Source organism: Cetobacterium sp. NK01 (genome assembly GCF_024506395.1).
GTDB classification, from domain to species: Bacteria; Fusobacteriota; Fusobacteriia; order Fusobacteriales; family Fusobacteriaceae; genus Cetobacterium_A; species Cetobacterium_A somerae_A.
Genome location: NZ_JANIBO010000001.1, coordinates 691,598 through 749,268, shown reverse-complemented (window position 1 = coordinate 749,268; position 57,671 = coordinate 691,598). Strand labels below are relative to the sequence as shown.

Annotated in this window: 60 protein-coding genes and 1 riboswitch (2 of these 61 running past the window's edge); of the genes, 48 read left to right on the top strand and 12 right to left on the bottom strand. The window is 28.1% G+C overall.

Features of this window, described 5'->3' with window-relative positions; translation table 11 throughout:
• From aroF to frr, 6 genes are all read left to right on the top strand, one after another.
• Positions 1-49: the final stretch of a 3-deoxy-7-phosphoheptulonate synthase gene (aroF, locus tag NON08_RS03645; RefSeq protein WP_185891044.1), read on the top strand. 971 nt of this gene lie to the left of the window's left edge; 49 of the gene's 1,020 nt are visible here — the last part of the coding sequence; the start codon falls outside the window, past its left edge; it ends in the stop codon at positions 47-49.
• The gene (gene pgeF, locus NON08_RS03640; RefSeq protein WP_256690128.1) at positions 40-771 is read left to right on the top strand and encodes a peptidoglycan editing factor PgeF; all 732 of its coding nucleotides are present in this window, start codon (positions 40-42) and stop codon (positions 769-771) included. The genes aroF and pgeF overlap by 10 nt, the downstream gene beginning before the upstream one ends.
• A 114-nt stretch (positions 772-885) precedes the next feature.
• Positions 886-1,629 carry a 30S ribosomal protein S2 gene (gene rpsB, locus NON08_RS03635; protein ID WP_023052245.1) on the top strand — a complete coding sequence of 248 codons (744 nt, stop codon included), beginning with the start codon at positions 886-888 and terminating at the stop codon, positions 1,627-1,629.
• 92 nt (positions 1,630-1,721) lie between these two features.
• Complete coding sequence (gene tsf, locus NON08_RS03630) at positions 1,722-2,609, top strand: translation elongation factor Ts (RefSeq protein ID WP_256690127.1); 888 nt, start codon at positions 1,722-1,724, stop codon at positions 2,607-2,609.
• Positions 2,610-2,684: 75 nt separating this feature from the next.
• Positions 2,685-3,401: a UMP kinase gene (pyrH, locus tag NON08_RS03625; RefSeq protein WP_256690126.1), complete on the top strand. Its 717-nt coding sequence runs from the start codon at positions 2,685-2,687 to the stop codon at positions 3,399-3,401.
• A 15-nt stretch (positions 3,402-3,416) separates the two neighbouring features.
• Entirely contained in the window at positions 3,417-3,977 is a 561-nt protein-coding gene (gene frr / locus NON08_RS03620; protein WP_256690125.1) for a ribosome recycling factor, read from the top strand.
• A gap of 20 nt (positions 3,978-3,997) precedes the next feature.
• Here the strand turns inward: frr and modB are convergent, their stop codons facing one another.
• From modB to NON08_RS03605, 3 genes are read right to left on the bottom strand one after another with little or no spacing between them, the layout of a single operon-like run.
• On the bottom strand, positions 3,998-4,648 hold the full coding sequence (modB, locus tag NON08_RS03615) for a molybdate ABC transporter permease subunit (protein WP_256691219.1): 651 nt from the start codon (positions 4,646-4,648) through the stop codon (positions 3,998-4,000).
• On the bottom strand, positions 4,645-5,307 hold the full coding sequence (modA, locus tag NON08_RS03610) for a molybdate ABC transporter substrate-binding protein (protein WP_256690124.1): 663 nt from the start codon (positions 5,305-5,307) through the stop codon (positions 4,645-4,647). Before modA ends, modB begins: the two co-directional genes overlap by 4 nt.
• Positions 5,308-5,338: 31 nt before the next feature.
• Positions 5,339-6,106, bottom strand: a complete 768-nt coding sequence (locus NON08_RS03605; RefSeq protein WP_256690123.1) for a type III pantothenate kinase — start codon at positions 6,104-6,106, stop codon at positions 5,339-5,341.
• Positions 6,107-6,232: 126 nt separating this feature from the next.
• On the opposite strand from NON08_RS03605, the gene NON08_RS03600 reads away from it, so the two are divergent.
• The 6 genes from NON08_RS03600 to NON08_RS03575 are packed head-to-tail and all read left to right on the top strand — an operon-like array spanning position 6,233 to position 12,230.
• Complete coding sequence (locus tag NON08_RS03600; RefSeq protein WP_256690122.1) at positions 6,233-7,396, top strand: nucleotidyltransferase; 1,164 nt, start codon at positions 6,233-6,235, stop codon at positions 7,394-7,396.
• Between the two features lie 7 nt (positions 7,397-7,403).
• A complete protein-coding gene (locus NON08_RS03595; protein WP_256690121.1) occupies positions 7,404-8,603 on the top strand; it encodes a CCA tRNA nucleotidyltransferase in 1,200 nt (399 codons plus the stop codon).
• Positions 8,600-9,892, top strand: a complete 1,293-nt coding sequence (locus NON08_RS03590; protein ID WP_256690119.1) for an MFS transporter — start codon at positions 8,600-8,602, stop codon at positions 9,890-9,892. Before NON08_RS03595 ends, NON08_RS03590 begins: the two co-directional genes overlap by 4 nt.
• 9 nt (positions 9,893-9,901) lie before the next feature.
• Positions 9,902-11,017 carry a ComEC/Rec2 family competence protein gene (locus NON08_RS03585; RefSeq protein ID WP_256690118.1) on the top strand — a complete coding sequence of 372 codons (1,116 nt, stop codon included), beginning with the start codon at positions 9,902-9,904 and terminating at the stop codon, positions 11,015-11,017.
• Between the two features lie 33 nt (positions 11,018-11,050).
• Positions 11,051-11,650, top strand: coding sequence for a site-2 protease family protein (locus tag NON08_RS03580; RefSeq protein WP_256690117.1), 600 nt, complete (start codon positions 11,051-11,053; stop codon positions 11,648-11,650).
• 4 nt (positions 11,651-11,654) lie between these two features.
• A complete protein-coding gene (locus NON08_RS03575; RefSeq protein ID WP_256690116.1) occupies positions 11,655-12,230 on the top strand; it encodes an IMPACT family protein in 576 nt (191 codons plus the stop codon).
• Between the two features lie 17 nt (positions 12,231-12,247).
• Here the strand turns inward: NON08_RS03575 and NON08_RS03570 are convergent, their stop codons facing one another.
• Positions 12,248-12,931 carry a TIGR02206 family membrane protein gene (locus NON08_RS03570; RefSeq protein ID WP_256690115.1) on the bottom strand — a complete coding sequence of 228 codons (684 nt, stop codon included), beginning with the start codon at positions 12,929-12,931 and terminating at the stop codon, positions 12,248-12,250.
• Between the two features lie 15 nt (positions 12,932-12,946).
• A complete protein-coding gene (locus NON08_RS03565) occupies positions 12,947-13,567 on the bottom strand; it encodes a ribonuclease H family protein (RefSeq protein ID WP_256690114.1) in 621 nt (206 codons plus the stop codon).
• A 173-nt stretch (positions 13,568-13,740) separates the two neighbouring features.
• Between NON08_RS03565 and rpmE the strand changes: the two genes are divergently transcribed.
• Entirely contained in the window at positions 13,741-13,953 is a 213-nt protein-coding gene (rpmE, locus tag NON08_RS03560; RefSeq protein ID WP_256690113.1) for a 50S ribosomal protein L31, read from the top strand.
• 56 nt (positions 13,954-14,009) lie between these two features.
• Positions 14,010-14,633: a uracil phosphoribosyltransferase gene (gene upp / locus NON08_RS03555; protein WP_256690112.1), complete on the top strand. Its 624-nt coding sequence runs from the start codon at positions 14,010-14,012 to the stop codon at positions 14,631-14,633.
• A 24-nt stretch (positions 14,634-14,657) separates the two neighbouring features.
• On the opposite strand, the gene NON08_RS03550 is transcribed toward upp, so the two are convergent.
• From NON08_RS03550 to NON08_RS03540, 3 genes are read right to left on the bottom strand one after another with little or no spacing between them, the layout of a single operon-like run.
• Entirely contained in the window at positions 14,658-15,080 is a 423-nt protein-coding gene (locus NON08_RS03550; RefSeq protein ID WP_256690111.1) for a MarR family winged helix-turn-helix transcriptional regulator, read from the bottom strand.
• The gene (locus NON08_RS03545) at positions 15,073-16,080 is read right to left on the bottom strand and encodes a hypothetical protein (RefSeq protein WP_256690110.1); all 1,008 of its coding nucleotides are present in this window, start codon (positions 16,078-16,080) and stop codon (positions 15,073-15,075) included. Before NON08_RS03545 ends, NON08_RS03550 begins: the two co-directional genes overlap by 8 nt.
• Positions 16,070-17,137, bottom strand: a complete 1,068-nt coding sequence (locus tag NON08_RS03540; protein ID WP_256690109.1) for an HlyD family secretion protein — start codon at positions 17,135-17,137, stop codon at positions 16,070-16,072. The genes NON08_RS03545 and NON08_RS03540 overlap by 11 nt, the downstream gene beginning before the upstream one ends.
• 146 nt (positions 17,138-17,283) lie before the next feature.
• Here NON08_RS03540 and NON08_RS03535 point away from each other — a divergent pair, with 146 nt between their 5' ends.
• From NON08_RS03535 to NON08_RS03525, 3 genes are read left to right on the top strand one after another with little or no spacing between them, the layout of a single operon-like run.
• Positions 17,284-18,237: a glycosyltransferase family 2 protein gene (locus NON08_RS03535; protein ID WP_256690108.1), complete on the top strand. Its 954-nt coding sequence runs from the start codon at positions 17,284-17,286 to the stop codon at positions 18,235-18,237.
• A gap of 11 nt (positions 18,238-18,248) precedes the next feature.
• A complete protein-coding gene (locus NON08_RS03530) occupies positions 18,249-19,334 on the top strand; it encodes a polysaccharide pyruvyl transferase family protein (RefSeq protein WP_256690107.1) in 1,086 nt (361 codons plus the stop codon).
• Positions 19,335-19,342: 8 nt separating this feature from the next.
• Positions 19,343-20,842 (top strand): oligosaccharide flippase family protein, encoded by a 1,500-nt coding sequence (locus NON08_RS03525; RefSeq protein ID WP_256690105.1) that lies wholly within the window; start codon positions 19,343-19,345, stop codon positions 20,840-20,842.
• A 3-nt stretch (positions 20,843-20,845) separates the two neighbouring features.
• Here the strand turns inward: NON08_RS03525 and NON08_RS03520 are convergent, their stop codons facing one another.
• Positions 20,846-21,394, bottom strand: a complete 549-nt coding sequence (locus NON08_RS03520) for a DUF308 domain-containing protein (RefSeq protein ID WP_256690104.1) — start codon at positions 21,392-21,394, stop codon at positions 20,846-20,848.
• Between the two features lie 133 nt (positions 21,395-21,527).
• Between NON08_RS03520 and NON08_RS03515 the strand changes: the two genes are divergently transcribed.
• Positions 21,528-22,718 carry a pyridoxal phosphate-dependent aminotransferase gene (locus tag NON08_RS03515; RefSeq protein WP_256690103.1) on the top strand — a complete coding sequence of 397 codons (1,191 nt, stop codon included), beginning with the start codon at positions 21,528-21,530 and terminating at the stop codon, positions 22,716-22,718.
• Between the two features lie 23 nt (positions 22,719-22,741).
• Here the strand turns inward: NON08_RS03515 and ruvC are convergent, their stop codons facing one another.
• Positions 22,742-23,317: a crossover junction endodeoxyribonuclease RuvC gene (gene ruvC, locus NON08_RS03510; RefSeq protein ID WP_256690102.1), complete on the bottom strand. Its 576-nt coding sequence runs from the start codon at positions 23,315-23,317 to the stop codon at positions 22,742-22,744.
• A gap of 119 nt (positions 23,318-23,436) precedes the next feature.
• On the opposite strand from ruvC, the gene rfaE2 reads away from it, so the two are divergent.
• The 11 genes from rfaE2 to NON08_RS03455 all read left to right on the top strand — a co-directional run bounded on the left by rfaE2 (position 23,437) and on the right by NON08_RS03455 (position 37,905).
• The gene (gene rfaE2 / locus NON08_RS03505) at positions 23,437-23,898 is read left to right on the top strand and encodes a D-glycero-beta-D-manno-heptose 1-phosphate adenylyltransferase (protein ID WP_256690100.1); all 462 of its coding nucleotides are present in this window, start codon (positions 23,437-23,439) and stop codon (positions 23,896-23,898) included.
• A gap of 7 nt (positions 23,899-23,905) precedes the next feature.
• Positions 23,906-24,382 (top strand): tRNA (adenosine(37)-N6)-threonylcarbamoyltransferase complex ATPase subunit type 1 TsaE, encoded by a 477-nt coding sequence (gene tsaE, locus NON08_RS03500; protein ID WP_256690098.1) that lies wholly within the window; start codon positions 23,906-23,908, stop codon positions 24,380-24,382.
• Positions 24,363-25,034, top strand: coding sequence for a tRNA (adenosine(37)-N6)-threonylcarbamoyltransferase complex dimerization subunit type 1 TsaB (gene tsaB / locus NON08_RS03495; RefSeq protein WP_256690097.1), 672 nt, complete (start codon positions 24,363-24,365; stop codon positions 25,032-25,034). The genes tsaE and tsaB overlap by 20 nt, the downstream gene beginning before the upstream one ends.
• A gap of 16 nt (positions 25,035-25,050) precedes the next feature.
• The gene (locus NON08_RS03490) at positions 25,051-27,639 is read left to right on the top strand and encodes an FAD-dependent oxidoreductase (RefSeq protein ID WP_256690096.1); all 2,589 of its coding nucleotides are present in this window, start codon (positions 25,051-25,053) and stop codon (positions 27,637-27,639) included.
• Between the two features lie 87 nt (positions 27,640-27,726).
• On the top strand, positions 27,727-28,041 hold the full coding sequence (gene trxA / locus NON08_RS03485; protein ID WP_023051537.1) for a thioredoxin: 315 nt from the start codon (positions 27,727-27,729) through the stop codon (positions 28,039-28,041).
• Positions 28,042-28,129: 88 nt separating this feature from the next.
• On the top strand, positions 28,130-31,753 hold the full coding sequence (locus NON08_RS03480; RefSeq protein WP_256690095.1) for a hypothetical protein: 3,624 nt from the start codon (positions 28,130-28,132) through the stop codon (positions 31,751-31,753).
• A 28-nt stretch (positions 31,754-31,781) separates the two neighbouring features.
• Positions 31,782-33,695, top strand: coding sequence for a threonine--tRNA ligase (gene thrS, locus NON08_RS03475; RefSeq protein WP_256690094.1), 1,914 nt, complete (start codon positions 31,782-31,784; stop codon positions 33,693-33,695).
• Between the two features lie 114 nt (positions 33,696-33,809).
• Positions 33,810-33,854, top strand: a riboswitch (PreQ1 riboswitch).
• A gap of 96 nt (positions 33,855-33,950) precedes the next feature.
• Entirely contained in the window at positions 33,951-34,655 is a 705-nt protein-coding gene (locus NON08_RS03470; RefSeq protein ID WP_256690093.1) for a radical SAM protein, read from the top strand.
• A gap of 18 nt (positions 34,656-34,673) precedes the next feature.
• Positions 34,674-35,384, top strand: a complete 711-nt coding sequence (locus tag NON08_RS03465; protein WP_256690092.1) for a queuosine precursor transporter — start codon at positions 34,674-34,676, stop codon at positions 35,382-35,384.
• A gap of 103 nt (positions 35,385-35,487) precedes the next feature.
• The gene (locus tag NON08_RS03460; protein WP_256690091.1) at positions 35,488-36,642 is read left to right on the top strand and encodes a glycerate kinase; all 1,155 of its coding nucleotides are present in this window, start codon (positions 35,488-35,490) and stop codon (positions 36,640-36,642) included.
• A gap of 15 nt (positions 36,643-36,657) precedes the next feature.
• Positions 36,658-37,905 carry a GntP family permease gene (locus NON08_RS03455; RefSeq protein WP_256690090.1) on the top strand — a complete coding sequence of 416 codons (1,248 nt, stop codon included), beginning with the start codon at positions 36,658-36,660 and terminating at the stop codon, positions 37,903-37,905.
• 30 nt (positions 37,906-37,935) lie between these two features.
• On the opposite strand, the gene NON08_RS03450 is transcribed toward NON08_RS03455, so the two are convergent.
• Positions 37,936-38,631: a pseudouridine synthase gene (locus NON08_RS03450; RefSeq protein ID WP_256690089.1), complete on the bottom strand. Its 696-nt coding sequence runs from the start codon at positions 38,629-38,631 to the stop codon at positions 37,936-37,938.
• 141 nt (positions 38,632-38,772) lie between these two features.
• On the opposite strand from NON08_RS03450, the gene pepT reads away from it, so the two are divergent.
• Positions 38,773-39,996: a peptidase T gene (gene pepT, locus NON08_RS03445; RefSeq protein WP_256690088.1), complete on the top strand. Its 1,224-nt coding sequence runs from the start codon at positions 38,773-38,775 to the stop codon at positions 39,994-39,996.
• 17 nt (positions 39,997-40,013) lie between these two features.
• Positions 40,014-40,283, top strand: coding sequence for an acylphosphatase (locus tag NON08_RS03440; protein ID WP_256690087.1), 270 nt, complete (start codon positions 40,014-40,016; stop codon positions 40,281-40,283).
• Between the two features lie 27 nt (positions 40,284-40,310).
• Here NON08_RS03440 and NON08_RS03435 read toward each other — a convergent pair whose 3' ends face one another.
• Complete coding sequence (locus tag NON08_RS03435) at positions 40,311-40,919, bottom strand: hypothetical protein (protein ID WP_256690086.1); 609 nt, start codon at positions 40,917-40,919, stop codon at positions 40,311-40,313.
• A 91-nt stretch (positions 40,920-41,010) separates the two neighbouring features.
• On the opposite strand from NON08_RS03435, the gene NON08_RS03430 reads away from it, so the two are divergent.
• The 17 genes from NON08_RS03430 to uvrA form a co-directional block, all read left to right on the top strand.
• Positions 41,011-41,832, top strand: a complete 822-nt coding sequence (locus NON08_RS03430; protein WP_413774017.1) for a methyltransferase domain-containing protein — start codon at positions 41,011-41,013, stop codon at positions 41,830-41,832.
• A 247-nt stretch (positions 41,833-42,079) separates the two neighbouring features.
• Positions 42,080-43,273 (top strand): MFS transporter, encoded by a 1,194-nt coding sequence (locus NON08_RS03425; protein ID WP_256690084.1) that lies wholly within the window; start codon positions 42,080-42,082, stop codon positions 43,271-43,273.
• Positions 43,266-46,682 carry a DNA polymerase III subunit alpha gene (locus tag NON08_RS03420; protein ID WP_256690083.1) on the top strand — a complete coding sequence of 1,139 codons (3,417 nt, stop codon included), beginning with the start codon at positions 43,266-43,268 and terminating at the stop codon, positions 46,680-46,682. Before NON08_RS03425 ends, NON08_RS03420 begins: the two co-directional genes overlap by 8 nt.
• Positions 46,683-46,760: 78 nt before the next feature.
• Positions 46,761-47,174: an acetyl-CoA carboxylase biotin carboxyl carrier protein gene (locus NON08_RS03415; RefSeq protein WP_256690082.1), complete on the top strand. Its 414-nt coding sequence runs from the start codon at positions 46,761-46,763 to the stop codon at positions 47,172-47,174.
• Between the two features lie 13 nt (positions 47,175-47,187).
• Entirely contained in the window at positions 47,188-48,534 is a 1,347-nt protein-coding gene (gene accC, locus NON08_RS03410; RefSeq protein ID WP_256690081.1) for an acetyl-CoA carboxylase biotin carboxylase subunit, read from the top strand.
• Between the two features lie 67 nt (positions 48,535-48,601).
• A complete protein-coding gene (locus NON08_RS03405) occupies positions 48,602-48,979 on the top strand; it encodes an Asp23/Gls24 family envelope stress response protein (protein WP_256690080.1) in 378 nt (125 codons plus the stop codon).
• 57 nt (positions 48,980-49,036) lie between these two features.
• A complete protein-coding gene (amaP, locus tag NON08_RS03400; protein ID WP_256690079.1) occupies positions 49,037-49,546 on the top strand; it encodes an alkaline shock response membrane anchor protein AmaP in 510 nt (169 codons plus the stop codon).
• Positions 49,547-49,556: 10 nt separating this feature from the next.
• Entirely contained in the window at positions 49,557-49,769 is a 213-nt protein-coding gene (locus NON08_RS03395) for a DUF2273 domain-containing protein (RefSeq protein ID WP_256690078.1), read from the top strand.
• A gap of 13 nt (positions 49,770-49,782) precedes the next feature.
• The gene (gene nusB, locus NON08_RS03390; protein WP_256690077.1) at positions 49,783-50,190 is read left to right on the top strand and encodes a transcription antitermination factor NusB; all 408 of its coding nucleotides are present in this window, start codon (positions 49,783-49,785) and stop codon (positions 50,188-50,190) included.
• Positions 50,191-50,249: 59 nt separating this feature from the next.
• Complete coding sequence (locus NON08_RS03385) at positions 50,250-51,752, top strand: YifB family Mg chelatase-like AAA ATPase (RefSeq protein ID WP_256690076.1); 1,503 nt, start codon at positions 50,250-50,252, stop codon at positions 51,750-51,752.
• 145 nt (positions 51,753-51,897) lie between these two features.
• On the top strand, positions 51,898-52,446 hold the full coding sequence (locus NON08_RS03380) for a ferritin-like domain-containing protein (protein WP_023051559.1): 549 nt from the start codon (positions 51,898-51,900) through the stop codon (positions 52,444-52,446).
• Between the two features lie 112 nt (positions 52,447-52,558).
• Positions 52,559-53,119: a bifunctional adenosylcobinamide kinase/adenosylcobinamide-phosphate guanylyltransferase gene (cobU, locus tag NON08_RS03375; protein ID WP_256690075.1), complete on the top strand. Its 561-nt coding sequence runs from the start codon at positions 52,559-52,561 to the stop codon at positions 53,117-53,119.
• A 15-nt stretch (positions 53,120-53,134) separates the two neighbouring features.
• Complete coding sequence (gene cobS / locus NON08_RS03370) at positions 53,135-53,899, top strand: adenosylcobinamide-GDP ribazoletransferase (protein WP_256690074.1); 765 nt, start codon at positions 53,135-53,137, stop codon at positions 53,897-53,899.
• 9 nt (positions 53,900-53,908) lie between these two features.
• Positions 53,909-54,496, top strand: a complete 588-nt coding sequence (locus NON08_RS03365) for a histidine phosphatase family protein (RefSeq protein ID WP_256690073.1) — start codon at positions 53,909-53,911, stop codon at positions 54,494-54,496.
• A gap of 2 nt (positions 54,497-54,498) precedes the next feature.
• On the top strand, positions 54,499-55,548 hold the full coding sequence (gene cobT, locus NON08_RS03360) for a nicotinate-nucleotide--dimethylbenzimidazole phosphoribosyltransferase (RefSeq protein ID WP_023051563.1): 1,050 nt from the start codon (positions 54,499-54,501) through the stop codon (positions 55,546-55,548).
• Between the two features lie 20 nt (positions 55,549-55,568).
• Positions 55,569-56,261, top strand: coding sequence for a RadC family protein (radC, locus tag NON08_RS03355; RefSeq protein ID WP_040405966.1), 693 nt, complete (start codon positions 55,569-55,571; stop codon positions 56,259-56,261).
• A gap of 52 nt (positions 56,262-56,313) precedes the next feature.
• A protein-coding gene (uvrA, locus tag NON08_RS03350) for an excinuclease ABC subunit UvrA (RefSeq protein WP_256690072.1) crosses the window boundary here: on the top strand, positions 56,314-57,671 show its 5' portion. The gene runs 1,483 nt beyond the window's last position; 1,358 of the gene's 2,841 nt are visible here — the first part of the coding sequence; its start codon is at positions 56,314-56,316; its stop codon lies off the right edge, out of view.

Below are 57,671 nucleotides of genomic sequence, written 5' to 3'. Positions count from 1 at the left end.
AAAAATGAAGAAAACATTGGAGTTTAAAGAGAGTTTAAAATGTTTATAGACAAAGAATTTTATTATGAACTTGAAGAGTTTTCAAAGTTAGGATTAAAGGCAATTTATACTACTAAAAGTTTTGGAGATGTGAAAAAAGAAGAGGATAGAAATAAAATTAACTCTATATTAAATATAGAGGATAAAAAAATTTATTCAGGATTTCAAACACATTCATCAAATATTGTAGTTATCAACGAAGAAACAACAACTTATTCAGAAGATACAGATGGATTTATAACTAAAAGAGATGATATAGTTATATTTACAAAATATGCAGATTGTTTGCCTATCTATATATACGACATTGAAAATGGCGCTTTTGGATGTATCCATTCAGGATGGGCAGGAAGTTTTGAAAATATTGGTTTAAAAGCTATTGAGATGATGACAAAAGAATTTAATAGTAAAGTAAAAAATATTATAGTAGCATTTGGAATAGGAATATCTCTTGAGAATTATGAAGTATCAGAAGAGTTTTACTTGAAATTTAAGAGAAAATTTAATGAGAAACTTTTAGAAAAAGTTTTTTTAAAAAAAGAGAATAAATATTATTTTGATAACCAACAATTTAATTATAATCTTATGAAAGAGATTGGAATACAGGAAAAAAATATAATAACTAATAATCTATGTACATATAGAGATAATTTTCACTCTTATAGAAGAGAAAAAGAGAACTCAGGAAGAAATGGTGCATATATATTTGTTGACAAAAATAGAAAAAAGTGATACAATAATTTGCTAATAAAATGCACATTGATTATTTCTAAACAAGGTGCCCTTAGGGGATGTTTAGTTTTGAGATCAGTGGAAGAAATAACCAAAATTAGGAGGAATTAAAAAATGGCAGTAATTACTATGAAACAATTACTTGAAGCTGGAGTTCACTTTGGACACCAAGCTAAGAGATGGAATCCAAAGATGTCTAAGTACATCTTCACTGAGAGAAACGGAATCCACGTAATCGATTTACACAAATCTTTAAAGAAAATTGAGGAAGCTTATGCTGTAATGAGAGAAATCGCAGCAAACGGTGGAAAAGTTTTATTCGTAGGAACTAAAAAGCAAGCTCAAGAAGCTGTAAAAGATCAAGCTGAAAGATCAGGAATGTACTACGTAAACAACAGATGGTTAGGTGGAATGTTAACAAACTACAAAACTATCCAAACTAGAGTAGAGAGATTAAAAGAGTTAGAGAGAATGGATGCTGATGGAACATTAGATACAGCTTACACTAAAAAAGAGGCTTCTAACTTCAGAAAAGAGTTAGTAAAACTTTCTAAAAACTTATCAGGAATTAAAGATATGAAAGAAGTTCCAGCTGCTATATTCGTAGTAGACGTTAAGAAAGAAACTTTAGCGGTAGTAGAAGCTGCTAAATTAGGAATCCCTGTATTCGCTATGATCGATACAAACGTGGATCCTGATTTAATAACTTACCCAATTCCAGCAAATGATGACGCTATCAGATCAGTAAAGTTAATCGCTTCTGTAATGGCTAACGCTATCATCGAAGGAAACCAAGGAAAAGAAAACGCTGCAGTTTCAAACGACGAAATCGTTGTTGAAGAAGGATCAGCTGAGTAATAAATACTTGAATTTAATGGAATTGAGGGCATAGCCCTCAATTCCTTGTACTATATAGATATGTAGAAATTCTAAAAATTTAGGAGGAAAAAATGGCAGAGATTACAGCAAAATTAGTAAAAGAACTAAGAGATAGAACTGGTGCTGGAATGATGGATTGTAAAAAAGCATTAGGAGAAACAAACGGAGATATCGAAAAAGCGATAGACTTACTAAGAGAGAAAGGTATTGCTAAAGCTGCTAAAAAATCAGGAAGAACAGCTGCTGAAGGATTAATATTCGATGGTGTTTCTGCTGATCACAAAACTGCAGTAGTATTAGAGTTTAACTCTGAGACTGACTTCGTTGCTAAAAACGATGAGTTCAAAGCTTTAGGAGCAAAAATGGTAGAGATCGCTTTAAGACCAGAGATCAAAACTGTTGAAGATTTAAAGGCTGCTGAAATTGATGGAGTTACAGTTGAAACAACTATAACTAACTTAATCGCAAAAATTGGAGAGAACATGTCTCTAAGAAGATTTGAAAAAGTAACTACTGAAGGGTTTGTAACAACTTACAACCATTTAGGAGGAAAATTAGGAGTTATCGTTGAGATGACTGGAGAAGCAACAGAAGCTAACATAACAAAAGCTAAGGATATTGCAATGCACGTAGCAGCAATGGATCCTAAATATGTTGACAGATCAGTTGTAACAACAGATGATTTAGATAGAGAGAGAGAGATTTCTAGAAAGCAATTAGAAGCTGAAGGAAAACCTGCTCAAATTATCGAAAAGATTTTAGTTGGAAAAATGAACAAGTTCTATGAGGAGAGCTGTTTAGTTGACCAAATTTTCGTAAAAGCTGAAAATAAAGAGACAGTTGCAGAGTACGCAGGAGATATTAAAGTAGTTTCTTTCGCTAGATATAAAGTTGGAGAGGGAATCGAAAAAGAAGAAGTAGATTTCGCAGCAGAGGTTGCAGCTCAACTTAACGCGTAATACAACAAAGTATAGGGGTGCGACTAAGCACCCCCTTTTTTTAAGCTAAATATGATAATAGAGGAGAGTTTTGAAATGACGCCAATTTATAATAGAATTCTATTAAAATTAAGTGGAGAAGCTTTAATGGGAGATCAAGAGTTTGGAATATCTTCAGAAACAATAACTTCTTATGCTAAGCAAATAAAAGAGATAGCAGACTTAGGAGTAGAGATAGGGATAGTTATCGGTGGAGGTAACATATTTAGAGGGTTATCTGGAACTGAACAAGGAATAGACAGAGTAACTGGAGATCACATGGGTATGTTAGCAACAGTTATAAACTCATTGGCTCTTCAAAACGCAATTGAGTTATTAGGAGTACCAACAAGAGTGCAAACAGCAATCGAAATTCCAAAGGTGGCTGAACCTTTCATAAAAAGAAAGGCTCAAAGACATTTAGAGAAGGGGAGAGTTGTAATATTTGGTGGTGGAACAGGTAACCCTTATTTCACAACTGATACAGCAGCAGCACTTAGAGCAATAGAGATTAATGCAGATGTTGTAATAAAAGCAACTAAGGTTGATGGAATCTATGATAAGGATCCTGTGAAATTTGCTGATGCAAAAAAATACACTGAAGTAACTTATACTGAAGTTTTAAATAAAGATTTAAAAGTTATGGATGCAACAGCAATCTCTTTATGTAGAGAAAACAAATTACCAATAGTTGTATTTGATTCATTAACAGAGGGAAATATAAAAAGAGTAGTTCTTGGAGAAAAAATAGGAACAACTGTAATAAACGGATAATTTTAGGAGGGTAAAATGAGCGCACAAGTAATAATGAATGATTGTAAAGATAAAATGGAAAAAGCTATCGAATCTACAAAACATAAATTTGCATCAATAAGAGCAGGTAGAGCTAACGTTTCAATGTTAGATGGAATAAAAATAGAGCAATATGGATCATTAATGCCATTAAATCAAGTTGGAACTGTATCAGCTCCAGAAGCTAGATTATTAGTAATCGATCCTTGGGATAAATCAGTTATACCTACAATTGAAAAGGCAATAATGACTTCGAATTTAGGATTAACTCCAAATAACGATGGAAAAGTTATTAGATTAATGATACCAGAGTTAACTGCTGATAGAAGAAAAGAGTACGTAAAATTTGCTAAATCTGAGGCAGAAAATGGAAAAGTAGCAGTTAGAAATATCAGAAAAGATATGAATAATAACTTAAGAAAGTTAGAGAAAGAAGGAGAAATAACTGAGGACGATTTAAAGAGATTTGAAGATGATGTTCAAAAGTTAACAGATGCAACAATTAAAACAATTGATCAACTTCTAGCTTTAAAAGAAAAAGAGATTACAACTGTATAATATTGAAAAGAGAGCTAAGTTTAGCTCTCTTTTTTTGTAAGTAAAATATATGAAGCTAAAAATATTCCACTAAAAAATAAAAGAATTATTAAAACTTTATTAGCTAAAAAATAATTTCCTGATTCAATAGCTGAATAAAGAGCTAAAGGTAATGTCTGTGTTTTACCAGGAATATTTCCAGCAATTAAAATAGTAGCTCCAAACTCTCCAAAAGCTCTACCAATACCTAAGATAATACCAGAAAAAACTTTTCTATAACCCAAGGGGAGATAAACGTATTTAATCATGTTAATTTTAGAGACGCCAAGACACTGAGCTGTTTCAATATACGCTTTATCAATTGTATCAAAAGCTACTTTTATACTTTGATAAATTATAGGTAAAGAAACTATGATTGCTGCAATTGCAGCTCCTTCAAAAGAAAAAATAAATCTAAAATTAAAGAAATTATAGAATATTTTTCCTAAAAAGCTATTTTTTCCTAGAAATATAATTAACATGTATCCAATAACAGATGGAGGTAAAAAAATAGGTAAAGTTATTAAAAATTCAATTATTTTTTTTAAATTATTTCTTCTTTTTAAAGAGAAATAAAAGAAAATACTAAAAAATGTATTAAATACAAAAGATATAAAAACTATAGATAACGATATTTTTAAGGCGCTAATCATTCCCAATTTTTACCTCTTAAAAAATTTAGAAATCTTTCAGAATCTTCTTTATTTTTAGTAGTTTTTGAAATACCAATTGAATATTCAATTGGTTTATGAAGAATTTTTGGGAAAACTTCAATAACTTCAGAATTTTTTAGCAACTTTGTATCTGTTAAATAGACTATCCCAAAATCAGCTTCTCCTAACTCAACATAAGAAAGAACACTTCTAACATCTTTTCCATAAACTAGAGAATATTGTTTTAAAGGTAAGTTATTTAAAACTTCAGAAGCATACTGACCTGCTGGAACATATTTAGGATCGCCTATAGCTAAAATACCTTCATTAGAAGAAGTCTTATTATTTTTTATTAAAACTAAAGAGTTTTCTAAAATAACTTCCTCATCGAATAAATAGTTATTATTTTTTAAATCAATCATATAATCTCTATTTGCAAGAAATATAATGTCAACCTCTCCACCTTGTTCAAGCTGTCTTTTTAAAGTGCCAGAGCCACCTAAGTTTAAAGAGATAGTAAGATTTGGATCAATCTTCTTATTATACTCTTCAATATTTTTTTCTAAATACTCTTTTAAAGATGCAGCACCACTAATTAAAATTTCTTTTGAAAAGATTGACTGAGTTAAAATAATGAATAGAAAAATAATTTTGTACATAAATACCCCCCCTGAATTTATTTTTATTTACTTATTTATTCATTTGATAAAGAGTATAAAGCCCTCTTATGCTTAGTTCAGGACAGTACTCATCGATTTCTTGGATTTCAGCAAAAAGTATTTTTCCAAGACCTCCAGTAGCTATTATATATGGATCTGGAACAATTTTTTTAATTTCATGGATAATATTTTTTAGTTGTCCAGCATATCCATAGAAAATACCGGCTTGAATTTGTTCAGCAGTATTTCTTCCTAGAACACTTTCAGGAGTACTAAATTTAACTTTTGGAAGTTTTGCAGTATTTCCAAATAGAGCATTTATAGACATCTCTATCCCTGGAAGAATTCCTCCTCCAATATAAACTCCATCCTTTAAAACTTCATAAGTAGTAGCCGTACCTAAATCAAAAATTACAAGATTTCTATTTGGATAATCAATAATAGCTTGAGCGATATCAATTATTCTATCAGCTCCAAAACCATTTATTTGTAAATTTTCAGCAAAAGAAAAAGGTAGTTTTAAATTTAAATCTATAATCATAGGTTCAATTTTAAAATATTTTCTTCCTAAAAATTGAAAGATTCCTATTAAATTTGGAACAACAGACGATATAACAATACCATTTAAATTTTTAATTTCAACACCGTTAAAATCACATATATTTTTTAAATATGAAAAGTATTCATCCTCTGTTAATTTTTCATTTGAAGATACTCTGAAACTAAGTAAAACTTCACCATTTGGATCAAGTAAACCAGTAACAATATGAGTATTTCCAATATCTACAGCTAAAAGCATGTAATCACCGCCTAATAAAAATTTAGATAATCCATATTATAAACTATAATTAAAAAAATGTAAATTTTTCTCGGATAAATTATTTAAATGAATTATAATATAAAAAATAGAAAATGAGGTGTGTATATGAAAAAACCCGTTGGGATCGTAGTAGAATATAATCCTTTTCATAATGGTCATAAATATCATTGTTTAAAGGCAAAGGAATATGGAGACGTAGTTGTAGCTGTTATGAGTGGAGATTTTGTTCAAAGAGGAGAACCGGCTTTAATAGATAGATGGAGCAGAGCAGAATTAGCTTTGAAAAATGGAGTAGATATAGTTGTTGAATTACCAATATTTTATTCTACTCAAAGTGCAGAGATATTTGCAAGGGGAGCTGTAGGAATTTTAAATTTAATGAAAGTTCAAAAAATAGTTTTTGGGTCTGAATCTGGAGATGCTGAAAAACTTATAAAAAGAGCTAAATTAGAAGAAGAAGATAAGTTTAAGCAAGAGTTAAAAAAACAGCTAAAAGAAGGATTTTCATATCCTACAGCTTATTCAAATACTTTAAAATATTTGAATAAGGAGGAAGAAATTGAATCTAATGATATCTTAGGAATAGAATATATAAAGGCTTTGAAGTTTTGGAAAAGTCAAATAGAACCAATAGCAATAAAACGAGAAAAAAGTGGATATTATTCTGAAGGTGTAGAAGATGGAATATCAAGTGCTACAGGAATTAGAAAAAAACTTAAGTTAGGAGAAGAGATAAAGGAGGTTGTTCCTCTAACAACATATGAAGTTTTAAAAGATGCATTAAAAAAGAATAAGTTTGCAAAATTAGAGGACTTTTATGAATTAATAAGATATAAAATTCTATTAGAAAAAGATAGATTAGAATTAATTCAAGATATAGAACAAGGATATGAAAATAAAATTTATGAAGCAGCATTATCATCACAAAATTTTGGAGATTTTTTTGAAAAAATAAAGAGTAAAAGATATACTTTAGGAAGAATACAAAGAATTTTAATTCACATTTTATTAGGATTAAAAAAAGAAGAAACAAAAAATGTAAAAGAGAAAATTCCATATATAAGAGTACTTGGATTTACAAAGATTGGACAAGAGTACTTAAAAGAGTTAAAAGAAAATGATGTAGAAATTTTAACTTCCTTAAAAAACATACAAAAAAATTTAGAGAAAGAATCGCTAAAATTTTTAGAACATAATGAAGTTGCTAGTAAAATATATTCAATAATAAATCCTTATAAAGAAAGAAAAATACCTATAATTATAAAGTAGAGGTAATATGAAAAAAATAATATTAACAAAAGATATAGAAATGATACTAGACGTATTAAATAAATTTGGAAAGGGATATATAGTAGGAGGTTATATAAGGGATTATTTATTGGGATTAGAACCGAAGGACTGTGATTTTTGTACAGATATAGAGTATGGGAAGTTAAAAGAAATATTTAAAGATTATTCACCAAAAGAGATAGGGAAAGCATTTGGAATAATTCAAATAGATTTTAATGGTAAAAAATACGAGATAGCTAAATTAAGAAAAGATATAAAATTTACTAACTTTAGAAATATACTGGAAATAGAGTTTGTAGAAGATATAAAAGAGGATTTGAAAAGAAGAGATTTTACAATAAATGCTATCGCATTTAATGGAAAAGAACTTATATATAATTCTTATTTAGGAAAGAAAGATATAGAAAATAGAATATTAAGATTTGTTGGAGAGGGAGAGGAGAGAATAAAAGAAGATCCACTTAGAATACTTAGAGGTATTAGAATAGCTGGAGAGAAAGAGTTGATAATTTTTGAATCAACTAAACAGGATATTTTAAAATGCAAAAAAGAAATAAAAAGAGTTGCAATAGAAAGAGTTCAAGACGAATTTTTTAAGATATTAAAAGGCAAAAAATCAAGTAATTCTATTATGCTTTTAAAGTCCTTAGGCATATTAAAAGAGTTGTTTCCACAAACTAATAGAGAAATAAACGAAAATAATATTTTAAACAAACTAAAAAAAATAGATGGATATAAAAATGAAGATTTAATTTTAAAATTATCAATTATATTTCTAAAAAGTCAAAAAGAATTGGAAATTTTAAAGTTAGATAATAAAACTAAAAAATCTATTTTAAATATAATAAACAATATAGATAATATAAATAAAGAATCTAGTTCTTATGAAATAAAAAAACTGATCTTAAAGATTGGAATTGATGATTTTAAAAGTATATTAGAAATAAGGAAATTAAACGAAGATTTTTTAAATGTAATAATAAAATTTAAAAAAATTATAAAAGATAAAGAACCAATTTTTTTAAAAGACTTATTAATTTCAGGAGATGATTTAATAAGATTAGGAATAAAGGATGGTAGAAAAATAAAGAAATATTTGGATGAAAGTTTAGAGATAGTTTTAAAAAATCCAAAATTTAACATAAAAGAGTACTTATTAAAAAGAATTGAGGAGGACATAATTTGAAAGGAAGAATACCTTTAACAACACAAATATTTTATGGAGTAGGAGTAAGCTATGCTATTGTAGATCAAATATTTGCACAATGGATACTATACTTTTATCTTCCACCAGAAAACTCAGGACTTAAGCCATTTTTAACACCAGTTTTAATTTCCTTAGCTTTGGCTATTTCAAGAGTTGTAGATATGATTTCTGATCCAGTAGTAGGATATTTATCAGATAAGTTTAATAGTAAATGGGGAAGAAGGATACCTTTTATTGCAGTTGGAGCAATACCTTTAGCAATAACAACAGTAGCTTTCTTTTATCCACCTTTAACAAGTGAACAGGGAACATTTATATATTTAGCTTTAGTAGGGTCATTATTTTTTACTTTTTATACAATAGTTGGTGCTCCATACAATGCTTTAATACCAGAAATAGGTGAAAACTCAGAAGAGAGATTAAATTTATCTACATGGCAGTCAGTTTTTAGATTATTATATAGTGCAATTGCAATGATTTTACCTGGAGTTTTAATTAAGTATTTTGGCAAAGGTGATACATTAGTTGGTATTAGAGGAATGGTTATATCTTTAAGTATTTTATGCGTTTTAGGATTATATGTAACTGTCTTTTTAGTTCCAGAGAAGAAATATTCAAGGCCTGTTGAACATGTAGGAAATATAAAAGAAATTTTAAAAGAGGTAGTTAAAGACAAAGATTTTAGAAATTATTTATTTGGATTGTTATTTTTCTTTGTAGGATTTAATTCATTGCGAGCTATGATGAATTACTATGTAGAAGATATAATGGGATATGGAAAAGAAACAATAACTATAGCATCAGCGTTATTATTTGGGGCATCAGCATTATTTTTCTATCCAGTTAATAAGCTTTCTAGAAAATTTGGATATAGAAAAATAATGCTGGGATCTCTAATAGGTTTGATATTGTTAACAGTAGCTTTAGCTCTTCTAGGACAATTAATTCCAGTTAAATATGGATTTTTAATATTTGCACTTTTAGGAATACCTATCTCAGGAGCAGCTTTTATATTTCCTCCTGCAATGATGAGTGATATTAGTGAAAAAATAAGTAAGCGAATAAATAATAGAATTGAAGGGGTTTGTTTCGGAATTCAAGGTTTTTTTCTTAAAATGGCTTTTTTAGTTTCAATTGTTATATTACCATTAATGTTGGTTTTAAGAGGAAGTGGAGAGGTAACAAAATTTGGAATTTACTCATCAGCATTATTTTCAGCAGTATCTTTTGTAATCTCATATATATTTTATTTTAAATATAATGAATAGGAGGGAATGTTGAAAAAAACAGAAATTGGGACATTAATTATAATTTTTGTCTCAATTTTCTTTTTTAGGTTATTTTGGGTAACTTTTAAGGAGGGAATTGAGATTGGGGATTATGTTGAAATTACAGGGAGAGTTGAGGCAGGAAAAGGGAAAATAGAAAAAATTAATAATCAGTTCCCGATAAAAAATATCTATTTTATTGTAGATAAAGTTGCTGATGGAGAAAAAAATATTTATGGAAAAATAACAAAAATTAAGTATTCAAAGTGGGGAGTAAAATATAAAATAGAAGTCGAAAATATTAAAGATGAAGTAAATTTTTTTAAAGAATTTTTTATAAAAAAAATAAAAAGAATTACTGAAAAATATTCTATAGATTTAGAGAATTTTTTAAGAGCTACTATTTTAGGAGAGGGGTATCTTTTAGATGAATATTTGAAAGATAAGTTTAGATATACTGGAACAGCTCATTTGCTTGTAATATCTGGACTACATATAGGGATTATAGTATCAGGAATGATTTTTTTATTTTTAAAATTAAATTTAAAGAAACAGAATCGTTATATAATAGTATTTATAATTTTAACATTATATGTTTTTTCAATTGGAAAATCACCGTCTGTATTTAGAGCATATATAATGGGGATAATTTACTTACTTGGAAATATTTTATATGAAAAGGTAGATAGTAAAAAAAGTTTTATTCTAGCTTTTTGTATTTCACTTTTAATTTATCCCACATGGATTTATTCATTATCTTTTTGGATGTCTTATGTGGCAGTTTTTTCAATAATTTTTATTTATCAAAGAATACCGAAATTTAAAAATAAGATATTACTTTTAGAAAAGATATTAAATTTAATATTAATGACTTTTGTAATTCAGATATCAATGACTCCTATTTTTTATATATATTTTCGAAGTATACCGCTACTTTCATTTTTTAGTAATATTTTCATAATTCCTATTGCATCATTTTTAATGATTTTAAGTTTTTTAGCGCTTTTTTTATCAAATTTTTACTTAGAATTTCTTATTACTCCATTAGTGAACTACACTTATATTTTTTTAATAGAAATTATATATTTTTTTAGTGAGATTCCATATTTGACTTTAGAATTATAATTATGTTAAGCTATCTAAGCGAGGTGATAATTAATGATTATTTTTAAAGTTATAATTTTACTTTTTTCTTTAGTATTACACGAATTAGCTCATGGATATATGGCCCTTTTTTGTGGTGATAAAACAGCTAAGCATTCAGGAAGATTATCTCTTAATCCATTAAAACATTTAGATCCGATAGGAGCATTAATACCAATATTTATGCTTTTAAGTGGTGCTAAATTTATAATTGGATGGGCAAAGCCAGTACCTGTAAATTACTTTGCTTTAAGAAATGGAAGAATAGGGGAATTTCTAGTTTCAATAGCTGGAGTATTAACAAATTATTTATTAATGATATTAGGAGCAATATTAATAAGATATTCTATAATACCCTTTAATGATTTATCAATTTACTTTATTATAATAAATATGGCTTTAGGAACATTTAATCTATTACCTATTCCACCACTAGATGGTTCAAGGGTGCTTGCATCATTTTTAAATGATGAAAATAGAATTAAAATATTTACACTAGATACATATGGGATTTTATTTATAGTGGCTTTAAGTTATTTTGGGGCTTTAAATATAATAATGTCTCCTATATATAATATATTATTAGAGTTTGTAGATTTTATAATTAGGAGTTAAATAAATGAAAAGTATAAAAAAAGCAGTAAGAATAGAATTTGAAGAGAGAAAATCAAAGTTTATAGGCTATGCTAAACCTATTTCTACGAAAGAAGAAGCAGAAGATTTTATAAGTATGATAAGAGAAATACATCCAGATGCAACTCATAATTGTACAGTATATAGAGTTATAGATAATGGTCAAGAGTATTTTAAGGCAGATGATGATGGAGAACCAAGTGGAACAGCGGGTAAACCTATGGGAGAAATATTAACATATATGGAAGTAAATAATGTAGTCGTGGTAGCTACAAGATACTTTGGAGGAATAAAATTAGGGGCTGGTGGACTAGTTCGTAATTATGCTAAAACTGCAAAGTTAGCAATTTTAGAAGGAGAGATAATTGAGTTTATTGAAAGATATGAATGTATTTTGGATTTTTCATATGAGAAAATTAATGAAGTAGAATCACTCCTTATAGAAGGGAATGAAGAACTTTTAAATAAAGATTTTAATGAGAGAGTGACATATAGAGTGAAAGTATCTAATGAAACTTTGGAGAAGCTGCAAGAAATAAAGGATATTTTAATAATAAAGTGAAAAGCAGGTAGAAATTTCTACCTGCTTACTTTTATTTTATAATCTTTTTTTTTGAATAAAAATAATAGAAAGAGTGTAAGTGTAATGTATGCAAATTCAACTACTATTATATAATAAGGCCAATCTCCAAAGTAATTTAAAGGAGATGAGAAAGTGGGTTTTCTATTTATATAAAGATAGTTTGTTCCAAGAACGCTATTAATAAAGTAAACACCAGCTGCAATTATATTTAATCCAAGAAAAGATCCAGTCCAAGATTCAAGTGATGGTCTTAAATTAAAGATTTTATATTCAGTTATAGCAACAAAAATTATATAAAAATGTGTAGAGAAGAAACTTATATTAAAAAAATGTGGAAAAGTTTCTCGTACTTCAGGAGTCAATAGTGCAAAGACTGCTCCAATTGACCAAAAAAATGTTGCGTATAAAAATGGGGTGAATCTAAATATAGATCCAAATACAGCAAATATAAGTGTAATATTACAAAGGTGTAGGGGAAGTAGTTGATACCAAGCTTCTCCAATAAGCTTATATCTAATAAATAACTCACCACATTTTATTAATAGTATGACAAAAGAAATAATTCTCATAACTTTTTTTGGTTGTGGATTATATGCTACCCCAATATAAAGAAATAAAAAAAGTAAAGAATATCCTAAAAGGTAAAAAAGATGTAGCTTATCAAATAGTTCAAACTCCATGTATTCCTCCTAAAATTATTTATGAAAACCTAAATCTGCAGGATTAATATCTCCAGATATGTGTTGAATAGTTCCACCTAAACTTTCAAACTGTTTTCTTTTTTCTGTAGTTTTTTGAATAAGATTTATAGTTTTTTCATTAAGCGTCGCTTTATTATAATGCCCTTTAGACCAATAATCAATAATTAATTTACTATCTCCAAAAATTTTAAAATTTCGCTTTCTTAAAGCTATATCAATTGCTAAGTAAATCCCAATTAATTCACCATAATTATTTGTACTTTCTGAAGGTGCTAAGTAATTTCCAAATTCATTTATCATTTTTTCTGGCAAAATATTATCAAGTAATGAGTTTCCAAAGCGATTTGTTACTCTAACCTCAACACCAATCCCTCGTCCTGTCCCAGCATCAAAATAAATGGCATCTTCTAAATTTGCTTTAGCTTCTTGTATCTTTAGTTTTTTATCTTCATAAAGGCCACCATTTTTTAACCATTCTTTTGCCTCGATTTCATTTTTAAACGATTTATATCTTGCACTTTTTCCTTTAGTTATACTTTGACACTCAGCCCAAGATGTAACTACTCCAGAGTAATTTTCTTTATCTATGATAAAAGCATAATATTTTATAGCCATAATTCTCCTTTTAAAGTTTTATAATATTTTATCATAAAATTAAAAAAAAATAAAAAGAAAGGAGAAAAAAATAGTAAAAAACTTTATTCTTTTAGTAAAAAAATGTTGCAAAAGTTAAAAAATTATGATAAAATCTTTACGATAAATAGAAAGATTTTAGGAAGGTGAAATTAATGAGAAAAGGAATTCATCCAGAGTACAAAGTAATAACTGTTGATTGTACATGTGGAAACAAATTTGAAACAAGATCAACTTTAGCAAAGGGAGACGAGCTTAAAATAGCTGTTTGTTCAAACTGTCACCCATTCTACACTGGAAAAGCTAAGTTCGTAGACGCAGCTGGAAGAGTAGAGCAATTCAACAAGAAGTTTGGATTAAAGAAATAAGAAAACGGGACTATGTCCTGTTTTTTTTTAAAGTAATATAAACTAGGGAGGTTAAAATGGCTGTAATAGAAATAAATCATCCGCTAATACAACATAAATTAACATTATTAAGAAATAAAAATACGGATACAAAATCATTTAGAGAAAATTTAAATGAAATATCTAAGCTGATGACTTATGAAGTAACAAAAAATTTGGTTTTAGATGAGATTGAGGTAGAAACTCCTCTAATGAAAACAACTGGATATACTTTAGGAACAAACATCGCAGTTGTACCTATTTTAAGAGCTGGATTAGGAATGGTAGATGGAATAGTATCTTTAATTCCAACGGCTAAAATAGGTCATATAGGAGTTTATAGAGATGAAGAAACTTTAGAACCAGTATATTATTATTGTAAACTTCCTGTAGATGTTCAAAATAAACAAGTTATATTAGTAGATCCAATGTTAGCAACAGGAGGATCAGCAATATACGCAATTGATTACTTAAAAAATGCTGGAGTAAAAAATATAGTATTTATGTGTTTAGTAGCAGCTCCAGAAGGAATAGCAAAGGTTTTACAAACTCATCCAGATGTAGCAATTTATACTGCTAAAATTGACCAAGGATTAGATTCTAACGGTTATATTTATCCTGGATTAGGAGATTGTGGAGACAGAATATTTGGTACAAAATAATTAAAAATAGCTGAAAATTTTCAGCTATTTTTTTATTTCTTTATTTTCTAGAAAATTTAAAATTTTAGTTAATTCTTTTGCATTATTTTTATCTAAAATAGATTGAAAGTGTTTATCAAGTTCATCTATAAATTTTTCAACGTGTTTTCCAATTTGTTTTCCTGAATCGGTCAAAGAAACAGAAAAGCTTCTAGCATCACTGTCAGAAGGTGATTTAAATATATATCCTAGTCCTTCTAATTTTTTTAAAGTTTTACTAATAGCTGGTTTTTCAATAAGACCTAAATCAACGAGTTGTGTGGGTGTTATTTTTTTTAATTCTTTAATTTTTAAAAGTATAATACCTTGAGAAGATTCTAAATTAAAAGGTTTTAAGCTATCATTAAGGTGTTTCTTTTGTAATCTATTTATTCTTGAAATTAAAATAGGTATTTTAATTTTATTCATTATAACCTCCTTGGATAAATAAAAGAAATTTTGTTAAAAACATCGAAAAAATCAAAATGATTGTGATTTGTAAGGCTCTAGTTGAAGCTTTTGTAACAATATCACCATAAGGTGTAAGATATAAACATATTGGAAGTATAATTGCTCTAATTATTCCAAAGAAAAAAATTCTTTGAAAAGATGTTTTACCATAATATCCTAAAAAAATTAAAGGATATATAAAAATTATAAGAGAAAAAGCAAAAATAATTGGGTTGTTACTGATGCCATTTATAAAAAATGAAAATATAATTGCTAAAAAACATCCTAAACTGTGAATAATAATATTTAAAAAAGATAGTTTATGGATTTTTTCTAAATTTAAATTAGTATATATTCCAGCTAAAGTTGCATAGGCAAAAAAAGTATCTCTAATGTCGAAAAACATATATGCTAACCATAGAGAATAAACAATAGTAGTTATTTTTAAAATATGAAAAATATTTTTGTGAATATCTTCTCGTTGTAGTTTTTTTTCTTCAGGATTTTCCTTTCCTGTGGGAAATATAATTAATAATGCCCAGCCAATAAGTCCACCTAAAATAGTCACCCAAATTATATCGGTAACCATATTCTCAACTATTTTATCATTATAAGTAGCATATATACTAGTAAAAGAATAGCCTAAAATACCACTTCTAATTCCAGTTGGATGTTTATAAGAGAAAAAAAAGCAACTGAAAAATATAGCAAATGTAAAAATTGCAAAAGCGGGAAGATTTTCTCTAAAAATTTCTGTAAATAATAAACCTATGGCTGCAAAAAATGAAATCCACCAATAATTTTTTAAAAAAGTTTTAATAGAAAATTTTTTCATTGTAGTAACAATGCCAAAAGCAATTATAGGAATTTGAAAATTAAAAGAAAAATTAGTATACTTACTCAATAAAATTCCAATAGTAATAGCTAAAAGGCTTCTAAAAATATCTGGAATAAAGTTAAGGTTATCGTTAGTAGACATAGTTAAACACCTTAATTATATTTATCCAAAATTTAGCTAAAAAATTAAAAAAAGTATTATTATTTTCAGAAAGAAGAATAACAGAAGCCATAGAACCACTAGACAAATCTTTTATAGTTTCTGAATTTTCCACAATAATAGAAACTCTAATCTTACCGTTATCTCTAATCCAACGGTTATCATTGGGAATGTTAACAAGAGCATTTGAAGGACTATATCCTTGAGCTAAAATAGGACTTATATTTTCTACGGTTCCTTTAAAAATAACTCCAGGAATTCCATCAAATAAAATTAAAGCTTTTCTGCCAGAGACAATAGATTTTATATTCTTTTCTTTTAAATCTACATTGATTTTTAAAATATTGTCATTTTTTATATAAAATAAAGGAGTATTTTCTTTAATAGATGTATTTTGATAAAAATTTTCCATGACTACTTCCCCATTAATTGGAGAAAGAATTGTAGTGTCTTGAAGGTTAATTGAAGCTTTTTTTAGAGCTCCTTTAGCAATTAAAAGAGCGGGAGTAGAATTTTCATCAATCTTATATTTAGTTAAAAGATTTTCTAAAACTCCTTCACTATTTTTTAAAGTTTTCTCAGCTTCTAAAACTTTTGTTTTCATATTATCTAAGTCTATTTCACTAATAAAAGTTTTTTTATAAAGAGATTCAAATTTTAGAAGTTCATTTTTATTACGTTGATAGATATTCTTATTTTTTTCTACAATAATTTTATTTTTTTCAATGTCACTTTTTAAAGTTTTAATAGAGTCTAAAGCTTCATTGTAATGTCCTAATGCTGATAAATAAGAAGCTTTATAAATTTTACTATCAATGCTAAATAAAGGCTGGTTTATATTTACAAATTCTCCATTTTTAACAAAAATTTGATCAACACTTCCAGAAACTTGGCTATAAACAGGAGCTATTTGATATTCTAAAAATGCTCTAGAAGAGTAAGGAATATTCATTTGGAATGTAACCGAAAGAAATAAAAAAACTAAAAAACTAAAAAAGATACCTATATAAATAAAAATAGCTTTTTTCTTATAAATCATAAAATCACTCCTAAAAACAAATTAGTTTCCTAGGAAACTAATTTCAATTTTACTATTTTTAAGAAAAAAATACAAGATAAATTTATTTGAATTATTATATTTATCATTATATAATTTAAAACAAAATTAAATAGTGGAGGAATAGAATGTTAAGCGTTATAATTCCGGCTTATAATGTAGAAAAATATATTGAAAGATGTGTAACTTCGGTTTTAAATCAAAATTTGAAAGACATTGAAATAATAATAATAGATGATGGTTCTAAAGATAAAACAGCTGAAATTTGTCAAAAGTTATCTCAAAAAAATAAAAATATAGTTTTTAAACAAGTTAAAAATGGAGGATGTAGTGCTGCTAGAAATATAGGCCTTTCAATAGCTCAAAGCAAATACGTAGCTTTCTTAGATTCAGATGATTGGGTAGATTTAAATATGTATGGAGATATGATTAATGAAGCAGAAAGAAATAAAGCAGATATTGTTATATGTGGATTTAAAAAAATAGATGAAAATTTTAATTTACTTTCAACAGTTAAAGTTGATAAAAAAAATACCAAAAATGATTATATGGATTGTACTACGGAATGGTTTGCTTCTCCTTGTAATAAAATTTATAGAAAAGATATATTAAAGAAAAATAGTATTGAATTTCTATTAAATGTTTATACTGGAGAAGATATGTTTTTTAATTTTATATGTTTTTTTTATAGTAATAAAATAGTGTCTATCGATACTCCATATTATAATTATTTTATGAATCAAAACTCTGTATCTAACAATTATAGAAATAGAACAGATATTTATATAGTAATAGATGAATTGATAAAATTTTATATAGATAAAGGAGTGTATGAAGAAAATTTAAATAAAGTTAGGGAATGCTTTAAATATCATGGTATAATGTATCCCTTTGATGTACTTCAAAAATTGAATGAAAATAAAGTTGAAAATTGGAAAAGGTTTTATAAAGAAATAAAAGAACAAATAAGAAGGTTTAAAAAAATAGAAACACTAAATATAAAACTATATTATTACTATAGAATTTTTAGATTAAAAATGATGAGGTTTAAACAATTGAAAAAATTGTTAACAAGAAAATAGGGTGAGGGATAGTGAAAAAAATATTAATAAAAGCTTATGCACAGTTGAATTTAGGAGATGATCTTTTTATAAAAATGCTTTGTGAAAGATATAAAGATACTGAATTTTATCTTTTTGCAACTCCTGAATATGAAAATTTAAAAGGAATACAAAGCAATAACTTAAAAATATTGTATAATAATACTTTTGCTAAAAAAATATTATTTCGTCTAGGAAGAAAATTTGGTGTATCAAACATATTAGAGGACTTAAAAGCAAAAGAATTAGATGGAGTTGTTAATATAGGAGGATCAATTTTCATAGAAAATGATTTTTCAAAAGAAGATTTTAAAGTTAGAGAAAGAAATTTAGAGTTTGGAAAAAATTATTTTGTTTTAGGTGCTAATTTTGGTCCTTATAAAAATGAAAATTTTAAAAATATGTACCATGAATTTTTTAAAAAATGTAATGATGTATGTTTTAGAGAAAGATATTCATATGAATTATTTAAGGATCTTGAAAATGTTAGATTCGGAAAAGATATTGTATTTAGTTTAAAACAAGAACCTCTTGAAAATGAAAATTATGTTGTATTTTCAATAATTTTACCTTCTGCAAGACCTGGTTTTAATGGAATAGAGTCAGAGTATTTTAATAGATTAAAATCTTTAACTTTAGAAATTATAAAAAGTGGTAAAAATGTTAAATTTATGTCTTTTTGTCAAGGAGAAAAGGATGAAGAAGCTATAAAAAGACTGTTTAATATGATTCCTAATGATCAACATAAATATATAACTAAATATTTTTATAGAGGAGATATGAATGAAGCTTTAAATATTTTAAATAAAGCAGATAGTATTGTAGCAACAAGATTCCATGCAATGATATTAGGGTTTGTTCTAAAAAAACCAGTGTTTCCAATAGCTTATAGCAAAAAAATGACAAATGTTTTAGAGGACTTAGATTTTAAACAAAATTTTGTTTCATTAGATAATCTTCAAGGATTAAATTATGAAAAATTTAAAGAAAATGAAGCTTTATCTCCAAATGTAATAACAAGAGCAGCACAAGATGGAGAAAGACACTTTTTAAAATTAGATGAATTTTTAAAAAGTTAGAGGTGAATATGGTTAGAAATGAATTAAAAATAGGGACAGCTCTTTCAATGATGACAATAATAGTGAGCTCAATTATTCAAATAGTTTATACTCCACTATATATGAGATATTTAGGACCGGCAGATTATGGTATAAACTCTTTAGTTCAGTCCATAATGGGATATATATCTATTTTGAATTTAGGATTAGGGAATACTATGTTGAGATATACAACTAGGTACCGAGCGGAAGGAAAACTAGAAGAAGAAAATTCTTTAAATGGAATGTTTTTAATAATTTTTTCAATTTTAATGACTATAGCTTTTGCTATAGGAGGATATATTTATTTTAATATAGGAAATTTTTTTGGAACTAGATTTACTTTGGAGGAGCTAGAAAAAACAAAGGCTGTATTTTTAATATTAGCTTTAAACGTAGTTATATCTTTTCCAATGGGAATATTTTCAACAAATATTACATCTAAAGAAAAATTTATATATCAAAGAGGAGTTAAGTTAGCTACAGTGATATTAAATCCAATTGTAGGAGCATTGCTTATGATAAATGGATTTGGCTTAATTGCTGTAACTATTTCTACAGTTTTTTTTGCATTTATTTCTTATATATTTGATATGATTTATGCTTTTAAGTTAGGAATGAAAATAAAATTTTCTAGATTTGATAATAGCATTTTAAAAGAGATATTTATATATTCATTTTTTATATTTTTAAATGTTTTAATTGACCAGATTTATTGGGGAACTGATAGAGTTATAATTGGAAAATATGTTGGTGTTCAGGGAATTGCAATATATTCTGTAGGAGCTATTTTCAATACTTTATATATGGGATTTTCATCAGCAGTTTCTGGAGTTTTATTTCCAAGAATAAATCGTTTAATAGCAGAAAATAAGCAAACTGAAGTTGATGAGATGTTTTTAAAAGTAGGAAGATTACAGTATATTCTTTTAGGTCTTATCTCATCAGGGTTTATATTGTTTGGAAAAGATTTTATAATTTTATGGGTTGGAAAAGATTATACAGAGGCATATAATATAGCGTTATGGATAATGATTCCTCTTACAGTGCCATTGATTCAAAGTACTGGAGTAAGTATAATGCAAGCTAAAAATATGCATCAATTTAGATCAATAGTTTATTTTATAATAGCTATTTTAAATTTAATTTTAAGTATTATATTTGTAAAAAAAATTGGAGTAATTGGTTGTGCTGTAGCAACTGGTTTATCTTTTATACTCGGTCAAATATTGGTGATGAATATATATTATAAGGTTTCGGTAAAATTAGATATAGTTAGATTTTGGAAAAATATTTTGAAGATGTCTATACCAATTGGTTTAGTTATGATTTTTGGATTTGTTTTGAATAAATATTTAAATGAGGTGAACTATTTTAATTTTCTAATTAAAATATCTATTTATACTGTTTTATATGCAACACTATTATGGTTCATGGCTTTAAATACTTATGAAAAATCTCAAATATATATTTTGAAAAAGAAAAAGTGATGCTTAAACATCACTTTTTTTATTAGTAATATATTCTTCTGTTAAAAAATGGATTCCTAAAAATAGAATATACCAACCAAAAACCACATAAACAGCTTTGTCTGTCAATAATGGTAATACAATAATTAAAGAACCAAATAAAAAGTGCAATAAACCTTTTACAATTACTAAAACTTTGATTTTAGCATTGGTATTTTCCCAAGATGTAAGTTTATTATCCCTTCCTAAAATTAAAATTAGTCCTTTTAAACAAAGAAGACTTCCAATGTAACTTGTAAAAAATAATTGACTAGTAAAGGTATTTAAAAGAATAACAGCCACAGATATAAGCTCGATTAATCCTTCACCAAATACAAGACCCCAGTGGAAATACGGTGTTTTTCGATTAGTCATAGAATAGAAAATATGATAAATACCATTTAAGAACAAAACAGTACTTAAGATATATTCAATATTTTGATTAAAAAATCCCATATTACTAATACCAAGAGCACCAATTAAAACATAAAAGATACCTAAGATTAAGAAAAAAGATTTGAATTTTACTTTCATTTTAAATTATCTCCTTAAAGAATAGTTAGTGATTGAATTATATCAGAGTTTAGAAAACACTTCAATTAAAAAAAACTTCACATAAATGCGATAGATTGATATAATATTAAAAAAGTTTTTTTAGGAGGGACAGATGTTTTCAAAAAATATACAAAATTTAAAAACATCTCCAGTGAGAGAGTTAATACCATATTCAAAAAAGGCTAAGGATGCTGGTGTAGATATAATACATTTAAATATAGGTCAACCAGATTTAGAAACTCCAAAGGAGTTCTTTGAAGCAATAGAGAATTTTGGAGAGAGAACAATAGCTTATTCGGACTCATCAGGGAGAAAAGAGTTGATAGACTCAATAAAAAAATATTATAATAATTTAGGAATAAATTATGAAAATGATGAAATACTAATAACAGCAGGTGGAAGTGAAGCTTTATTATTTACGCTAATGACACTTTTCAATGCTGGAGAAGAAGTTCTAATACCAGAACCATATTATGCAAATTATAACAGTTTTTTTGCTATGTTAGGAATTAAAGTTGTGGGAATTCCTACAAAATTTGAGGAAAACTTTAAACTTCCAGAAAAAAGAGTAATTGAAAATTTAATTACAGAAAAGACAAAAGCTATAATGTTTTCAAATCCGGGAAATCCTACAGGATCAGTTTACTCGAAAGACGAGCTTTTAATGTTAAATGAAATATCAAAAGATAGAAATTTATTTTTAATAAGTGATGAAGTTTACAGAGAATTTATTTATGATGGAAAGGATACAGTTAGTTGTGGAACTTTCGTAGATAATTTAGATAGAATAATACTTATAGATTCTATTTCAAAAAGATTTTCAACATGTGGTGCAAGAGTTGGAACAATATTAAATAAAAATAAAGAGTTTATGTCTTATATTTTAAAGTTATGTCAATCAAGACTATCAATATCAACTCTTGATATGGTTGGAGCAGAAGCATTATATAGATGTATGGGGAAGGATTACTACGAAGCTGTTAATAAAAAATATATGGAAAGAAGAGATTTCCTATATGAAGGATTAAATAAAATAGATGGAGTAGTATTAAATAAACCAGAAGGAGCATTTTATTGTATCGTTGAACTTCCTGTAAAAGATGCAACAGATTTTTCTAAGTGGTTACTTGGTGAGTTTTCATATGAAAATTCAACAGTTATGTTAGCACCGGCAAAAGGTTTCTATCAAAATGAAGAGTTAGGATTAAATAAAATTAGAATATCGTATGCTTTAGAATTAGATAGATTAGAAAAAGCGATAAAAATAATAGAGTTAGGATTAAAAAAATATAATAGTAAATAAAAAAACGCTAGTTTTCTAGCGTTTTATTTTTTTAAAAGAAGTTCTCTAAATTCTTTAGCGGTCATTCGGTTGCTTTTGATTTCTTTTTCAACTTTTACAGACGCGGCTACTTTAGGAGCGTATAAAGAGTTTGTAAGAGAGTTGATATGTGTAATAGCTACAGCAATAGCATCAGCGGCATCGTCAGGTTTAGGAATTTCTTCTAACTTTAAAATTTTTTGAACCATAAGTTGTACTTGTTTTTTATCTGCTTTACCATAACCAGTAATACCCATTTTAACTTGAAGTGGTGTATAACTTTCTATTTGTAAATTATTTTTTTTACCAGCTAGGATTATAACACCTCTAGCTTGTCCAACACTAATAACTGTTTTATTATTTTTAAAAAAGAAAAGTTCCTCAACAGCCATGAATTGTGGAGCATAAAAATCTATAATCTCTTCAAGTTCGTTAAAAATTTGTAAAAGTCTATCTTCCATAGGAAGATTTTTATCAGTGAAAACACATCCGTATTTTATCAAATTAATTTTATTTTCTTTATAATCTACAATTGAATACCCAACGATTGCAGTACCAGGATCAATACCTAAAATTCTCAAAAAAATCACCTCTAAAATAGTTTAACATGAGATAAGAAAAAAAACTAGGAGATGTATATAAGTTTAAAAATTATGGTATAATAGAAAACATAAAAAGATAGCATAATAGGAGAGTATATATGATTTTAAAAAGAGATATGGCGGCACAAATAATAGAAGAGTTAAAGATACAAAATAAAAAAGTAGTTTTTACAAATGGATGTTTTGACATTCTACATGTAGGACATTTAACATATTTAAATGAGGCTAAAAGACAAGGGGATATACTTGTTGTTGGAGTAAATTCAGATGCGTCTGTAAAAAGATTAAAAGGTGAAAGTAGGCCAATTAATAGTGAATTAGATAGAGCTGAAATGCTTTGTGGTTTAAAAGCTGTAGATTATACAGTTATATTTGAAGAGGATACTCCTTGTGAGTTATTAGATGAATTAAAACCTTCAATTCATGTAAAAGGAGGAGATTATACAAAGGATGATCTTCCAGAAACAAAAATTGTAGAGAAAAATGGTGGAGAAGTTAGAATTTTAGGGTTTGTAGAGGGGAAGTCTACAACGAATATAGTTAATAAGATACAAGGATAGGTGAATTATGAAAAAAATATTAACATTTGATGAAATCAATATATTAGCTAAAAAACTAGCAGATTATGTTTCACCAAATACAGTAGTGGCGCTAATAGGTGATTTAGGAACAGGGAAAACAACGTTTACAAAAAATTTTGCAAAAGCTTTTGGAATAGATGATAGTTTGAAAAGTCCGACATTTAACTACGTTTTAGAGTATTTGGATGGAAGATTGCCTCTTTATCATTTTGATGTGTATAGATTAGGAAGTCCAGAAGAGATTTATGAAATTGGTTATGAAGATTACATAAATAATGATGGAGTAGCTCTTATAGAGTGGGCAAATATAATTGAAAGTGAGTTGCCTAAAAAATATATAAAGATAGAGTTTGAATATGCTTTAGATATAGAAGAGCAAGAGGTTAGAAGCGTTAGTTTAGAGTATATAGGAGATAAAGAAAAAGAGGAGGAGATGTTAAAATATGTTGATTTTAGCAATTGATACATCTACAAATATAGGAACAGTAGCTATCTATGATAATAAAAAAGGTGTTGTTGGAGAAATAACTTTAAATGTAAAGCAAAATCACTCAGCAATAACAATGACAACAATAGATACATTATTTAATTTAACTGGAATAGATAAAAAAGAGATTGATAAAATTGCTGTAAGTACAGGACCAGGTTCATTTACTGGAATAAGAATTGGAGTAGGGTTAGCTAAAGGATTAGCATATGCCTTAAAAAAGCCAATTGCTGGAATAAATGAATTAGATTTACTTGCTAATACGTATAATGGTGATAAAAAAGTTATAGCAATGTTAGATGCAAGAAAGGAAAGAGTATTCTCTGGAGTATATAAGAAAAAGAATGATGCCTTTATGTTAGATGGAGAATATATGGCTGAAGAATTAGAGAATATATTAAATATTGTGGATGAACAAACTGTATTTGTTGGAGATGGAGCATCTGCATACGAAGATATAATAAGAGAAAAACTAGGAGATAAATGTATATTTATTAAAAAATCTTTAAATATATCTAGAGCTTCTTTATTAGCTGAATTAGCTGAAAATAAAGAGGATAATTTATTTACTCTTGAGCCATACTATGTAACAAAATCTCAAGCTGAAAGAGAAAAGGAAGGTAAATAAATATCGAGGTGGGCTTATGAACTCTTTTAAATTAAAAGATGGAATCTATTGGATTGGAGCATTGAATCCAGATCTGAAAGTATTTGATGTAATTATGGAAACTCAATTTGGGACAACGTATAACTCTTATTTAGTTAAGGGAGATAAGAAAATAGCGGTTTTTGAAACTGTAAAAGAAAATAAATTCCAAGAGTTTTTAGAGAGATTAAAAACATGTTTAGATGACATCAGTAAAATTGATTACATCGTATTAAACCATACAGAACCAGACCATTCAGGATCTGTTGGAAAATTATTAGATTTAGCACCAAATGCTAAAGTTGTTGGATCAAAAAATACAATTGAGTTTTTAAGAGGTATATTAAATAAAGATTTTCCTCATATAATTGTAGGCCAAGATGACACTATATCTTTAGGAAATAAAACGTTGAAATTTATATCAGCACCATTTTTACATTGGCCAGATTCAATGTATACTTACATAGAAGAGGACAAATATTTAGTGACATGCGATTCCTTTGGGTCTCATTTTAGCTTTGATGGTATATTATTATCAAAAGTTCCAGTTGAAAGACATAAAGATTATATGGTTGCTTTAAGATACTATTATATGTGTATATTTTCACCTTTTAGAAAATATATGCTAGAAGGAATTGAAAAAATTAAAGATTTAAAGATTGATGCAATACTTCCTGGACATGGTCCTGTTCTAGATATTGATATTGATAAAATGATACAAACATATAAAAATTGGTCAACAGTAAAAAATCCAAATGAATTTAAAAGCATTATAATCCCGTATGCAACAGCTTATGGATACACAAGAGAGCTAGCTCAAGAAATTGAAAAAGGAATAAAAGATTACAATTCTACTATAGAAGTAAAAAGTTATGATTTAAATATAGATAACTTTGGAAAATTAGAAGGTGAGATTTTAAGAGAATTTCAATGGGCAGATGGGATACTATTTGGAAGTTGTACTATAAATGGAGATACATTACCAGTTATTTGGAATCTTTTAACATCGTTAAATCCAATTGTTCATGGTGGAAAATATGTATCAGCATTTGGAAGCTACGGGTGGAGCGGAGAAGCTGTTCCTAATATAATTTCTAGATTAAAAGAACTTAGAATGCGTGTTATAGATGGGATGAAAGTTAACTTTAGAGCATCTAGAAAAGATTTAGATACAGCATTTGAATTTGGAAAAGAGTTTGCAAAGCATATGTGTTTAAAAACACTCCCAGAAAAGGTGGTGGATACAGTTATGGAGAATTTAAATCCAGATAGAAAATTAATGAGATGGACATGTAGTGTTTGTGGAGAATCTTATGTTCAAATTGATCCCCCAGAGGTTTGCCCAGCATGTGGAGTTGGAAAAGAATTCTTTGTACCGTCACCGCTAGATAAAAAAATTGAAAAAAGTGATGCTGAAGAAAAAATAGTTATAATAGGTGGAGGAATTGCAGCTTTATCCACTGCTCAAGTAATTAGAGAAAGAAATGACAAAGCTAAGATAGTTATTTTATCTAAAGAGAAAGAGTATCCATATTATAGAACACTACTATCTGAAATGATTGGAGAAAATATTTCAAGAGAAAAATTCTTAGTAAAACCAGAAGAGTGGTATAAAGATAAAAAAATTGAAATCTCTTTGAAAAAAACAGTGGAAGATATAGATTCTAGAAATAAAATTATTAAAACAGAAGATGGACAAGAAGTATCGTACGATAAACTTGTTATAGCTACAGGAGCAAGAGCTATGGTTCCAAGCATTGGTAACTCTCATTTAGAAGGAATATTTACTGTTAGAAATAATGAGGATGTAGATGCAATTAAAAACTATTGCATTGGAAAGAAAAAAGCTGTTGTAATAGGTGGAGGAGTTTTAGGATTAGAATCAGCATGTGGACTTCAGAAATTAGGATTAGAAGTTTCTGTTGTTGAGATGATGCAAAGAATGCTTCCAAGACAACTTGATGAAGAAGGGTCAAAAATATTTGAAACATGTATTAATAAAAGTGATATAAAACTTTATAAAAACTCTAAGGCAGAAAAATTTGATGGGACTCAAAAAGTAGAGGGAATTCATTTAGATAGCGGAGAAGTAATCAAAGCAGATATTGTTATAATTAGTTCAGGAATAATTCCTAATAAAGAGTTAGCTGAAAAAGCAGGTATTGCTATTAATAGAGGAATAATTGTTAATGAAAAAATGGAAACCTCTATAAAAGATATTTATGCTTGTGGAGATGTGGCTGAATATAAGGGAAATGTAATTGGATTGTGGCAAATATCTTCAGATCAAGGAAAAGTAGCTGGACTTAATTCTATTGGAATTGATGAAAAATATGAAGATAAAATACAACCGGTTACTTTTGAAGGAATGGGGACAAAAATATTCTCAGCAGGCGGCGTTTTAGAAACTCAAGATTCTATTTGTGAAAGAGATTATGATGATTTAATCTATAAAAAATTAAACTTTAAAAATAATGAATTATCATCTGGAATATTAATTGGAGATATAGAAAAAGGTATAGTTATAATTAAAGGATTAAAAGATAAAGAAAAAAAAGGAAATCTATTAAAAAAGTTCTATAAATAGGTAGTAAATTAAAATTGACAAAAATAGTTGTCTATGTTAAAGTACAAATATATTTAAAGGAATATTTTCCATATTAAGGAGGAAAAAATGGGAAAGGTTTTAAGTTTAAATAATTCAAATTTTAAAGGTGAAGTTATTGAATCAAAAGGATTAGTATTAGTTGATTTCTGGGCTGATTGGTGTGGGCCTTGCAAAATGTTAGCGCCAATTTTAGAAGAGCTTTCAGGAGAAACTGAAGCAAAAATCTGTAAGGTAAATGTAGATGAAAGTGGAGACTTAGCAGGAGATTACGGAATTAGAAGTATTCCAACAATGATTATATTCAAAGATGGAGTTAAAGTTGATCAAATCGTTGGGTTAAGACAAAAGTCAGAGCTTTTAGAAAAATTGAATTCTTATTAAAATAATAAATAAAAAGGTTGCTACTGGCAACCTTTTTTGTTTTATGGTATAATTGAAATCAACATAAAATGGGAAAATGGGAGGGCCAATGAAAAGTAAAATCTATTTAATTTTAGCTTTAATGGTTGTTGCTATAACCAGTTTAAAAGCACAAACAGAAAAGATTGATGATTTACAAAATGAAGTTGAGATAGACCTGAATTCAGATACGATGACTTCGACAGACGGAGTAAATGTAAGATATGGATCTTTAAAGTTAAAAGCTTTTGAAGTTAAAGTTGACAGAGAAAAAAATAGAGCTTATATTCCAGGAGAGTTCTATCTAGAAGCAGACGAGCCTACAGGAAAATTGAGAATGGACTCACTAAATGGAGAGTTTGATACAGAGGGAAAAACTGGAAGTTTTGGTAAAAGTTTTGGATATCTTGAAGTTGGCCAGGTAACTGGTGCAGAAAAGCCAAATGATAGAATCTATTTTGGTGGAAATAAAACAGAGTATTTAAATGGGAAAACCTATTTAAGAGATGCTTGGTTTACAACAGATCCTAAAATTCTTGAGAATAGAAACCCAGAAGAAGTTGGTTACCATTTACAATCTGACACAATAGTAATTGAACCAGATAAACAAGTAACCTTTAGAAATACAAATCTTTTCATAGGAGATACAGATGTAATCCCATTTTCATTACCTTGGTATAGATTTAATATAAGACAAGGTTCAGAAGTTCCTTTATTTCCAAGTTGGGGAAATGATGATGACTACGGATGGTTTATAACATCAGGAGTTTTATGGGGAGATAAAGATAGTAAATTTAAAGGTGGTATAGCACCAAAATTTGGAGATAGAATAGGACTTTTAATAGGTAGAATGGAAAATTGGTATGATTTAGGAACCTATGGAAAAGGACAATTAAATATTAATGATTGGTTAATAGATAAAAAAGCCGATGGAAATGATGTAGAAAGAAACTTCAATAGATGGGATTTAAATTATAATCATAACTATTCTGGTGAATATGGATTCCTTAATTTAAATTATAAGAATGCAACATATAACATGATTCCAACTTTAGATGATGCAATAGATAAATATTTCTATGGTACAGGAAATCAAGGTCGACTAGGAAATAATTGGAAATATTATGACGGAATTCCTGATCGTGGTGGTAGTTTAGGTTTTTATACACTGAATACTGAATTAACAAATTTAGGAACAGATAAAGATATTAGTATTAAAGCTGATGTAAATCTTGTTTCTGATAAAAAAGTTTATGGAGTTATAGTTGCAGATCAATTGGATGATATGGACTATGGATCATCAGCAGACTATGATTTAACAAGTGATGTATCTATAAAGAAAGAGAATGATAGATATTCAGTAGGAGCATATTATAACTATCTTTATGATATGGATCCAGGATCTACAAAACAAGATTTGCAGTCAAGAGCTGAGAATTTTGGATTTAATTTTAATGATAAAGTAAATAAGATTAATATATCTTATGATGATAAAACAGGAAATAAATTCAGAGAGTTAAACTCTTGGGAAAGAGATCCAAATTTTAGTAAATTAGATAATCAAGGTTTTTATGGAATAAAGTTTGATTATACTCCATGGACTGTAGAACAATATAGTATATATGATAGCAAAGATTTAAAGACCTCTTTAGGTGAGTATCATTTATATAAAGATGTATTCTATAAAGTTGGGTATGATTATACTGAGTTTGAACATAAACTAAACCTACAAAATGATCCATTTAGAAGAACTGCTTTATTTGATGGAACTAAAAAAACTGATAACTATAGAGATTTACAATATAATAGATATGAAAATATTATTTATAATAAAACATCTGAGAATAGAGCTTACGTGGACTTTATGTATGATTCGTTAAAGCTAACAATAGCTGGAGGTAATACAAAAGAGGAGATATGGGATAGAGAAGGGATTTATCACTATGGTGATATAAATAATCCTTGGGATAGAAATGCATATAGAATATATGTAAATAACTCAAATTTCTATGAAGTAGGTTTATCTGATGAAAAACTATCGCTATCAAGACTTGGAAATCTAGAAGTGTATGGAAATGTAAGATTTGATCAGTATGATAAAGGTTATGATAATTTAGCTGATAAAGAGATATCGACAGATGATAGTTCAACTAGATATAGAGCTGGATTTACTCATGATATAACTATATTTGATAATAGTGAAAACAAAGAGAGAAAAACAGATTTATCTTTATTAAATAGATTAACTTATATGTTCCAAGAATATTCTTATAACTCAGATTCAAAAATTACTAAAGATGTAAGAATGGCTCAAAAGGATAATATTCAACAGGTTACAGATACTGTTACATTTGATTTAGGAAATACTCAAACTGTATATAAGATTGATTATAAAGAGATAAAAAGAGCAAGTAATGACAATAAAAAAGGTGAAATTTTAAATCAAAATTTAGATTTCTTAATTGATAATGAAAATAGTTTTGGTTTAGAATATGGTTCAGATAAAAGATTTACAGATTATAATAAAAAAGATAAAAATCATAATGATTTAACTTTTGAAAATTATGGTGCTAATTACAGATACGCAAATAACTATTTCTATTATAAAAATCGTAGAATAGATTCTAGTATCTGGGAAATAGAGAATGTAAATAATGCTGAAGAAAAAATTAGAGAAGATGTATATGGCTATACTTATGATTTTGGAAAAAATAAGTTAAATTTAGAGTATATTCAAGGTAAAGATGAAAGAGATGAGTTGGGAGAAAAAGTAATTAATACTAAAAACAAAACTTATTCAGTTTCATATTTAGTAGGTGGAGATGTAGAGCATTTATATAGAGCTAGTTATGAAGATTATAAAAATGCAGGTGAATGGAATCCTACGTTGAGTAGATATAACTCAGATATAGTTTATTTAGCTTATACTTATAAAGATAAGAGATTTACAGATGCAGAATTAGTATCATATGCAGCTTCAGAGTATAATAAAACTCCAGATCAATTATCACAAGTTGAAATAGATAGAATTAGACAAGTTCTTGAAGATAGAGAAAACTCGAGAGCTAGAACATTTAATTTAAATAGAATAATTGATGATAGAACATATTTTGGAGATTATAAAAGAGGTTTTCATGCTTCTTTAATGATGCAAAGAAATGATAAGAGATATGAAATGACTGGTGATTATTTGAAGTCATTGGAGGAGTTAGAAGGAAGATTATTCTATTCGTACAATAGAATAGGATTAGGTTATATTTATAATCAAAAATCTAATTATACAAATTATGGAGTATCAGATGAGAAAAAATTAGATTGGAGAGATTCAGAAAGAGAGCATGAGTTCAGTTTAAATGCTAAAGTTGGAAAGCCAAGTGAAGGTTGGAGAACTAAAGCATATGTAAAATTCTATGATCAACTTGGAGGTCAAGGAGAGAATGGAAGAAGTACATTTGATGGATTTGGTGTTGAGATAGGAAAAGAGTTTGGATACTATGAGTGGGCAGTAGCTTACGAAAGAGATTACTCATATAGAACTAAAGATTATGAATGGAGTATGGCTATCCAATTTAAACTATTAACATTCCCAACAAGTAACATATTTGGATTGGGTGCAACAACTGATCAAGATAAAAAGACAACTCCAGATACATACCTATTTAATGGAATTAAAATAGATGATCTAGAGGATTAATATATTTATAGAAGAAAAGGAGAAAAACATGAAAGTAATATTACCAAGTGGAGATATAAAAGAGTTTGAAAACAGTGTAAATATGTTTGAAGTTGCAAAGTCAATTAGTAACTCTTTAGCTAAGAAAGCTGTTGGAGCAAAAGTAGATGGAAAAGAAGTTGATATGAGTTATGTACTAGATAGAGATGCTCATGTTGAAATAATAACTCCTGAAACTGAAGAGGGAGAAGAGATAATAAAGCATTCAACTGCACACTTATTAGCACAAGCAGTTATTAGACTTTTCCCAGGAACTAAAGTAGCAATAGGTCCAGCAATAGAGAATGGATTCTATTATGACTTTGATCCTGAAAATCAATTTACAGATGAAGATTTAGAAAGAATCGAAGCTGAAATGAAGAAAATTACAAAAGAGAATATAAAAGTTGAAAGAATTGAGATGACTAGAGATGAAGCTATAGAACATTTTAAAAATCTTGGTGAAACTTACAAAGTTGAAATTATTGAAAGCATTCCAGCTAATGAGATGTTAACGTTTTATAAGCAAGGAGATTTTATTGATTTATGTAGAGGACCACATGTACCTTCTACATCATATTTAAAAGCTTTTAAATTAAAGTCAGTTGCTGGAGCTTATTGGAGAGGAGATTCTAATAACAAAATGTTACAAAGAATCTATGGATTTGCATTTGCAACTGAGCCTCAATTAAAAGCACATCTAAAGTTTTTAGAAGAAGCTGAAAAAAGAGACCACAGAAAGTTAGGAAGAGAGCTAGAGTTATTCTTTACAAGTGATTTTGGACCAGGATTCCCATTCTTCTTGCCAAATGGAATGAAGATGAGAAATGTTTTAACAGATTTATGGAGAAGAGAGCATGAAAAAGCTGGATATGAGATGATTCAAACTCCAATAATGCTAAATAAAGAGTTATGGGAAACTTCAGGACACTGGATGAATTATAGAGAAAATATGTATACATCAGAAATTGATGAGACAGAATTTGCTATAAAACCAATGAACTGTCCAGGTGGAGTTTTAGTATATAAGCATGGAATGCATTCATATAAAGATTTACCAATAAGAGCAGGAGAGTTAGGAATTGTTCATAGACATGAGTTTTCAGGAGCTCTTCATGGATTAATGAGAGTAAGAAACTTTACGCAAGATGACGCTCATATTTTTATGACTCCTGAGCAAATAGAAGATGAAATTATAGGAGTAGTAAACTTAATAGATAAGTTCTATAGAGGATTATTTGGATTTGAGTATGCAATTGAGTTATCAACAAGACCTGAAAAAGCTATTGGATCTCAAAATATTTGGGATAAAGCTGAATCTGCATTAGAGGGAGCTTTAAAGAGATTAGGAAGAGATTATAAATTAAATCCAGGAGATGGAGCATTCTACGGACCAAAATTAGACTTTAAAATTAAAGATGCTATTGGAAGAACTTGGCAATGTGGGACTATTCAACTAGACTTTAACTTACCAGAGAGATTTGATATCTCTTATGTTGGAGAAGATGGAGAAAAGCATAGACCAGTAATGATTCATAGAGTTGTTTATGGATCTTTAGAAAGATTCATGGGAATCTTAATAGAGCATTATGCAGGAGCATTTCCAACTTGGTTAGCACCTTGTCAAGTTAAAGTATTAACTATAAATGATGAGGTTGTTCCTTATGCTAAAGAAGTTGTAGAAGAGTTAAAATCTGCAGGAATAAGAGTAGAGATAGATACAAGAGCAGAATCTATTGGATATAAAATTAGAGAAGCTAATGGAAGATATAAAGTTCCAGTTCAATTAATAATTGGAAAAAATGAAGTAGAAAATAGAGAAGTAAATGTAAGAAGATTTGGTTCTCAAAATCAAGAATCTATGTCATTAGAAAACTTTATAGATATGATAAAAGAGGAAGCAGCACCAAAATTTAACAACTAATATTTTAGAGACTGTATTTTAATGAGTACAGTCTCTTTTTTATTCTATAGAATTGATTTTATTTTAAAACTATGATAGAATTAAGAGTAAAATAAGTATAAATCCATAATTTATATGGTAGATGTTCGGAAACCTCCATCTAAAAAAAACTAGGCTTAAAATATTAAAATATAAGGGAGAGTTGTACCCTTTTTTTAAATTTGAGCAGGAGTTTCCTGCTCTTTTTTTATTTAAAAATAAAATTAGGAGAAGAAAATGGGAATTAGGTATAGTAAAATAGAAAATAAAAATAAAAGAGAGATAGTCTTATTAAAAAGTTTTCCATGTAAATATGGAAAATGTAAGTTTTGTAATTATATAGAGGATAATTCAACTGATGAGTTAGAAATAGATAAAGTTAATTTAGAAACTTTACAAGAGGTGACAGGAGAATTTGGAGCTTTAGAGGTAATAAATTCAGGTTCAGTATTTGAGTTACCTATAAAAACATTAGAAAGAATTAGAGAAGTTGTTCACAATAAAAATATAAAATTATTATATTTTGAGATTTATTATGGATATAAAAATAGATTAGATGAAATTAGAGAATTTTTCAAAGGTGTAGACATAAGATTTAGAATGGGAATGGAGACATTTGACAATAATTTTAGAATAAACTCATATGGAAAAAACTTTAAAATAGATACACAAGAAATAGAAGAGTTAAGTAAAAAACTATACTCAGTGTGTCTTTTAATTTGTGTAAAAGGTCAAACAAAAGAGATGATAAAAAAAGATATTGAACTTGGATTAAAGTATTTTAAAAGTATAACTATAAATATATTTATAAATAATGGAACTGAAGTTGAAAGAGATGAAGAGCTTGTAAAATGGTTTGTAGAAAATTATACTCAACTACAAGAAGACCCAAGAGTAGAGTTATTAATTGATAATAAAGATTTAGGAGTTTTTGAACAATAATTTTAAAAGGAGATAGTTATGAGAAATGAAATTTTATGGATAATAATGCTTTTTGTAAATTTCTTTAGTATAATTTTTATATATAAAAAATTTGGAAAGTTAGGACTTTTTATTTGGGTTCCAATTAGTAGTATATTAGCAAATATTCAAGTAGTACTTTTAGTAAATCTTTTTGGATTTGAAACAACTTTGGGGAATATAATGTATGCAGGTGGATTTTTAGTAACTGATATATTATCTGAAAATTATGGAGAGGAAGAGGCTAAAAGTGCAGTTAAACTTGGATTTTTTAGTATGATTGTAACTGCTATAATAATGAAAATTGCGGTGTCTTTTGTTCCAAGTACAGTACAGGCTGGAGCAGAAAACTTTAAAAGTTTAAAGATGATATTTGATTTTATGCCTAGAATACTTTTTGCAGGATTAGTGGCATACGGTGTTTCACAAAGACATGATGTATGGGCTTACAAATTTTGGAAAGATAGATTTCCAGCTAAAAAGCATATATGGATAAGAAATAATTTTAGTACTTTAGTAAGTCAACTAATTGATAATCTTATTTTTACAACAATTGCTTTTGCAGGAGTTTATCCATTTGAAGTTTTAGTAGAGATATTTTTAGTAACTTATGTTATGAAAGTTATAGTAGCTACAATGGATACACCATTTGTGTATTTAGCGAGTTACTTAAAAGAAAAAAAGAGTATAACAGAGAAGATAATTATCTAGTGTTGGGAGTTTCCAACACTTTTTTATTTTAAAATAGTATTGAAAAAAAAGGATATCTATACTAAAATAAGTAAAATAACTAAAAATATTTGTAGGAGGAGTTATGAAAGTAGTAGTAGCTATAGATTCGTTTAAAGGAAGTTTAAGCTCTTTTGAACTTGGACAAGCAATAGAAATTGGAGTAAAAAGAGTATATCCTGAAGCTGAAGTAATAAAAGTACCAATTGCTGATGGAGGAGAGGGTACAGTAGCTTCTTTAGTTGAAGGAACAAAAGGGAAATTTGTAACAATAACAGTAAATAATCCTCTTATGGAAAAAATTGAAGCTAGATATGGAATAATGGGAGATGGAAAAACTGCGGTAATTGAGATGGCAGAAGCATCAGGATTACCATTAATACCAGTGAAAAAAAGAAATCCAATGAAAACAACTACTTATGGGACAGGAGAGTTAATAAAAGATGCAATATTAAAAGGGTGTCGTGAATTTATAGTTGGAATAGGTGGAAGTGCCACAAATGACGCTGGACTTGGTATGTTACAAGCTTTAGGTTACAAATTTTTAGATGAAAATAAAAAAGAATTAGGATTTGGAGGAGAGATATTATCTAAAGTAAGATATATAGATTCAACAAAGAGTTTACCTCAATTAAAAGATTGTAGATTTTTAGTGGCTTGTGATGTTGATAATCCGTTCTATGGTCCAAAAGGAGCTGCAGAGATTTATTCAAGACAAAAGGGTGCCACTGAAGATATGGTTAAAGATCTAAATAAGGGATTGGAAGATTTGTCGGAAGTAATAAAGAAAGAGCTGAGTATAGATGTTTCTAATCTTTCAGGCGCTGGAGCAGCTGGTGGATTAGGAGGAGGTTTAGTAGCTTTCTTAAATGGTAAATTATTACCAGGAATAGATATGATATTAGAAAAAGTAGGTTTAGAAAAAGAGTTGAAAGATGCTGATTTTGTTATAACAGGAGAAGGTAGATTAGATCATCAGACAGCTATGGGAAAAGCACCAGTGGGAGTTGCAAAAATAGCTAAAAAATTTGATATTCCTGTAATAGCTTTAGCAGGAGGATTAACAGATGATGCAGTACAAACTCACGAAAAAGGAATAGATAGTTTCTTCTCAATAATAAATTATCCGATAACTTTAGAAGAAGCTATGAAAAAAGAGATAGCTGAAAAGTTTGTAAAGGGAAATACTGAGGAAATATTTAGATTGATAAAAGTTTGTGAGAAAAAATACTCAAAATAAAATAGGAGGCAAGAAATGACAGCATTTGGAGCAGTATTGGGATTAATAATAGCTATAATATTGATAATGAGAAAAGCTAATCCGGCTTATAGTTTAATTTTAGGTGCTATAATAGGAGGATTAGCTGGAGGAGTATCTCTTCCAGAAACAGTAAACTTAATGGTTAGTGGAGTGAAGGATGTAACACCAGCAATAGTTAGAATTTTAACAGCGGGTATCTTAGCAGGAATACTTATAAAAACAGAAGCAGCTACAAAAATAGCTGAAACAATAATAGATACTTTAGGAGAAAAAAGAGCTATATTTGCATTAGCTTTATCAGCACTTATTTTAACAGCGATAGGAGTATTTATAGATGTAGCAGTAATAACTGTATCACCAATAGCTTTAGCTATAGCAAAAAGATTAAAAATATCTAAAATGGCAATGCTATGTGCAATGATAGGTGGAGGAAAATCTGGAAATATAATATCACCAAATCCAAATACAATAGCAGCTGCGGAAAATTTTGGAGCACCACTTCCATCTGTAATGTGGGTAAATATAATTCCAGCAATAGTTGGATTATTTGCAACAATTTTAATAGCTAAACTTTTAGTTGAAAAGGGTGAAAAAGTTTTAGAAAGTGAAATTGAACAGAGTAGTGGAGAAAATTTACCAAGTTTTTTTGGGAGTATAGTGGGTCCAATAGTAACAATAGGATTATTAGCTTTAAGACCGATAGCAGGTATTAATATTGATCCATTAATAGCTCTTCCAGTTGGAGGATTGGTTGGAATAGTAGCTATGGGGAAAACATCAAAATTAAAAGAGTCTATGGAATATGGATTACAAAAGATGTCAGGAGTAGCAATTCTTCTTATAGGTACTGGAACAGTAGCAGGAATAATAAAAAACTCGACATTAAAAGATGTTATATTAGCGGCTTTAGGAAAAGCAAATATCAGTGAGCAATTAATAGCGCCAATAGCGGGAGCTTTAATGTCAGGAGCAACAGCATCAACGACAGCAGGAGCAACAATAGCTTCAGCAACATTTTCGGGAGTTATTTTAGCTGCAGGAGTAAGTGCAGTTTGGGGTGCTGCAATGGTTAACTCAGGGGCAACAGTTTTAGATCATCTACCTCATGGATCATTTTTCCATAGTACAGGTGGAGCTAGTAATACAAAATTAGGAGAAAGACTAAAATTAATCCCTTATGAATCAGCAATAGGATTTATACTAGCACTTTCAACTTTTGTAACTTATTTAATAATTGGATAAAAAAAGATGCTGAAATTTTCAGCATCTTTTCTATTTATACTCTAATATAATATCTTCTCTCTTAATTTCTTTAACCTCTCCAGGACTCATATTCTCTAAGGTTAAGTTACCAAATTTTACTCTTTTAAGATAAGTAACTTTATTTTTAACTGCCTTTAACATTTTTTTTACTTGATGGTATTTTCCTTCTGTGATTGTTAAATGAATACTTTTAGAATCTAAAAATTCAACTTCACCCGGAAGAGCGTTATAGTTTGTATCTAAAGTTACTCCTTGTTCCAAAGCTAGAATATCGTCTTGTGAAATTTCTTTGTCTAATTCAACATAATATGTTTTTTTCATATCATTATCAGGGTGGGCCATAGCATGACTTAAATCACCATCACTTGTAAATAGTAAAAGTCCTTCAGTATCACGATCTAGTCTTCCTACAGGAAAAACGGAATTTTTATCAACATAATCTGGCAAAAGCTCAGCAACAGTTTTTTTGTTTTCATCCTCCATAGCTGTTATGTATCCAGAAACTTTATACATAATATAATATTTTAATTGTTTTTTTTGAGGTATAATACCATCAAAAGTTATAATATCATCTCCCCATTCTACATCAGTAGCATCATTAACTTCAATTTTTCCATTAACAGTTACTCGTCCTTCAGCTATGGCTGTTTTTATTTTTTTTCTGCTAGCAACGCCACATTGAACTAAATATTTTTCTAATCTCAAATTTTAACCTCACAAAATTTATTTTACATAAGATGTTAACATATTTTTGATAAATTTGCAAAATAGACTATTTTTTTCAGATAAATTATGCTAATTTATATGTAGATTAAATAATTTTAAGTAAATTTTGGGAGGAAAAAAATGAGTTTTTTAGTAGAAAAATTTTTACAATACGTTAAAATTGATACGACATCAGATGCTAAAAGCAAATCGTGTCCAAGTAGTGAGATTCAATGGAATTTAGCTAGAGTTATAGTTAGAGATTTAGAAGAGATTGGTTTAGTAGATATATCATTAGATGAAAATGGATATATTATGGGGACACTACCATCAAATACACAAAAAGATATTCCAACAATTGGATTTATAGCACATATGGATACAGCACCATCATTTAATGGTAAGGATATAAAGCCAAGAATTATAGATAACTATGATGGTAATAATATTATACTAAATAGTGATTTAAATATATCAATGACAGTAAAAGATTTTCCAGAATTAAAAAAATATGTAAATCAAAGATTAATCGTAACAGATGGAACAACACTTTTAGGAGCAGATGATAAGGCTGGTATAGTTGAAATTATGGCAGCATTAAAATATCTAAAAGATAATCCAACTATTGAACATGGAGAGATTAAGATTGGAATAACTCCTGATGAAGAGATAGGAAGAGGAGCAAATTTATTCGATGTAGAAAAATTTGGAGCAAAATTTGCATACACAGTTGATGGTGGAGAAGTAGGAGAGTTAGAATTTGAAAACTTTAATGCAGCATCAGCAAATATTTTAATAAAAGGAAGAGATATTCATCCGGGAGCATCAAAAAATAAAATGATAAATTCAATGCTATTAGCAATGGAACTTAATTCAATGCTTCCTATCAATGAAAGACCAGAATATACAGAAGGATATGAAGGTTTTTTCTTATTAACTAATTTTAAAGGGACAATAGAAACTACAGAAATTGAATATATAATAAGAGATCACTCAAAGGAAAAGTTTATAGAAAAAAAGAACTTAATAACAAGTGCTGTAAAATACTTACAAGAAAAATATAAAGATGGAGAAATAGAACTAACATTAACAGATAGTTATTATAATATGAGAGAGATGATTGAGCCAGTTTATCAAATTGTAGATTTAGCAAAAAATGCTATGTTAGAAGCAGGAGTAAAACCGATTATAAAACCAATTAGAGGTGGGACTGATGGCGCTAGATTATCTTTTAAAGGATTACCTTGCCCGAATATATTTACAGGTGGGCATAATTTTCATGGTAAATTTGAGTTTATTCCAATAGATTCAATGGAGAAATCTGTAAAAGTAATATTAAAAATTGTTGAAATTTTATCTAGATAAATTCTTAGGAGGTAAAAATGAAAACATATCATTTTATAATAAAAGGTGAAGTTCAAGGAGTGGGATATAGAATAACAACATATTTAAATGCAACAAGACTTGGAATTAAAGGCACTGTAAAGAATATGATAAATGGTGATGTAGAAGTTTTTGCTCAGGGAGAAGAAAGAATAGTTGAAAATTTTAAAAAGTATTTAAAGATAGGATCATCTTTAAGTAAAGTTGTTGAGATAGAGGAAAATGAAGAAGATAAATCTGAATTTAAATCATTTGAAGTAATATATTAATGGCGGTGTGCTACACCGCCATTTTCTTTAATTATTTTCAGGAAATAAAATGTTATTTAAAAGCATAGCTAAATCAGCAGCATTGCATTCAACAATGTGAGCCATAACAATTTCATTATCATCATTTTTTATGTTTAAGAAAACTCTATCATTTAATAAAAGTATTTCAGTAACTATTCCTTCACCTAATTTATAGATTCCAGTTGCTTTAGAGATTGCTAAGACTTCAAGACCTTCTGATTCAATATTTAATGATGAAGTATCCTCTTTTTTTAAAAAGTCTTTAGCTAATTCTTCTGATTCAATATAAAAATTTTCAAGTATATTAACATATTTATTTTTTTTAATTAATTTGTCAACTAAAACAGCTAATGAGAAAGGATGGTAAATTTCTTCGATGCTGTAAGCTGAAGGAGCTTGTTCTTTATTTTTTAAAAATATTTCAACGCCATTTTCATTCTCTTTGATTGTTTCTATAATAGGAGTCTTACTATCATCTAAATAATCTATAACATCAATTTCTAAATTAGCAACAGACAACTTTTTTGTTTTTTCTTTTTTCATTAATGTTTCAAATTCTATTTCAATTTTCTCATAAAAATTTGTAATAAAATCGTTGAAAAAGTTTTCTTTCATAAACAGATCACCACCATTATTTTTTAACATATTATAACATAAAATATATGATATAATATATAGAAGATAAAAAAATAGTGAGGTAGATAAAATGATAATTTGTCCAGTTTGTAATAAAAAAATGGTAAAAATTGATAGAAAATATATATGTGAAGGAAATCATAATTTTGATATTTCTAAATATGGCCATGTAAATTTATTATTATCTAATCAAAAAAATAGTAAAATACCAGGAGATAATAAAGAGATGGTTTTAAGTAGAAAAAATTATTTGGAGAAAGGGTATTATGAAGGGATATCAAATGGAGTAAATGAAATTATTTTAAATAGCATAAAAAATAAAGAAGTTAAAATACTAGATATAGGTTGTGGAGAGGGATATTATACAAATAGACTTAAAGAAAAATTAGATGAATCAAATATAAAAAACCAAATAATAGGAATTGATATTTCTAAAGAGGCGATTGTTTCAGCAGCAAAATCTTATAAAAGTATTGAATGGATTGTAGCTAGTGCAAGTTCATTACCAATAGAAAATGAAAGTTTAGATTTTATAATATGTATGTTTGCTAAAATAATACCTGAAGAAAAAATGAGAACTTTAAAAAAAGGTGGAAAATTAATTGTAGTTTCAACAGGAGAAAATCACTTATTACAGTTAAAAGAAGTAGTATATGACTCTGTAAGAAAAGAGTTTTACTCTCCAGTAGAAGACTTAAAATTATTTAATCATTTAGAAACAATAAACATAAAATATGAGACTGAAATTTTAGAAAAAGAAAGTATAGAAAACTTATTTAATATGACACCTTATAGATGGAGAAGTCCACAAAAAGGAGTTGAAAAATTATTTGCTTTGAATAAATTAAAAACGATAGTTGAAGTAAATATAGATATTTTTGAAAAAAATTAAAAAGATTAAAACTTTTCCACAAAGTGTTGCGTCAAAAAAGTGTAATTAAAAAGATTAATAATAATTTTTAGTTACAACGAAGACTTTATACTTATAAAAGTATTATTTAATCCCCCCCTGTAAACGGCCTTCTATCCCCCCCGGAAGGTCGTTTCATTTTTTTGTACTTCTAATTCTAATTGGAAGTATTTTTTTTTATAGATTTATATTGTATAATATATTAGGTCAATTTTAGGGGGAGATAAAGTTGAAGCAAATTGATAAAATAATTTTTATAAATGTGGTTACAACAGCTATTATTTCAGGAGTTTTTAATGTTTTTACAGGAATACATGTTAAAAATCTAGGTTATGGTGAAAGCATAGTAGGGCAAGTTTTATCAATAGGAAGTGTATCAATAGCCTTAGGATCAATGATAAATGCTTACTTGAGTTCAAAAATAGGCTTTAAAAAAACAATATCTATAGGATTAGTATTTATGTCTATTGGCATTTTAGGTGTAAGTTTTTTTATTAATCCATTTTTAATAAAATTATCTACAGGTATAATGGGAATAGGCTATGGATTTCCGTTTTCATCTATAGGGGTTCTTTTAATTGAAAATTCTTCTGAAAAAGAAAGAGTAAAAGTTTTTAGCAAAAATTTTGTAAGTCAAAGCTTAGGAACAGTATTTGCAAGTTATAGTGCTGGAAAATTAATTAAAACTTTTGGGAAAATTTTTGCAATAGAAAAATCAATTCCATTGGTATATATATTGTGTGTATTTATAATTTTAATAGGATTCTATCCTTTAAAAAATTTAAAAATTAATGATAAGGTAAAAAGTAATAAAAGTAAAGATTTTTTTAAGGGTTTTAAAGAAGTTATGAGTGGGCAAGCTTTAAAATTTGTTATTTATAATACGATTATTGGATTTGGAGCAGGATTAGTAATACCATTTTTTAGTGTATATTTAAAATTTTCCTTGAACATAGATAATGAGAAGGTAGGTATTATTATGGGATTATCACAAATAGGGTTAGTTATAGGAGGTTTATTAGTTCCTTACATATCTAAAATTCTTGGAAGAGAAAATACAGTTGTTGTTTGTCAATTGTTATCAATACCATTTTTAATATCAATTGCTTTTCCTCAAGGAATTTTTGTTTTAGGAGTCTCATTTTTTTTAAGATCGACATTGATGAATTTAAACCAACCACTTATTCAAAATATATCTTTAGAAACTGTAGAGTATGAAAGCAGAGCTTTGATGAGTAGTATTGTTTCTGTGTCATCTAATGTAACAAGAGCTCTAAGTATGATTATTGCAGGATATTTAATGGAAAAAGTTTCGTACAACTTTCCGTATTATATAACAGTAGTTTTATATTTAATAGGAACTGGTGTTTTTTATAGAAGTTTTAAAGAGGAAAAGCCATTGAGAGGAGGAGCGGATGAATAAAAATTTTGTTCATTTACATCTACATACAGAGTACAGTCTTCTAGATGGAGTTGGAAAGATAGATGAGTATTTAGAAAGAGCAAAAGAATTAAACATGAAAGCTATAGCAATAACAGACCATGGTAATATGTATGGAGCTATAGAGTTTTATAAAAGTGCAATAAATAAAGGAATAAAACCTATTATAGGAATAGAGGCATATATTTCAGAGTTTCAGATGGATAAAAAAGAGGGAAGAAATTTTCACTTGATACTTTTAGCTAAAAATATAACGGGATATAAAAATCTTTTAAAAATATCGTCAGCAGGATTTTTAAATGGATTTTACTATAGACCACGTGTAGATAAAGAATTTCTAAAAATGCATAGTGAAGGAATAATAGCTCTTTCAGCTTGTATGCAGGGAGAGATATCTAGAGCTATATTAGAAAATGAAGATGAAATGACAGTTGGAAAAAAAATAGAAAACTATATAAATATTTTTGGAAAAGAAAATTTTTATTTAGAAGTACAAGGCAATGGTATAGATGGACAGCAAGAGTTAAATAGAGAGCTTCAAAGATATTCAAAAAAATACGAGATAAAATGTGTTGCAACGAATGATACTCATTATGTTTATGAAGGAGATCATGTATTACAAGATTTAGTGATATGTATTCAAACTGGAGCTAAAGTTTCAGATACAAATAGAATGAAAATTGAAACTAAGGAGTTGTTTTTAAAAAGTAGAATAGAAGTGTTAAACTCATTAGGTGATGAATTTATTGATGCAGTCAATACAACGGAAGAAATTGCAGAAAAATGTAATTTAAATTTAGAATTTGGAGAGCTAAAGTTTCCTAAATATCAGATACCAAATTGTGTAAAAACCCCAGGAGAGTTTTTAAGAAAAATAGTTTACCAAGGACTAGCTCAAAGATATCCTTCTGGATTAAGTGAAGAATTACTAAAAAGGGTTGAGTATGAATTAGAAGTTATCTTAAAAATGGGATATGAAGAATATTTTATTGTTGTGTGGGACTTTATAGCATACGCCAAAGGACAAAATATACCAATAGGTCCTGGAAGAGGATCAGCAGCAGGAAGCTTAGTAGCTTATGCTCTAAAAATAACAGATTTAGATCCATTAAAATATAATCTTATCTTTGAAAGGTTTCTTAATCCAGAAAGAATATCTATGCCAGATATAGATATAGATATTTGTCAAGAGAGAAGAGGAGAAGTAATAGATTATGTCACTCAAAAGTACGGCTCAGATAAGGTTGCTCAAATAATAACATTTGGAAGGATGAAAGCTAGAGCTGCGTTGAGAGATGTTGGTAGAGTTTTAGATGTAAGTTTAGTTAAAGTGGATAAGATTGCTAAATTAATACCACCTTTTTCAACTTTAGGAGAAGCATTAAAAGAAAATCCAGAAATAAGAGATTTATATACAGAAGATAGTGAAGTTAGAAACTTAATAAATTTGTCTCAAAGATTAGAAAATAAGGTTAGACATGCTTCAATACATGCAGCAGGTGTAGTTATAACAAAAGATCCTTTGATTGAAATTGTACCACTATACAGTGACAACAAAGACCATACAATATCAACTCAATATCAAATGAAAGAATTAGAAGAGCTAGGTCTTTTAAAAATGGATTTTTTAGGTCTTAGAAACTTAACGAATTTACAAAGAACAATTGATTATATAAAAGAAAGTAAAAATAAAAAGATAAAATTAGAAGATATAAGTTTAAATGAAAAGAAAGTATATGAGATGCTTTCAACAGGAGATAGTTTAGGAGTATTTCAATTAGAATCTTTGGGGATAAGAAAGATTCTAGTTCAGTTAAAACCAAATAGATTTGAAGATATAATTGCATTATTAGCTTTATATAGACCAGGTCCTTTAGGATCGGGAATGGTAGAAAATTTTATAAATTGTAAAAATGGAATTGAAGAAATAAAATATCCACATCCAACTTTAGAGAAAGTTTTAAAAGAAACATATGGTGTTATTTTATATCAAGAACAAGTAATGAAAATAGCAAATATAATGGCTAATTACTCTTTAGGAGAAGCTGACTTATTAAGAAGAGCAATGGGGAAAAAACAAGCTTCTATAATGGATGAAAACAGAGAAAAATTCGTAGAAAGAGCAATAAAAAATGGTTACTTAAAAGAAAAAGCAGAAGAAATATTTGATTTAATAGATAAATTTGCAGGGTACGGTTTTAATAAATCCCATTCTGCTGCATATGCACTAATAGCATATTGGACAGCTTATTTTAAATGTTTTTATCCTGAAGAGTATTATGCATCAATTATGACATCTGAGAAAAGTAATGTAGAAAATGTAGCATTTTATATAGAGGATGCAAAGTTACATAAATTAAAGTTAAAACTTTCAGATGTAAATAATCCTGTTTCAAAATTTACAGTAGAAGATGGTGGAATTAGGTTTTCTCTAGCAGCAATAAAAAATGTTGGTGAAAGTTTAGCTGAGAAAATAAAGGTTGAGTTTGAAAGAAATGGAAATTTTTTAAGATATGAAGATTTTATATATAGATTAAGAGGACAAGGATTAAATAAAAAAAATATAGAGGCTCTTATTTATTCAGGAGCTTTAGATTCATTGCCTGGAAATAGAAAACAAAAGATAGAGTCAATAGAAAAAGTTATTGATTATGCTAATAAGAAAATAAAGGAAGATGATATTCAACAAATGAACCTTTTTGGAGGAGCTAAATCAGAAGTTGTTAATTTTGTATTTCCAGATGTATCTGATTTTACTCCTGATGAAAAATTAGAAAAAGAAAAAGAATTTTTAGGATTTTACTATAGTGCTCATCCTTTAGATAAGTATGATTGGATAATAAAAACACATAAGATGAATGGAATTTCAGAGATAAAAACAGAAAATTCTCTGCACGGAATAAAAACTTATGGTATACTAAGGGATGTGAAAAAAATACTAACTAAAAAAACAAAAGAACCTATGTGTACATTTGTTTTAGAAGATTACTATGATCAAATTTCCGGAATAATTTTTCCAAGAGAATATAAAGATTATTTAAATATTGAACTTGAAGGAAAAGCTGTTTTAATTGATGGAAGTGTTCAAATAGATTATTTTAATGGAAATGAAAATAAAAAAATAGTTGTAAAGAATATAAAAGCATTAAATTCTATTGAATTTAATAAAAAAAATAGATTATACATATTAGTTAATGATAAATCTAAAGACAAATATAGTAGGTTAAAAGAGATTCTTCTAGAGAATAAAGGTGAAGTACCTTTAAGTTTTGCTATAGATATCGATGGAAATAAAGAGTTAAAAAATTCTAAATTAAATATAGAGATAACTCCTGGATTAATAAGAAAATTAGAAGAATTATTAGGAGAAAAAAGTATAATTATACGATAAAATTACAGTTGTAATGTTATCTTGAATGATTTTTTAAATTATGTTAAAATAAGTGATAAAAAACTGATGGAGGAACTTATGAAGAAGGAAGAGTTTCAAATTGAAGATTTGATCAATGTATTAAGTGAGTGCGGACTTACTGAAATTAGTTATGAGGAAAATGAAAATTTAAAAATAAAAATAAAAAAATCTCCACAAAGAAAAGTAGTTTTACCTAAAGAAACTACTCAGGTCACAAAAGAAATAAATAAAAAAGAGGATAATTTAAAAACTGTTGTTTCGACTGGAATTGGGAAATATTTCTATAAAGATATAGTAAAAATTGGAGATAAGATCAAAGTAGGTCAAGATCTAGGGTATATTTATGTAATGGGTTTAAAAACACCTTTAAAATCTACTGTTAGTGGTGAGGTGTTAGAGATAACTGTAGAAGACGGTGGAGTTGTCGACTATGGTAAGATATTATTAAAAGTAAAGGCCACAGCAAGATAATTGGGAGGATTTTATGTTTAAAAAGATATTGATTGCTAATAGGGGTGAAATCGCTGTTAGAATAATAAGAGCTGCAAGAGAATTGGGAATAAAAACAGTAGCTGTTTACTCAGAAGCAGATAAAGATAGTTTACATGTAAGATTAGCGGATGAAGCAGTTTGTATAGGAGGGCCTTTAAGCACAGAATCGTACTTAAAAATACCAAATATATTGGCAGCAGCAGAGATAACAGGAGCTAATGCTATTCATCCAGGATATGGATTTTTATCAGAAAATGCAAGATTTGCAAGAATATGCCAGACACATAATATTACATTCATAGGACCAAGTCCAGAAGCAATAGATAGAATGGGAGATAAAGCTACTGCAAGAAAAACTGCCATTGAAAATGAGGTACCATTAACAAATGGAACTGGAATTATTAGAAGTATAGAAGAAGCTAGAAAAGAGGTTGAAGAGAGAATTGGATACCCTGTAATGATAAAAGCTACTGCCGGTGGTGGTGGAAAAGGAATGAGATTAGCTAGAACTCCAGAAGAGCTAGAGAGTAAAATTATTGCAGCTCAAACAGAAGCAGAGTCAGCTTTTGGAAATCCAGATGTATATATTGAAAAATTTGTTGAAAACCCAAGACACGTTGAAGTTCAAATAATGGGAGATAAGCATGGGAATGTTATTCATTTAGGAGAAAGAGATTGTTCAATTCAGAGAAGACATCAAAAATTAATAGAAGAAGCACCATCATATAAGTTACCTTCAAAAGTTAGAAAAGCTATGGGGGAAGCAGCTGTAAAATTAGCAAAATCTATAAATTATGATTCAGCTGGAACATTGGAGTTTTTAGTTGATAAAGATGATAACTTCTATTTTATGGAAATGAATACAAGAGTTCAAGTTGAACATACAGTGACTGAAATGGTAACAGGAATAGATATAATTAAATTACAAATAAAAGTTGCAGAAGGAGAGAGAATAAATATTTCTCAAGAGGATGTTGTTTTATTTGGACATGCTATTGAATGTAGAATAAATGCAGAAGATACAACAGCAGGATTTTTACCATCACCAGGAAAATTAGAAACATATATAGTTCCTGGAGGTCCAGGAGTGAGAGTAGATTCACATTCTTATCAAGGGTATGAAATTTCACCTTATTATGATTCAATGATAGGTAAACTTATTGTTCATGGAATTACTAGAGAAGAAGCTATAGAAAAGATGAAAAGAGCTTTAAGTGAGTTTATTATAGAAGGGATTGATACAACAATACCGTTTCATTTAGAAGTTTTAGATAATAAAGTATACAGAGCGGGAAAAGTTACAACAAAGTTTATTGAAGAAAATTTTGAAAAAAATTAAAATAATAGCTAGGAAAAAAATTAAATAAATGTAATAATATAGGTATAATATCTACGGAGGTGTTTTTATGAACGAATTAGGAAATATAAAAATAGCAGACGATGTTGTAAAAACAATATCAGCAAAAGCAGCACAAGATGTTTCTGGAGTTTATAAATTAGCAGGTGGAGTAGCAGATGAAGTTAGCAAAATGCTAGGAAAAAAGAGACTTACAAATGGTGTAAAGGTTGAAGTAGGGGAAAAAGAGTGTAGTGTAGAGATTTATATAATCGTAGAATATGGATATCAAATTTCTGAAGTTGCTCAAAATGTCCAAAAGAATGTTTTAACAGCTGTAAGCACAATGACTGGATTAAAAGTTGTAGAAGTAAATGTATTTGTTCAAGATGTAAAAATTTTAACAGAAGAATATGACGAAAAGCATGAAGATATAGAGATTGTATAATTATAAAAAGGAGGCGTTTAATTACGCCTCTAATCTTTCTTTACAGGGGTGAGTTTATTGATAAAAAAATTAATATTTTTCTTCGCATGGTTAGGAATAATTGTCATATCTGTAATAGGAATAGGTTATATAACAATGCCACAGTATTTTTCAACAATAGATACAAGCTCACTTATATTTAAAGCAGTAGTTTTCAATATATGTTTGATATATATATGTATATCAATATTAAAATTATTATCTAATTTTTCCAAAGAAAAAGATTATGTTATAAAAAATGAACACGGATCAGTACATATTTCTACTGATACTGTAAAAAATTTGATTAAAGAAATTTTATCAAAAGATAGTGATATAAAAGGTTTAAAGATTGATTGCGGAAGTAGAGGAAGTAAATATTTTGTTAAGTTAAATTTAGATATGGTATCTAATAATAATTTATCAAATAAAACTGTGGATATACAAAATTTAATAAAAAATAATTTAGAGCAGAAGTTAGATTTAAAAGTTGATTATATAGAAGTGAAAATTTCTAAACTATCAATAAGAAAGGATTCAATAGAATAGGAGGTAAGGTATGATGTTAGAAAAAATTATTGAAAGTTTTATTCTTAACTTTAAAAAATATCTTTATGCTATTCTAGGATTAATATCAGGAATTCTTTTAGTTGAGTATGGAGTATTGAAAACCATTTTTATACTATGCTTGACATGTGTAGGATTTAAATTAGGAGATAGAGATTTTCAAGAAAAATTAAAAAAACAAATATTAAATAGATTAAAAGATTAGAAAGGAAACAATAATGAGTAGAAGAGTAGCAAGAGAAGAGTTATTTAAAATAGTTTTTGAATCGGAGTTAACTGAAGTGAAAATAGATGAAACTTTAGCAAGTTATATGTTAAGAGATGAAACTAATTTGAATACAAATGAAAAGGAGTTCATTGAAAAATATTCAAATGGACTAGCTTTAAATGATGAAAGAGTTATTGAAACATTAAAAAATAATATTACAGGTTGGAGTTTAGAGAGAATCGGAAATGTGGAAAAAGCTTTATTAAAGATAGCAACATATGAGATTTTATTTGAAGATGTACCAGCTGAAATTGTTGTTAATGAAGTTGTAGAATTAGCCAAAAAATATGGTGATGAAAAGTCACATGAGTTTATTAATGGTGTTTTAGCAAAAGTAGTAATTGAAAAAAATAGATAATAACTTTAAAGGGAGAGCAAAATATTTTGCTCTCCCTTTTTTATTAAAAGGAGGGATTTATGTTAGTAAAGGTATTAAGCTCAAGTTATTTAGGAATCGAACCGTATTTAGTAGAAGTAGAAGTGGATGTAACTAATGGATTACCTATATTTAATATAGTTGGATTAGGTGATGCAACTATATCAGAAAGTAGAGATCGTATTAGGTCAGGTATAAAAAATATGGGGTATCTATTAGAGCCACGAAGAATTGTGGTAAATTTGACACCAGCTAACATAAAGAAAAGAGGGTCACACTTTGATTTACCTATTGCTATAGGAATAATGGTTGGAATGAAGTTTTTATCAGATTATAGAGGAGTGTTAAAAGAGTATATAATGATGGGAGAGTTATCGTTAACAGGAGAAGTTCGAAGAGCGGAGGGTATTATAAGCGGTGTTTTGTTAGCTAAAAGTAAAGGATTTAAAGGTGTTATAATTCCAGAAGAAAATTTAGAAGAGGCCTCAATAATAAAAGATATACAAATAGTTCCAGTTAAAAATATTAGAGATGTTGTTAAGTTTATAGAAGAGGGAATTATAAGAAGCAAAAGAATATTAAATGATAACAAAATAGTATTGAAAGATACTTTAGATATGTGGGATGTAAAAGGACAAATAAGGGCAAAGAGAGCTCTTGAAATAGTTGCAGCAGGAGGTCATAACATAATTATGATAGGATCTCCAGGAAGTGGAAAATCTATGTTAGCAAAAAGATTGATTACAATATTACCACCTATGTCAGAAAAAGAGATTATAGAGACAACAAAAATTTATAGTATAGCAGGGGAATTAAGTGAAAGAGTTCCGATAGTAACCAATCGTCCTTTTAGAGATCCACACCATACTTCAACAACAAGCTCTATTATTGGAGGAGGAAGATTACCTAAACCAGGAGAAATAAGTCTTGCTAATAATGGTGTTCTTTTTTTAGATGAATTTACGGAGTTTGATAGAGTGGTTATTGAAAGTTTAAGAGAACCATTAGAGGAGAAAAGAATATCAATAACAAGAAGTTTGGGAAAAATGGAATTTCCTGCAAAATTAATATTTATTGCAGCGTGTAATCCATGTTTTTGTGGAAATGGATTTGATGAAGAGTTGTGTACATGTACTCCATATGATTTAAGACGATATATGAAAAAATTGTCAGGTCCAATTATAGATAGAATAGATTTATATGTTGAGATTTATAGATTAAATGATAAAGAGATTTTGGATGAAGAACGAGGAGACTCTTCTGAAAAAATAAAAATAAGAGTTATAAAAGCTCGGGAAATACAAAATCACAGATTTAATAATGAAAAATTAAATAGAGATATGACTAATGAGGACGTTGAAAAATATTGTAGTTTAAATAATGAATGCGAAAATGTTATGAGAACAGCCATTAGAACACTTAATCTTTCTATGAGAACATATCATAAAATTTTGAAAGTAGCTAGAACTATAGCCGATTTAGATAATAAAATAGAGATAGAAAAATCTCATATTTTAGAGGCGATAAATTTTAGAAAAAATTGATAAAAAAAGTTTGACATAATTACAAAAAAGGTGTATATTATTGTTGTGAACAAGATTGTAATAATTACAAAAAAGTAATTGTTACAATAAAAAAATAAAAAAATAAAAAAATCATAGATGAAAAAATAATCAAGGAGGATTAAAAATGGCAAAAGTAAAATGTACAGTATGTGGAGAAGTATTTGAAGAGGCTTTAGGAGCTTGCCCTTTATGTAAGGTAGGATTAGATAAATGTGTTGCTTATGATGAAACAGCAGGAAGAGTTTGGGCAACTGAGCACAAAGTAGGAGAAGGATTAGCTTGCGGAGATGAAGAGATCATCGAAGGATTAAGAGCAAACTTCAACGGAGAGTGTATGGAAGTTGGAATGTACTTAGCAATGGCTAGAGTAGCAGATAGAGAAGGATATCCAGAAGTAGCAGAAGCTTATACAAGAATAGCTTTTGAAGAAGCTGGTCACGCTGCAAGATTTGCAGAGTTATTAGGAGAAGTTGTAACTGATTCTACAGAAGAGAACTTAAAGAGAAGAGTAGAAGCTGAGTACGGAGCAACTTCAGGAAAATTTGATATTGCTAAGAGAGCTAAACAATTAGGATTCGATGCAATTCACGATACAGTTCATGAAATGGCTAAAGATGAAGCTAGACACGGAAGAGCTTTCTTAGGATTATTAGAGAGACATTTCCAAAAATAATAGTAAATAGTTAGAGTGCTTAATATATTTAAGCACTCTTTTTCGTTATGTTGAAGTTTTGATTAGATTGTGATACTATTAAAGTATTATAAAGGGATAAAAGGTGAGATGCTTGGGGAAAATAATTTATGTAACTGGTGGAGCAAGAAGTGGGAAAAGTTCATTTGCTGAAAAAAAAGTTTTTCAATTGAATAAGGAAAAGATTTATGTAGCTACAGCGATATCTTTTGATGAAGAGATGAAGGAAAGAGTAAGACTACACAAAATTCAAAGAGGAGAAAATTGGATAACAATAGAGGCGTATAGAAATCTTTATAAAATTTTAGAAGAATATAAAGATTTAAATGGAGTTGTATTATTAGATTGTTTAACAAATTTAGTCACAAATATTATGATTATGGATAGAGATATCAACTGGGATAAAATAACTCAAGATATTGTTAAAGAGATTGAGGAAGAGATTGGGAATGAAGTTCAAAAATTAATAGATTTTATAAAAAATAGTTCATTAGATATGGTTGTAGTTTCTAATGAAGTTGGAATGGGATTAGTTCCTCCGTATGCTTTAGGAAGATATTTTAGAGATATAGGCGGTAGAATAAATCAATTGGTTGCAAAAGAATGCCATGAAGCGTATTTAATAGTTTCTGGATTAGAGTTAAAATTAAAATAGAGTTTGGAGGAGAAAATGAAAGGTTTAGCTTTACTTTTTAAATTTATGACAAGATTACCATTTCCAGGAGGAAAAACTTTTGATTCGAAAGCTTTAGGAAAAGGAATGAAATGGTTTCCAATAGTAGGATTAGTGATAGGTATTATAAACTTAGCTGTGGCAATGGTTTTAGAAACATTTATTCCATCGCCTATTTTAATGGCAATAATCTTAGTTACTCTTGATGTTATAGTAACTGGTGGATTACATTTAGATGGTCTAGCGGATACTTTTGATGGAATATTTAGTTATAGAAGTAAACAAAAAATGTTAGAGATTATGAAAGACTCTAGAGTTGGAACAAATGGTGTTTTGGTTTTAATACTTTACTTTATATTTAAAGTTGCTTTCTTAGTAGAAACATCGGAATTATTTGGAATAAATCAAGGTGTAATAATGCTTATTGTACCTATATTAGCTAGAATAAATAGTGTAGTCAACTGTGCTTTTGAGCCTTATGCAAGAGCCACTGGAATGGGTAAAACTTTTGTTGATAACACTGATAAGATGGGATTATTAATATCTTATGTCACTGTTACAGCTATATTATATGGAATAGCTCAGTATTTTATGTTACCTTTTATAAGTTTATTTATTGTTTTAAATATACTAATTATTTGTGGGTTTTTATTTGGAAAGTTAATGACAAAAAAAATAGGTGGTATAACTGGAGATACTTTAGGAGCATTGTTAGAGCTATCTTCAGTACTTTCATTAGTTTTACTGTATGTAACTTTATAGGTGAGATTGATGGGGAAAATTATTTTAGTTAGGCATGGTGAATCAAAATTAAATATTGAAGGGGTTTACTATGGAATTTTAGATCCAGAATTAACAGAAAAAGGAAAAGAGCAGGCAGAAAAAACTAGGGAAATTTTAAAAAATATAAATTATGAAAAGATATATGCAAGCGATTTAAGAAGAGCAATAGACACAGCAGAGATTGTAAATTATAAAAAATTAGAAATCTTAATTGATCAAGAATTACGTGAACTAAATTTTGGAATATTTGAAGGACATAGTTATAAAGAACTTTTGGACAAATATCCAGAGGAGTTAAAAAAGAGTCAAAGTAATTGGGAAAATTATAATTATATAACTGGCGAAAGTGTTTTAGAGCTTCAAAAAAGAGCTATTAATTTTATAGAGAAGAAAGTTGATTTAGATGGAACAACAGTTTTAGTTACTCACTGGGGAGTAATTAATACTATTTTAAGTCATTACTTTTCTAATGGATTAGAATCTTATTGGAAGTTTAGTGTAGAAAATGGTGGTGTAGTTATAATTGAATTTTCTGAAGGATATCCCATATTAAAGGGATTAAATATAGGGGGCTAAAATTGGACAGAATAAAAAAGATTCAAAATGATATAATTGGTGTTGATACAGAAGCTATAAAAGAGTGTAAAAAAATATTAGATTCTAGAATGAAACCTGAGAAAAGTTTAGGTGTTTTAGAAGATTTAGCAATGAAAGTAGCGGGAATAACAGGCCAACCCCTAAATGAATTAAAAGCTGGATGCCATTTTATAGCATCATCTGATAATGGAGTTATAGAAGAAGGAGTATCATCTTGTCCAATAGAATATACAAGAATAGTCTCAGAAGCAATGTTAAGCTCTTTTGCAGCTATTGGAATTTTATGTAAAAGTTTAGGAATACCTCTAAATTTGATAGATATTGGAATAAAAGGAGATATTCCAAGAAACTATGAAAACTTATACGTAAAAAAAATAGCTTATGGAACTAAAAATTTTAGTAAGGAACCTGCTATGAGTTTAGATGAGGTAATAAAAGCAATCTTAGTTGGAGTAGAAATAATAAAAGAAAAAAAAGAGTATGATTTCTTCTCTAATGGAGAGATGGGAATAGCTAATACAACAACAAGTTCAGCTATATTATACGCTTTAACAAAAGAGGATATAGAAAAAGTTGTAGGTTGTGGTGCAGGACTTTCAGATGAGGGATTAAGACGAAAAAAAGATGTGATAAAAGATGCTTGTCTGAAATATGATTTATTTAATAAAGAACCAATAGAAGTTTTAAGATGCGTTGGTGGACTTGATATAGCATGTATGGTTGGACTTTACTTAGGTGCAGCATTAGAGAGAAAGCCTATGCTAATAGATGGTTTTATATCAGCAGTAGCAGCATTAGTTGCAACTAGAATAGAACCAAAGGTAAAAAATTACCTAATAGGAACTCATATGAGTGAAGAACCAGGAATGAAAGTCGTTATGACAGCACTAGATTTAAAAACATTTTTACATATGGAGATGCGTTTAGGAGAAGGAACTGGAGCAGTTTTGGCGTATCCTATTTTGAAAGCAGCAGTAGAAATTCCTAAAATAATGAAAACAAAAGATGAGGTTTATGAAATATTTCAATAAAGTAATAAGGGGTGATTATTTTGGAAAAAAACCAAATGCAAGGACACCGAAAGAGATTACGAGAGAAGTATTTAAAAGTTGGATATAAGGGTTTAGAGGATTATGAAATTTTAGAGCTACTGTTAACTTATTCAATAAAATTAAAAGATTGTAAAGGTATTGCAAAGAATTTATTGTCAAAGTTTAAAAGCATAGATAAAGTGATAAATGCTGAGTTAAATGATTTAAAAGAAATTGAAGGTGTTGGTGCAGAGACAGCTTTATATTTAAAAGTAATTGGTGAGACTATGTCTAATCACTATTTTAAAAATGTGAAAAATGCTGATTTAACAACTTTAAAAGGCAAAAATGATTTGGTAAATTATTTGAAAGACGATGTAGGTACTTTGAAAAGTGAAGAGTTTAAAGTGATTTACCTAAGTAGTGATAATAAGATTGTATGTGATGAGATTTTATTTAAGGGAACAATTGATAGAAGTGTAGTTTATCCCAGAAAGATAATGGAAAGAGCAATTGATAATAGAGCTAAAGGAATAATATTTGCTCATAACCATCCAAGTGGAAATTTAACTCCATCTAAAAAAGATATTGAATTAACATTAGAAATGCAAGAGTTACTAGAAAAGGTAGATATAAAATTATTAGACCATATTATTGTTAGTGATGAGTCTTATTTTAGTTTTTATGAAAATGGACTAATTGAATATTATTAAAAAGTTTAGCCCTCTTACATTGATTAAGAGGGTCTTTTAGTAAGGAGGAAAAATGTTAGACAAAATAATTATAAAAGGTGCTAGAGAACATAATCTTAAAAATTTTGATATAGAAATTCCAAAGTATAAATTTGTTGTTGTAACAGGAGTAAGTGGAAGTGGAAAATCATCGCTAGCATTTGATACTATTTATTCAGAAGGACAAAGAAGATATGTAGAAAGTTTATCGGCTTATGCAAGACAATTCATTGGACAAATGAAAAAGCCAGAGGTAGATAGCATAGAAGGGTTAGCACCGGCTATTTCAATTGAACAAAAAACAACAAATAAAAATCCAAGATCAACAGTAGGGACAGTAACAGAGATATATGATTATATGAGGTTATTATTTGCACATATAGGTAAAGCACATTGTCCAATATGTGGAAAATTAGTAGAGAGACAAAGTGTTGATGAAATTGTGGAAAATGTATATGAAAAATTTAATAATGGTGACAGACTAATGATTTTAAGTCCTGTTGTTAAAGATAAAAAAGGAACACACAAAAATCTATTTTTAAATCTTGTAAAAAAGGGATTTGTAAGAGCAAGAGTTAATGGTGAAATTCTTTATATTGAAGAGGAGATAAACTTAGATAAAAACAAAAAGCATAATATTGAAGTTGTTGTAGATAGAATTGTTGTAGATAAGGAAGATGAGGAGTTTAAATCAAGATTAACTCAAAGTATAGAGCAAGGGATTGAACTATCAGAAGGAAAAATAATAATAAACTGGGGAGATGGAGAACAATTATATAGTGAAAATTTTTCATGTCCAGATCATGAAAATGTAAGCATTCCAGATTTAAACCCGAGACTATTCTCTTTTAATGCTCCTTTTGGAGCTTGTCCTGAATGCAAAGGAATAGGGAAAAAATTAGAAATTGATGAAAGTAGACTAATAGAGGATGAAAATTTATCAATATTAAAAGGTGGATTATATGTTCCAGGAGCAGCATCAGCTAAAAAGGGTTATACATGGACAATATTTGAATCTATGGCAAAAAAATATAAAATTGATTTAGATAAACCAGTAAAAGATTTAACTAAAAAAGAGATGGATATAATTTTTTATGGAACTGATGGAGAGAAATTTAGAGTGGACTATACATCAAAAGAGTTTAGTTTTCATGGAGAAAAGGATTTTGAAGGAATTGTAAAGAATTTAGAAAGAAGATATAATGAATCGTTTTCAGAGAGTTCTAGAGAAGAGATAGAAAATAGATTTATGATAGAAAGAATATGTAAGGTGTGTCATGGAAAAAGATTAAAGCCAGAAGTTTTAGCTGTAACTGTTTATAATAAAAATATAATTGAGATAACAGAACTAAGTATAAAAGATGCTCTAAATTTTTTTGAAAATATAGAGTT

What these genes read in the sequence shown, in the direction of transcription:
- accC (WP_256690081.1), top strand. Translation starts at nt 47,188, where the DNA reads ATGTTTAAAAAGATATTGATTGCTAATAGGGGTGAAATCGCTGTTAGA.
- NON08_RS03580 (WP_256690117.1), top strand. Translation starts at nt 11,051, where the DNA reads ATGATTATTTTTAAAGTTATAATTTTACTTTTTTCTTTAGTATTACAC.
- NON08_RS03430 (WP_413774017.1), top strand. Translation starts at nt 41,011, where the DNA reads ATGATAATTTGTCCAGTTTGTAATAAAAAAATGGTAAAAATTGATAGA.
- upp (WP_256690112.1), top strand. Translation starts at nt 14,010, where the DNA reads ATGGCTGTAATAGAAATAAATCATCCGCTAATACAACATAAATTAACA.
- tsaE (WP_256690098.1), top strand. Translation starts at nt 23,906, where the DNA reads ATGAAAAAAATATTAACATTTGATGAAATCAATATATTAGCTAAAAAA.
- modB (WP_256691219.1), bottom strand. Translation starts at nt 4,648, where the DNA reads ATGATTAGCGCCTTAAAAATATCGTTATCTATAGTTTTTATATCTTTT.
- NON08_RS03455 (WP_256690090.1), top strand. Translation starts at nt 36,658, where the DNA reads ATGACAGCATTTGGAGCAGTATTGGGATTAATAATAGCTATAATATTG.
- thrS (WP_256690094.1), top strand. Translation starts at nt 31,782, where the DNA reads ATGAAAGTAATATTACCAAGTGGAGATATAAAAGAGTTTGAAAACAGT.
- NON08_RS03490 (WP_256690096.1), top strand. Translation starts at nt 25,051, where the DNA reads ATGAACTCTTTTAAATTAAAAGATGGAATCTATTGGATTGGAGCATTG.
- pgeF (WP_256690128.1), top strand. Translation starts at nt 40, where the DNA reads ATGTTTATAGACAAAGAATTTTATTATGAACTTGAAGAGTTTTCAAAG.
- nusB (WP_256690077.1), top strand. Translation starts at nt 49,783, where the DNA reads ATGAGTAGAAGAGTAGCAAGAGAAGAGTTATTTAAAATAGTTTTTGAA.
- NON08_RS03595 (WP_256690121.1), top strand. Translation starts at nt 7,404, where the DNA reads ATGAAAAAAATAATATTAACAAAAGATATAGAAATGATACTAGACGTA.
- NON08_RS03380 (WP_023051559.1), top strand. Translation starts at nt 51,898, where the DNA reads ATGGCAAAAGTAAAATGTACAGTATGTGGAGAAGTATTTGAAGAGGCT.
- NON08_RS03600 (WP_256690122.1), top strand. Translation starts at nt 6,233, where the DNA reads ATGAAAAAACCCGTTGGGATCGTAGTAGAATATAATCCTTTTCATAAT.
- NON08_RS03385 (WP_256690076.1), top strand. Translation starts at nt 50,250, where the DNA reads ATGTTAGTAAAGGTATTAAGCTCAAGTTATTTAGGAATCGAACCGTAT.
- NON08_RS03575 (WP_256690116.1), top strand. Translation starts at nt 11,655, where the DNA reads ATGAAAAGTATAAAAAAAGCAGTAAGAATAGAATTTGAAGAGAGAAAA.
- pepT (WP_256690088.1), top strand. Translation starts at nt 38,773, where the DNA reads ATGAGTTTTTTAGTAGAAAAATTTTTACAATACGTTAAAATTGATACG.
- NON08_RS03545 (WP_256690110.1), bottom strand. Translation starts at nt 16,080, where the DNA reads ATGTCTACTAACGATAACCTTAACTTTATTCCAGATATTTTTAGAAGC.
- NON08_RS03535 (WP_256690108.1), top strand. Translation starts at nt 17,284, where the DNA reads ATGTTAAGCGTTATAATTCCGGCTTATAATGTAGAAAAATATATTGAA.
- NON08_RS03565 (WP_256690114.1), bottom strand. Translation starts at nt 13,567, where the DNA reads ATGGCTATAAAATATTATGCTTTTATCATAGATAAAGAAAATTACTCT.
- NON08_RS03395 (WP_256690078.1), top strand. Translation starts at nt 49,557, where the DNA reads ATGATGTTAGAAAAAATTATTGAAAGTTTTATTCTTAACTTTAAAAAA.
- NON08_RS03480 (WP_256690095.1), top strand. Translation starts at nt 28,130, where the DNA reads ATGAAAAGTAAAATCTATTTAATTTTAGCTTTAATGGTTGTTGCTATA.
- frr (WP_256690125.1), top strand. Translation starts at nt 3,417, where the DNA reads ATGAGCGCACAAGTAATAATGAATGATTGTAAAGATAAAATGGAAAAA.
- NON08_RS03525 (WP_256690105.1), top strand. Translation starts at nt 19,343, where the DNA reads ATGGTTAGAAATGAATTAAAAATAGGGACAGCTCTTTCAATGATGACA.
- tsf (WP_256690127.1), top strand. Translation starts at nt 1,722, where the DNA reads ATGGCAGAGATTACAGCAAAATTAGTAAAAGAACTAAGAGATAGAACT.
- rfaE2 (WP_256690100.1), top strand. Translation starts at nt 23,437, where the DNA reads ATGATTTTAAAAAGAGATATGGCGGCACAAATAATAGAAGAGTTAAAG.
- pyrH (WP_256690126.1), top strand. Translation starts at nt 2,685, where the DNA reads ATGACGCCAATTTATAATAGAATTCTATTAAAATTAAGTGGAGAAGCT.
- NON08_RS03540 (WP_256690109.1), bottom strand. Translation starts at nt 17,137, where the DNA reads ATGATTTATAAGAAAAAAGCTATTTTTATTTATATAGGTATCTTTTTT.
- NON08_RS03460 (WP_256690091.1), top strand. Translation starts at nt 35,488, where the DNA reads ATGAAAGTAGTAGTAGCTATAGATTCGTTTAAAGGAAGTTTAAGCTCT.
- rpsB (WP_023052245.1), top strand. Translation starts at nt 886, where the DNA reads ATGGCAGTAATTACTATGAAACAATTACTTGAAGCTGGAGTTCACTTT.
- NON08_RS03365 (WP_256690073.1), top strand. Translation starts at nt 53,909, where the DNA reads ATGGGGAAAATTATTTTAGTTAGGCATGGTGAATCAAAATTAAATATT.
- modA (WP_256690124.1), bottom strand. Translation starts at nt 5,307, where the DNA reads ATGTACAAAATTATTTTTCTATTCATTATTTTAACTCAGTCAATCTTT.
- NON08_RS03520 (WP_256690104.1), bottom strand. Translation starts at nt 21,394, where the DNA reads ATGAAAGTAAAATTCAAATCTTTTTTCTTAATCTTAGGTATCTTTTAT.
- tsaB (WP_256690097.1), top strand. Translation starts at nt 24,363, where the DNA reads ATGTTGATTTTAGCAATTGATACATCTACAAATATAGGAACAGTAGCT.
- NON08_RS03415 (WP_256690082.1), top strand. Translation starts at nt 46,761, where the DNA reads ATGAAGAAGGAAGAGTTTCAAATTGAAGATTTGATCAATGTATTAAGT.
- NON08_RS03440 (WP_256690087.1), top strand. Translation starts at nt 40,014, where the DNA reads ATGAAAACATATCATTTTATAATAAAAGGTGAAGTTCAAGGAGTGGGA.
- trxA (WP_023051537.1), top strand. Translation starts at nt 27,727, where the DNA reads ATGGGAAAGGTTTTAAGTTTAAATAATTCAAATTTTAAAGGTGAAGTT.
- NON08_RS03405 (WP_256690080.1), top strand. Translation starts at nt 48,602, where the DNA reads ATGAACGAATTAGGAAATATAAAAATAGCAGACGATGTTGTAAAAACA.
- NON08_RS03550 (WP_256690111.1), bottom strand. Translation starts at nt 15,080, where the DNA reads ATGAATAAAATTAAAATACCTATTTTAATTTCAAGAATAAATAGATTA.
- NON08_RS03435 (WP_256690086.1), bottom strand. Translation starts at nt 40,919, where the DNA reads ATGAAAGAAAACTTTTTCAACGATTTTATTACAAATTTTTATGAGAAA.
- NON08_RS03470 (WP_256690093.1), top strand. Translation starts at nt 33,951, where the DNA reads ATGGGAATTAGGTATAGTAAAATAGAAAATAAAAATAAAAGAGAGATA.
- NON08_RS03420 (WP_256690083.1), top strand. Translation starts at nt 43,266, where the DNA reads ATGAATAAAAATTTTGTTCATTTACATCTACATACAGAGTACAGTCTT.
- cobS (WP_256690074.1), top strand. Translation starts at nt 53,135, where the DNA reads ATGAAAGGTTTAGCTTTACTTTTTAAATTTATGACAAGATTACCATTT.
- NON08_RS03465 (WP_256690092.1), top strand. Translation starts at nt 34,674, where the DNA reads ATGAGAAATGAAATTTTATGGATAATAATGCTTTTTGTAAATTTCTTT.
- NON08_RS03605 (WP_256690123.1), bottom strand. Translation starts at nt 6,106, where the DNA reads ATGCTTTTAGCTGTAGATATTGGAAATACTCATATTGTTACTGGTTTA.
- NON08_RS03570 (WP_256690115.1), bottom strand. Translation starts at nt 12,931, where the DNA reads ATGGAGTTTGAACTATTTGATAAGCTACATCTTTTTTACCTTTTAGGA.
- rpmE (WP_256690113.1), top strand. Translation starts at nt 13,741, where the DNA reads ATGAGAAAAGGAATTCATCCAGAGTACAAAGTAATAACTGTTGATTGT.
- NON08_RS03515 (WP_256690103.1), top strand. Translation starts at nt 21,528, where the DNA reads ATGTTTTCAAAAAATATACAAAATTTAAAAACATCTCCAGTGAGAGAG.